Annotated in this window: 57 protein-coding genes (2 of these 57 cut by a window edge); 18 read left to right on the forward strand and 39 right to left on the reverse strand. The window is 42.3% G+C overall.

Features of this window, described 5'->3' with window-relative positions; all coding sequences use genetic code 11:
* A protein-coding gene (locus tag ABDW32_RS07120; protein WP_343560831.1) for a DUF4142 domain-containing protein crosses the window boundary here: on the reverse strand, positions 1 to 151 show its beginning. The gene continues 452 nt to the left of window position 1, outside the view; only the first 151 of its 603 coding nucleotides appear in the window; it begins with the start codon at positions 149 to 151; the stop codon falls past the left edge of the window.
* A gap of 88 nt (positions 152 to 239) precedes the next feature.
* Positions 240 to 2576 carry a GAF domain-containing protein gene (locus ABDW32_RS07125; protein ID WP_343560833.1) on the reverse strand — a complete coding sequence of 779 codons (2337 nt, stop codon included), beginning with the start codon at positions 2574 to 2576 and terminating at the stop codon, positions 240 to 242.
* 213 nt (positions 2577 to 2789) lie between these two features.
* Between ABDW32_RS07125 and ABDW32_RS07130 the strand changes: the two genes are divergently transcribed.
* Positions 2790 to 3503 (forward strand): YoaK family protein, encoded by a 714-nt coding sequence (locus ABDW32_RS07130; RefSeq protein ID WP_343560835.1) that lies wholly within the window; start codon positions 2790 to 2792, stop codon positions 3501 to 3503.
* Between the two features lie 102 nt (positions 3504 to 3605).
* Positions 3606 to 4091, forward strand: coding sequence for a hypothetical protein (locus ABDW32_RS07135; RefSeq protein WP_077433547.1), 486 nt, complete (start codon positions 3606 to 3608; stop codon positions 4089 to 4091).
* Positions 4092 to 4154: 63 nt separating this feature from the next.
* On the opposite strand, the gene ABDW32_RS07140 is transcribed toward ABDW32_RS07135, so the two are convergent.
* A complete protein-coding gene (locus ABDW32_RS07140; protein WP_343560837.1) occupies positions 4155 to 5045 on the reverse strand; it encodes a cyclase family protein in 891 nt (296 codons plus the stop codon).
* Positions 5046 to 5378: 333 nt separating this feature from the next.
* On the opposite strand from ABDW32_RS07140, the gene ABDW32_RS07145 reads away from it, so the two are divergent.
* Positions 5379 to 6116, forward strand: a complete 738-nt coding sequence (locus tag ABDW32_RS07145; RefSeq protein WP_343560839.1) for a hypothetical protein — start codon at positions 5379 to 5381, stop codon at positions 6114 to 6116.
* A 138-nt stretch (positions 6117 to 6254) separates the two neighbouring features.
* Here ABDW32_RS07145 and ABDW32_RS07150 read toward each other — a convergent pair whose 3' ends face one another.
* Complete coding sequence (locus ABDW32_RS07150; RefSeq protein WP_343560841.1) at positions 6255 to 7607, reverse strand: DUF3472 domain-containing protein; 1353 nt, start codon at positions 7605 to 7607, stop codon at positions 6255 to 6257.
* A gap of 240 nt (positions 7608 to 7847) precedes the next feature.
* Here ABDW32_RS07150 and ABDW32_RS07155 point away from each other — a divergent pair, with 240 nt between their 5' ends.
* The gene (locus ABDW32_RS07155; protein WP_343560843.1) at positions 7848 to 8306 is read left to right on the forward strand and encodes a GNAT family N-acetyltransferase; all 459 of its coding nucleotides are present in this window, start codon (positions 7848 to 7850) and stop codon (positions 8304 to 8306) included.
* A 137-nt stretch (positions 8307 to 8443) separates the two neighbouring features.
* Positions 8444 to 10765 carry a TonB-dependent receptor gene (locus tag ABDW32_RS07160; RefSeq protein WP_343560845.1) on the forward strand — a complete coding sequence of 774 codons (2322 nt, stop codon included), beginning with the start codon at positions 8444 to 8446 and terminating at the stop codon, positions 10763 to 10765.
* Here ABDW32_RS07160 and ABDW32_RS07165 read toward each other — a convergent pair.
* Positions 10731 to 11903, reverse strand: coding sequence for a PepSY-associated TM helix domain-containing protein (locus ABDW32_RS07165; protein WP_343560846.1), 1173 nt, complete (start codon positions 11901 to 11903; stop codon positions 10731 to 10733). The two genes, ABDW32_RS07160 and ABDW32_RS07165, sit on opposite strands and share 35 nt — an antisense overlap.
* 131 nt (positions 11904 to 12034) lie before the next feature.
* On the opposite strand from ABDW32_RS07165, the gene ABDW32_RS07170 reads away from it, so the two are divergent.
* Complete coding sequence (locus tag ABDW32_RS07170) at positions 12035 to 13279, forward strand: cysteine desulfurase family protein (RefSeq protein WP_343560848.1); 1245 nt, start codon at positions 12035 to 12037, stop codon at positions 13277 to 13279.
* Here the strand turns inward: ABDW32_RS07170 and moaCB are convergent.
* From moaCB to ABDW32_RS07210, 8 genes are read right to left on the reverse strand one after another with little or no spacing between them, the layout of a single operon-like run.
* A complete protein-coding gene (gene moaCB, locus ABDW32_RS07175; protein ID WP_343560850.1) occupies positions 13276 to 14184 on the reverse strand; it encodes a bifunctional molybdenum cofactor biosynthesis protein MoaC/MoaB in 909 nt (302 codons plus the stop codon). The genes ABDW32_RS07170 and moaCB overlap by 4 nt on opposite strands.
* 1 nt (position 14185) lies before the next feature.
* The gene (locus ABDW32_RS07180) at positions 14186 to 14599 is read right to left on the reverse strand and encodes a molybdenum cofactor biosynthesis protein MoaE (RefSeq protein ID WP_343560852.1); all 414 of its coding nucleotides are present in this window, start codon (positions 14597 to 14599) and stop codon (positions 14186 to 14188) included.
* A gap of 19 nt (positions 14600 to 14618) precedes the next feature.
* A complete protein-coding gene (locus ABDW32_RS07185) occupies positions 14619 to 15725 on the reverse strand; it encodes a HesA/MoeB/ThiF family protein (protein ID WP_343560854.1) in 1107 nt (368 codons plus the stop codon).
* A gap of 2 nt (positions 15726 to 15727) precedes the next feature.
* Positions 15728 to 15955, reverse strand: coding sequence for a MoaD/ThiS family protein (locus tag ABDW32_RS07190; protein WP_343560856.1), 228 nt, complete (start codon positions 15953 to 15955; stop codon positions 15728 to 15730).
* 53 nt (positions 15956 to 16008) lie between these two features.
* A complete protein-coding gene (locus ABDW32_RS07195) occupies positions 16009 to 16743 on the reverse strand; it encodes a sulfite exporter TauE/SafE family protein (RefSeq protein ID WP_343560858.1) in 735 nt (244 codons plus the stop codon).
* 6 nt (positions 16744 to 16749) lie between these two features.
* Positions 16750 to 18519 (reverse strand): gephyrin-like molybdotransferase Glp, encoded by a 1770-nt coding sequence (gene glp, locus ABDW32_RS07200; protein ID WP_343560860.1) that lies wholly within the window; start codon positions 18517 to 18519, stop codon positions 16750 to 16752.
* Positions 18516 to 19499, reverse strand: coding sequence for a GTP 3',8-cyclase MoaA (moaA, locus tag ABDW32_RS07205; protein ID WP_343560862.1), 984 nt, complete (start codon positions 19497 to 19499; stop codon positions 18516 to 18518). Before moaA ends, glp begins: the two co-directional genes overlap by 4 nt.
* A gap of 2 nt (positions 19500 to 19501) precedes the next feature.
* Entirely contained in the window at positions 19502 to 20632 is a 1131-nt protein-coding gene (locus tag ABDW32_RS07210) for an XdhC family protein (protein ID WP_343560864.1), read from the reverse strand.
* Positions 20633 to 20926: 294 nt separating this feature from the next.
* Between ABDW32_RS07210 and ABDW32_RS07215 the strand changes: the two genes are divergently transcribed.
* The 7 genes from ABDW32_RS07215 (at position 20927) to ABDW32_RS07245 (ending at position 28821) form a co-directional block, all read left to right on the forward strand.
* Positions 20927 to 21397 carry a (2Fe-2S)-binding protein gene (locus ABDW32_RS07215; protein ID WP_343560866.1) on the forward strand — a complete coding sequence of 157 codons (471 nt, stop codon included), beginning with the start codon at positions 20927 to 20929 and terminating at the stop codon, positions 21395 to 21397.
* A gap of 26 nt (positions 21398 to 21423) precedes the next feature.
* The gene (locus ABDW32_RS07220; protein WP_343560868.1) at positions 21424 to 23715 is read left to right on the forward strand and encodes a molybdopterin cofactor-binding domain-containing protein; all 2292 of its coding nucleotides are present in this window, start codon (positions 21424 to 21426) and stop codon (positions 23713 to 23715) included.
* Positions 23716 to 23893: 178 nt separating this feature from the next.
* A complete protein-coding gene (locus ABDW32_RS07225; RefSeq protein WP_343560870.1) occupies positions 23894 to 24247 on the forward strand; it encodes a hypothetical protein in 354 nt (117 codons plus the stop codon).
* Between the two features lie 2 nt (positions 24248 to 24249).
* Entirely contained in the window at positions 24250 to 25011 is a 762-nt protein-coding gene (locus ABDW32_RS07230) for a PoNe immunity protein domain-containing protein (protein ID WP_343560872.1), read from the forward strand.
* 37 nt (positions 25012 to 25048) lie between these two features.
* Positions 25049 to 25927, forward strand: a complete 879-nt coding sequence (gene fdhD / locus ABDW32_RS07235) for a formate dehydrogenase accessory sulfurtransferase FdhD (protein ID WP_343560874.1) — start codon at positions 25049 to 25051, stop codon at positions 25925 to 25927.
* 106 nt (positions 25928 to 26033) lie between these two features.
* The gene (locus ABDW32_RS07240) at positions 26034 to 26384 is read left to right on the forward strand and encodes a hypothetical protein (protein WP_077433473.1); all 351 of its coding nucleotides are present in this window, start codon (positions 26034 to 26036) and stop codon (positions 26382 to 26384) included.
* Between the two features lie 34 nt (positions 26385 to 26418).
* The gene (locus tag ABDW32_RS07245; RefSeq protein WP_343560877.1) at positions 26419 to 28821 is read left to right on the forward strand and encodes an FdhF/YdeP family oxidoreductase; all 2403 of its coding nucleotides are present in this window, start codon (positions 26419 to 26421) and stop codon (positions 28819 to 28821) included.
* On the opposite strand, the gene ABDW32_RS07250 is transcribed toward ABDW32_RS07245, so the two are convergent.
* On the reverse strand, positions 28809 to 29441 hold the full coding sequence (locus tag ABDW32_RS07250) for an NTP transferase domain-containing protein (protein ID WP_343560879.1): 633 nt from the start codon (positions 29439 to 29441) through the stop codon (positions 28809 to 28811). The two genes, ABDW32_RS07245 and ABDW32_RS07250, sit on opposite strands and share 13 nt — an antisense overlap.
* A 219-nt stretch (positions 29442 to 29660) precedes the next feature.
* Here ABDW32_RS07250 and ABDW32_RS07255 point away from each other — a divergent pair, with 219 nt between their 5' ends.
* Genes ABDW32_RS07255 through ABDW32_RS07265 form a run of 3 tightly spaced genes read left to right on the forward strand, consistent with a single transcriptional unit; the run spans position 29661 to position 33024 of the window.
* On the forward strand, positions 29661 to 30125 hold the full coding sequence (locus ABDW32_RS07255) for a (2Fe-2S)-binding protein (protein WP_343560881.1): 465 nt from the start codon (positions 29661 to 29663) through the stop codon (positions 30123 to 30125).
* A gap of 14 nt (positions 30126 to 30139) precedes the next feature.
* On the forward strand, positions 30140 to 30781 hold the full coding sequence (locus ABDW32_RS07260) for a hypothetical protein (protein WP_343560883.1): 642 nt from the start codon (positions 30140 to 30142) through the stop codon (positions 30779 to 30781).
* A 32-nt stretch (positions 30782 to 30813) separates the two neighbouring features.
* Positions 30814 to 33024, forward strand: a complete 2211-nt coding sequence (locus tag ABDW32_RS07265) for a molybdopterin cofactor-binding domain-containing protein (protein ID WP_343560884.1) — start codon at positions 30814 to 30816, stop codon at positions 33022 to 33024.
* Between the two features lie 180 nt (positions 33025 to 33204).
* Here the strand turns inward: ABDW32_RS07265 and ABDW32_RS07270 are convergent, their stop codons facing one another.
* The 4 genes from ABDW32_RS07270 to ABDW32_RS07285 form a co-directional block, all read right to left on the reverse strand.
* The gene (locus tag ABDW32_RS07270; protein WP_343560886.1) at positions 33205 to 33534 is read right to left on the reverse strand and encodes a YegP family protein; all 330 of its coding nucleotides are present in this window, start codon (positions 33532 to 33534) and stop codon (positions 33205 to 33207) included.
* Positions 33535 to 34161: 627 nt separating this feature from the next.
* Positions 34162 to 34911: a hypothetical protein gene (locus ABDW32_RS07275; protein WP_343560888.1), complete on the reverse strand. Its 750-nt coding sequence runs from the start codon at positions 34909 to 34911 to the stop codon at positions 34162 to 34164.
* 110 nt (positions 34912 to 35021) lie between these two features.
* On the reverse strand, positions 35022 to 35936 hold the full coding sequence (locus ABDW32_RS07280; protein WP_343560890.1) for a hypothetical protein: 915 nt from the start codon (positions 35934 to 35936) through the stop codon (positions 35022 to 35024).
* A gap of 11 nt (positions 35937 to 35947) precedes the next feature.
* Complete coding sequence (locus tag ABDW32_RS07285; RefSeq protein WP_343560891.1) at positions 35948 to 37630, reverse strand: AAA family ATPase; 1683 nt, start codon at positions 37628 to 37630, stop codon at positions 35948 to 35950.
* Between the two features lie 234 nt (positions 37631 to 37864).
* Between ABDW32_RS07285 and ABDW32_RS07290 the strand changes: the two genes are divergently transcribed.
* Positions 37865 to 39058 carry a restriction endonuclease gene (locus ABDW32_RS07290; protein WP_343560893.1) on the forward strand — a complete coding sequence of 398 codons (1194 nt, stop codon included), beginning with the start codon at positions 37865 to 37867 and terminating at the stop codon, positions 39056 to 39058.
* A gap of 48 nt (positions 39059 to 39106) precedes the next feature.
* On the opposite strand, the gene ABDW32_RS07295 is transcribed toward ABDW32_RS07290, so the two are convergent.
* On the reverse strand, positions 39107 to 41002 hold the full coding sequence (locus ABDW32_RS07295) for a DUF4365 domain-containing protein (protein ID WP_343560895.1): 1896 nt from the start codon (positions 41000 to 41002) through the stop codon (positions 39107 to 39109).
* Positions 41003 to 41067: 65 nt separating this feature from the next.
* Between ABDW32_RS07295 and ABDW32_RS07300 the strand changes: the two genes are divergently transcribed.
* Complete coding sequence (locus tag ABDW32_RS07300) at positions 41068 to 41604, forward strand: hypothetical protein (protein ID WP_343560897.1); 537 nt, start codon at positions 41068 to 41070, stop codon at positions 41602 to 41604.
* 317 nt (positions 41605 to 41921) lie between these two features.
* Here the strand turns inward: ABDW32_RS07300 and ABDW32_RS07305 are convergent, their stop codons facing one another.
* The 20 genes from ABDW32_RS07305 to ABDW32_RS07400 all read right to left on the reverse strand — a co-directional run.
* Entirely contained in the window at positions 41922 to 42200 is a 279-nt protein-coding gene (locus tag ABDW32_RS07305; protein WP_343560899.1) for a helix-turn-helix domain-containing protein, read from the reverse strand.
* A 51-nt stretch (positions 42201 to 42251) separates the two neighbouring features.
* Positions 42252 to 42536, reverse strand: a complete 285-nt coding sequence (locus ABDW32_RS07310) for a hypothetical protein (protein ID WP_343560900.1) — start codon at positions 42534 to 42536, stop codon at positions 42252 to 42254.
* Position 42537: 1 nt separating this feature from the next.
* The gene (locus tag ABDW32_RS07315; RefSeq protein WP_343560902.1) at positions 42538 to 43512 is read right to left on the reverse strand and encodes a hypothetical protein; all 975 of its coding nucleotides are present in this window, start codon (positions 43510 to 43512) and stop codon (positions 42538 to 42540) included.
* Between the two features lie 45 nt (positions 43513 to 43557).
* A complete protein-coding gene (locus ABDW32_RS07320; RefSeq protein ID WP_343560904.1) occupies positions 43558 to 44493 on the reverse strand; it encodes a hypothetical protein in 936 nt (311 codons plus the stop codon).
* A gap of 25 nt (positions 44494 to 44518) precedes the next feature.
* On the reverse strand, positions 44519 to 45364 hold the full coding sequence (gene traN, locus ABDW32_RS07325) for a conjugative transposon protein TraN (protein ID WP_343560906.1): 846 nt from the start codon (positions 45362 to 45364) through the stop codon (positions 44519 to 44521).
* Between the two features lie 35 nt (positions 45365 to 45399).
* Positions 45400 to 46695, reverse strand: a complete 1296-nt coding sequence (gene traM, locus ABDW32_RS07330) for a conjugative transposon protein TraM (protein WP_343560908.1) — start codon at positions 46693 to 46695, stop codon at positions 45400 to 45402.
* Positions 46696 to 46706: 11 nt separating this feature from the next.
* Entirely contained in the window at positions 46707 to 46958 is a 252-nt protein-coding gene (locus tag ABDW32_RS07335; protein WP_343560910.1) for a hypothetical protein, read from the reverse strand.
* Position 46959: 1 nt separating this feature from the next.
* Entirely contained in the window at positions 46960 to 47592 is a 633-nt protein-coding gene (gene traK, locus ABDW32_RS07340) for a conjugative transposon protein TraK (RefSeq protein WP_343560912.1), read from the reverse strand.
* Entirely contained in the window at positions 47592 to 48794 is a 1203-nt protein-coding gene (traJ, locus tag ABDW32_RS07345; RefSeq protein ID WP_343560914.1) for a conjugative transposon protein TraJ, read from the reverse strand. The genes traK and traJ overlap by 1 nt, the downstream gene beginning before the upstream one ends.
* Before the next feature lie 7 nt (positions 48795 to 48801).
* Positions 48802 to 49440, reverse strand: coding sequence for a TerB family tellurite resistance protein (locus tag ABDW32_RS07350; RefSeq protein ID WP_343560916.1), 639 nt, complete (start codon positions 49438 to 49440; stop codon positions 48802 to 48804).
* Positions 49441 to 49442: 2 nt separating this feature from the next.
* Positions 49443 to 50093 (reverse strand): hypothetical protein, encoded by a 651-nt coding sequence (locus ABDW32_RS07355; protein WP_343560918.1) that lies wholly within the window; start codon positions 50091 to 50093, stop codon positions 49443 to 49445.
* Between the two features lie 12 nt (positions 50094 to 50105).
* The gene (locus ABDW32_RS07360; protein WP_343560920.1) at positions 50106 to 50792 is read right to left on the reverse strand and encodes a conjugal transfer protein TraI; all 687 of its coding nucleotides are present in this window, start codon (positions 50790 to 50792) and stop codon (positions 50106 to 50108) included.
* A gap of 7 nt (positions 50793 to 50799) precedes the next feature.
* Positions 50800 to 53268 carry a TraG family conjugative transposon ATPase gene (locus tag ABDW32_RS07365; RefSeq protein WP_343560922.1) on the reverse strand — a complete coding sequence of 823 codons (2469 nt, stop codon included), beginning with the start codon at positions 53266 to 53268 and terminating at the stop codon, positions 50800 to 50802.
* 22 nt (positions 53269 to 53290) lie between these two features.
* Complete coding sequence (locus ABDW32_RS07370) at positions 53291 to 54100, reverse strand: hypothetical protein (RefSeq protein ID WP_343560924.1); 810 nt, start codon at positions 54098 to 54100, stop codon at positions 53291 to 53293.
* A 7-nt stretch (positions 54101 to 54107) separates the two neighbouring features.
* Positions 54108 to 54428, reverse strand: coding sequence for a DUF4133 domain-containing protein (locus ABDW32_RS07375; RefSeq protein WP_343560925.1), 321 nt, complete (start codon positions 54426 to 54428; stop codon positions 54108 to 54110).
* Positions 54429 to 54439: 11 nt separating this feature from the next.
* A complete protein-coding gene (locus tag ABDW32_RS07380; RefSeq protein WP_343560927.1) occupies positions 54440 to 54886 on the reverse strand; it encodes a hypothetical protein in 447 nt (148 codons plus the stop codon).
* An 18-nt stretch (positions 54887 to 54904) separates the two neighbouring features.
* Positions 54905 to 55186: a DUF4134 domain-containing protein gene (locus tag ABDW32_RS07385; RefSeq protein WP_343560930.1), complete on the reverse strand. Its 282-nt coding sequence runs from the start codon at positions 55184 to 55186 to the stop codon at positions 54905 to 54907.
* Positions 55187 to 55472: 286 nt separating this feature from the next.
* A complete protein-coding gene (locus ABDW32_RS07390) occupies positions 55473 to 56534 on the reverse strand; it encodes a hypothetical protein (protein WP_343560932.1) in 1062 nt (353 codons plus the stop codon).
* Between the two features lie 16 nt (positions 56535 to 56550).
* On the reverse strand, positions 56551 to 56994 hold the full coding sequence (locus tag ABDW32_RS07395; RefSeq protein WP_343560934.1) for a hypothetical protein: 444 nt from the start codon (positions 56992 to 56994) through the stop codon (positions 56551 to 56553).
* 315 nt (positions 56995 to 57309) lie between these two features.
* Positions 57310 to 57671: the end of an RteC domain-containing protein gene (locus ABDW32_RS07400; RefSeq protein ID WP_343560936.1), read on the reverse strand. The gene runs 484 nt beyond the window's last position; only the last 362 of its 846 coding nucleotides appear in the window; the start codon falls outside the window, past its right edge — the gene reads right to left on this strand; the stop codon is at positions 57310 to 57312.

Genomic DNA, 57671 nt, shown 5'->3' on the forward strand with positions numbered 1-57671 from the left:
TCGCTAGCGAATCGTCGTCCATATGCTCAGGCGCCTTTGCTTCATTGGCGCTGTCCGCGGTTTCCTTACTATCCTGCTTCGCGTCGCCGCCACAGCTCTGTAGGGCTACAACCGAACATGCAATCGCTAGGGTCAAAAATATTCTTTTCATATGCTTATGCGTTTTGTTTGGATGGTGAACAGCGCTCAAAGCATTATGGTTCGAAAAATATGCAAAAAATGGTGGCTACCTTGTATACCTACTGGTCATGCTGCACATTGAATCCAACGCGAATAGCTTTAAGGCCGATCAGACCTTGCAGGTCCTCAACCTCGAATTTTTCGATATCCTCATTCAGTAAACCCTTGTGCTGAAGCAGATTGATATAACCCAGATATTCCGTTTCTTCATAGGCATGAGAATATACAATAACCAGTTTTCCTTTCTGGGTAATACGTTCCGTCGAACCCTTGATCTTGGCTTTGTCGATCCGTTTTTTGGCGATTTCATAGCGCACATTGTAAGACCCGTCAATATCAAACTGCTTTTCATCCATTTTGAAACGGATGGAGATCGGTGTTGCAAAAACCAGGATCAGCGAGGTTACCTCCAGCTGATGGGGCAGTGTGGGCTGCAGTAGCCTAAACTGGGCTTCCATTTCGCACATCACCTGCAACTGCCACAAGCGCAGGTTTTTAAGATAGTAGAGATCAAAGTTCTTGTCGGGTGCTATCGATGCGCCGATATACATGTTGTGCTCTATGCCATCCGTTTTATAGCGCTCGTAATAATGCGGGAAGTAGTCCTGTGCCTCGGCCTGTTTCTCATCGAGCACAGTGACCAGCTTTTTATTGATCAGCGTGATCGAGTTGTCGTAATCCTGACGTGCTTCGTAAAACCCGCCTATGGCTGGGTTTACCCGTTCAAAATAGGCATCAATTGCCACTACAATGGAGCTGTTTTTATTGTTTTTCCTAAAGTTATTCAGAATGGGATGCACATCGAGGTTAAAATGATCGAGGATGACCTGTTCCGTATCCGTGGACAGGGAATGTTCAAGTGTGTCCAGATTCCGTTGTAGGTCAAAGACCTTTTGTTCAAAGAGGGGCAGCATATACTCCCGGTTGATTGCTGTAAAAAGTGTGATCAGGTCAGTCGCCTGATTGATCAAATCCTGCTTGATGGCCTGGTTTCGGGATTCCGATGAGCCCTGCACATCAATCTGCCCATAGAGCGGATAGACCTGTTCAAACACAATCTCCTGTAAGGTATAATCTTTCCCAAAGGCCTTGTCATTGAGGTAATGGATCGCTTCCTCCTGAAAGCGCCATTTGACACTGGGATGGATCGACGTATATTCTTTTTGAATAATGGCCTCGATCTGATTCTCTATTTCAGAAAATGCCTTAGCTACTTTGTCCTTGATAAAAGGTAAGATAAAATTGAGTTTATTGGCATTGACCGAATTTAGCGCACGTACCCTAGTGGAGGACATTTCCAATATACCGAGGACTTTATTGTTCTGGATCAGGGGCGCAAAGATAAAACTCTTCACCTTTTGCTGTTTCAGCTTATTGATAAAAAATGCCTTCTTCGGATCTACCGTTGGCAATTGATCAATATCCGGGACCACCAGCAGTTCTTCCCTGGTCAGCAGGCTTTCCAAGGTCTCACTACAGAGCATTTCTTCACACTCCGCAATAGTCGAATCGTACAGGAGATGGCTGTATAGCTGTTTTTCGACAATACGCAGATTGAACTCTTCTTTGACTTTTTCAAATGAAGTAAGCCCGATGCGCAGATCATTTATTTTATAAATGGACCTGAAAATATCCTGGATTTCTTCCAGCTGAACAGCCTTATCTTCATCGGCGCGCAAGAGGTTACTCTTGAAGCTCGATACCGCATTCTCTGTTGTCGCATCGAAAAGGGTCATAATCGAAAAGCCTTTCAGGATCCAGCTGCGCTCCGGAAATTTAGACTTCCACAACGTAATATCCGAAAAATTGTCAATCAGTTCGGTAATATCCTCCGGGGAAAGTGGTATCGCGCTTTCGGTAGGAATAATATCCATGAAATCGGCGTTGAACAAGACCCGGTAATGGTGTATGATGTTGTCTTTATCCGGAATATCCAAAAATAAAGGGCTGTCCATCGCATCTACTTTGACTCCATAGTACTGGCTGATGATCATACAGCAATTCAGAATATAATAGCTGTCGGCAGTCACATCCCTAAAGTTAAAATCATACTGATCGCCGGCAGCCTGTAAGATATTCTCTAGGCGCTCGGTATGGTTAAAGGTGTATACATAGAAAGGAATCGTAATGGCCTTGATTTCATTGCGCGTGAGTGCAATAGGGAACAGGTCCGCCAAAAGAACTTTGATGATTGGTTCATAGGACGGCAGCTCTGCGGCATTTTCGATCCCCGAGATCAATGCCGGATATTTATTGATTTCTTCCAGCAGGGCTTTCGCATAGGTAGCCCGGAAATCGACTTCGGACAAAGCCATATCTTCAAATGATTTTATAATCTTATGGAAAGCGATCAGTGTCTTAAAAGGGCTGGATTTAAATGTGAAGCTAAATTGCATTGCGCTTGTTTCTGACTAAATTAGATTGTTGTTGGAGGTTATACAAATGTATGAAATAATCAGTGATTGAATAGCAAAAATCGCGGTAAACATCTCTTTTTGAGATAAAGTTTTTCATTTATTGTATTTCGTTAATTAAAAAAGTAAATTCGGTCTATCGCTTAGGCAATAGCAAAAGATCGTTTCAATAAAATAAGAGGTGAAAACAACATTATGTTCAGGCATCGAGATAAGGGACGGAATTATATCCACAATGTGCAATTAGCTGCATTGTTGTCAACAGTAGCCGGAATAGTGAATATCGTGGGCGTACTTTCCTTTAAAACATTGACAACAAATGTTACTGGCCACTTTGCCTTTTTTTCGGAGGAGCTCTATCGCAATAATTATCTATTTGCCTTTCTGAGTATGCTGTATGTTATTTCCTTTTTACTGGGCGCATTTGTTGCCAATACGACCATGGAGCTTACGTCCAGAGGGAGGTTACATTTTTCGTATAGTCTTCCTATCATAATTGAAATTGGTTTACTTCTATTTGTGTCATTTTTTAATTTCCCCGTGTTCAACAGCGCTGTTTGGTTATCCTGTATACTTTTGCTCGCCATGGGATTGCAAAACGCCCTGGTCACGAAGATATCTGGATCTGTGGTCCGCACCACCCATTTAACAGGTTTGTTTACGGATCTGGGAATTGAGCTATCTCAGCTAATTTTCTATAAAAAAACAAATGAACGCAAGCGTTTAAAAGGAGGGATACTACTTAAAATAATTATCATTGGTGGATTTTTCTTTGGTGGTATCTTAGGCGCATTTATATACAGCTGGTGGGAGAGAAAGACCTTATTATTGCCGGTAATCATATTGCTGATCGCACTTAGTTATGACCGTTTATTACTCGGGTTTTATAGGCTCAGTCGCAGGCAATAGGATCAGGTGGATAAAGCAGCCAAAACTCCCAACAGCGCAAATTGTCCCATAAGTTGAACTATTTTGTTTAATCTGATGTTCTTCAGATAACCTGCCTCAAATATGCAGGAAATTGAAAAATTAATATCAGATAAAATGATTGGATTTAACAAAAATATGCTGGGTGGATTGATCGGCGCATTGGTCCTGAATGTAGTGCACAGCGCTGCAAAAAGGTTTGACCCTGAGGCTCCGGCAGTGGATGAGGTGGGCGAGGAGGCGATGAAAAAGACGGTCAGTGCAGCCGGATTTAAGCCACCAAAAGGAAATGCGCTGGTCGCTGCGACCTTTGGAGCTGACGTAGCCTCAAACGCCATGTTGTATACATTGATCGGATACGGCGGCGATAAACACCGCGTGTTACGCGGAGCATTGCTCGGTACTGTCGTCGGGCTCGCCACATTGACCATTCCGGAGCAGGCCGGACTGAATGCCGAGCCGATAAAAAAGACCGAACGTACAAAATTAATGACCGTAACCTGGTATGTGATCGGTGGAGTGGCCGCCGCATTGGCCATAAAAGCCCTGCGAAAGAAAACCTCTTTTTAAGGATTCAGCTCCGCCCTGAATTCCGGTTAAGGAAATGCAGGCCGGAGCTGCTTAGGCCTTAGCCTACCTTTTTACACGGGCAAAAGCGCGGACCGGGAATGTGCCCACCCCTCTAAACTTGGGCGGGGCGGCCGTAAAACGAAAGTTCTCATCGGGCAATAATTCAAGATTGCAGAGATGTTCGACAATCAGGATTTCCGCTCCTAGAAGGGTGGAGTGGACGGGGCGTGATTTGCCTTTGGTACTATCGATATTGTGCGAATCAATGCCCACCAGTTTGACACCGCATTCGGCAAGGTATTTCGCTGCGGCTTCATTCAAATAAGGATGATTTTCATAATACGCTTCGGTATTCCAGTTTTTATCCCAGCCTGTATGGATCAGTACTGCGCGGTTTCTGATCTCCCTGTTCCGGAGCTGTTCATCCGTGATTTCCAAGCCCTTGGTATAAGGCAGCCGGATCACCACCGCATCCAGATCGACAAAGGCCTTTAAGTCCATCTCGGCAGTATCTTTGCCATGTGCATAGCGGTGGAAGGGGCAGTCAATATAGGTACCGGTATTGGTTACCATCTCAATCTTACCGATCTGAAATTCTATTCCTTCATCGTAAAATTGTCTGGAGTCAGCTCTGGAAAGGTAATCGCAGATAATAGGCGCGGGCAGGCCTTTGTAGGTCACCAGTCCATTTTCGATGGTATGGCTGAGATCAATCAATAGATCAGCCTCACTTTCTGTTGGCGGAGCCTTACGCTTGTGGGCTTCGGCAAAGATTTCCTTGTTCAGAATATTTACCTTTCCGGCCATCAGCAGCCGTAGATCTTTGATGATATAATCCGCGAGTTCCGCGTCGCTGATATCATCGCCTGTGATATCAAGCCTGAAATCTTCGCCTTTAAGGCTGCCTCCATTGGTAAAGTAAACTTCAAAATCAAATTTTACGCGTTTTTCCATAATGGGTCTGTATGTATTGGAAGAAAAATAGCAGAAATTTTATACGAACGAAGATAACGAAAATCCAGCTGATTTAAACTGCAGCAGTTGGATATGGCCTAAAAATGTAAAGTTCAAATTTATACCACTACGATAGCAATATATGTTTTTAACCATTAAGTACTACTATAGTACCACTTATAAACTAAACGAGATCACAGCGTACGTGCCAAATGCTTATTGTCTTCGACGGATTTTAAATGGATATAAGCGAATATGAAAAGGATCTTGTTGGTCGTACCACGAATAGTTATTTTTAACACACATTCAAAGCACATGAGATTATTTAAATAAATGAAAAAATTCTGGGAATTCTTTCAATGGTTGCTGCTTATTGGCTTCATCATTGCGATCGCTTTTATATTGAACAGTTACCGTTATCTGATTTATGCTTTAATAGGTGCTTCTGTACTCTATTTCCTGTTGAGAAAGATCATTGCCAGCAGATTGAGCAAGCAAAATGGCAACAGGAACGTCCAATACAGTATCAATGGAAAACCGTTGACACTTCGAATGAGAAAGCTGACCACCTTTGTTGTTTTACTGCTACTTGTATACATTATGGTGGTTTCGGTCTTTTCGGTGAGCCCAGGCCTGGAGCGGAAAGAATTTATGCTGACGCATCCGAATTGGGTGGCCGTAACGCCCTCGATCCGAAACCTTAGCGCTGACATCCAACGCGGGAAGACTAAATACGCCTATATCGATCTGGAATACCAGTTTACTGCTGGTGGAGATGCATATACACAAAAAATACATAAGGCAGAAAAGCAGTATTCATTTTTTCCGATCATAGGGCAGGGGGCGTTTGAAGCAATGCGGATAGAGCTGTTGACTAGAGCGAGGAAAAAAAATATAGATCAGGAATACGTATTGTTTTATAATCCACAGAACCCCGAACAACAGCAGTTTTTTCTGGCTAACGATAGCTTCTACCTGCAGCGATCATTGTTGTGCGATATCCTGTTTGTGTATGGTGTCTTGTTTATAATCATTTTGATTGTAGCCTTATCGTTTAGAATAAGACGATAATTTAAACATGAGAAATCAAATCAGGTAGCAATGAATCCCTCATGATCTATTCCATAAGCAGAAAAGGCTGTCCTACAGGATCTGTAAGACAGCCTTTTCTGTTTATGAGCGGGATAGCTCAGCAGCAGAGCTTTGCGGTTAGGGCAGAGTTGTAAGATCTATTGCCGGCGCGGCATTCCCATTGCTTACGGTAAACAAAGTGCCTGGGTTGACAACTGTATTGAAAAAACCACCATTTTTAAGGAAGAAGCTATTTCCATTGCTGCCCCCCATGGCATCGATGCGCTGGTTGCTGGAATAGGTTCCATCCACTGTAAATTTGGCTTGAACCACCGGCATCCAGGTACCTGATGTGGTACGTACCCATTGGTTTTTATAATCTGCTGAGCGTCCGAGGTAGCCGTTATCGGCGTTAAAATTTTCAAGGAAGCTGTGGAAGTTGGTCAAATAAGTGGATATCTTTGGTCTTTTCCAGCTCGCCACCAGCACCCAGCTGTTAACAGAAGGATCATTGAACCAAGCCGTAAAATCGGTGGCACCATTCCCATCAGGCTCGCCTTTAAGCAAGAATTTGTAGCTCTTGCCGCTTGTCCAATTGTATTTCATATAGCTCTGTCCACCCGAACCTTCACCACCAAACTCACCGGTCGTGGTATTCGCTCCTTTGCGATTGAGTGTAATGCGGTCTTCAGCCGGTATTTCAGCGGGATTGTCGGTGCTGTAAGGACTCCATACCGAAAACAGGATTCGGCGCTCCGTGGCCGAATTGACCTGCATACCAAAATAACCCTGGCCAAATCCATTGGCCATAAAATAGGATCCTATTTTATCTTCGCCGGTAGGGACATTGATTTCGCTATAATAATAGGAGACCTGTTGGCTGGTCGGTACCGTATAGCCCAAGTGACAGGATGGGCCACGTCTCGACCAATAGTAGGTATTGTCAATATTATTGTCACTGTAGATTACGGTACCTGATGTCGCTGATCCGCTTAAGATAAGATGGGAAACATCGGCAAAATAACCGCCGGTTTTGGAGATACCCTGCAGATCCATTTTGACGTAACCACCCGCATTGATCGTGTAGTTACCTACGGTATAATCCTTTAGCGTACCGCCTTTCAGGTTGACCTGCTTACTCACCCCGTTGATGGTCAGCCTGACCACACTGCTGTCACCATTGGGCAATACCTTGGCCCGGATTTTCACGCTCAGTGTACCTGCCTGTGGCAACTTGGCATAGGTACTCACAATGCTGTTGGCATTGGTCCAGTTGGCTAAGCCGTTGCTATTGATGACTTCAACTGCACCGGAAGGTGCTGCTGTAACGAAAGCATTGCCTCCCAGTGGAACCTCATAACCGTTGGGACCGGGTGTCGCAGCCCGCAAAGACAATTTTTCTTCAGTCTCCGGCTTAACAACAGTCTTTTGACAGGAAACAAAACAGATCAGTGCCGCACCGAGCAGTGCCGCAAATTTAATTTTTCTCATAATTTATCTTTAATTGTTTAGTATTAATTTATCAAAAAACTTACATGTCAAGAAAAAAAATTAAACGCAATCGATTGTGTGATTTACTTATGTAACAAGATCTGCCATGTGCGGCAATTGACAGCGCCCTGACATTTCAAGCTAGCCCAGAGCCATCGATTTTTGTATCTTGCATTAAGCGTTATTTAGCCTAAATTTGAACAGGAATAATTGCATTTAACACAAACACAGCAGGTAGGAATGGAACTAAAAATCAGACAGGCACAGGAAAATGAAATCAATGTATTACTAGAGTTTGAACAGGGAATTGTTGCCGCCGAACGCCCTTATGACGACACCTTAAAGGAGGGTGAAATTCATTATTATGATCTGCTGGAATTAATAAAATCTGCAGAGGCAGAGGTTCTGGTTGCTGTGATTGGCGATCAGCTCGTCGGATCCGGTTATGCCAAGATCGTCGATGCCAAACCCTATCAAAAGTATGCGAAATATGTCCATTTGGGATTTATGTATGTAAAACCTGAATATCGTGGCCAGGGTATCAACAAATTGATTCTGGAAGCCCTGACAGACTGGGCGAAGGACCGAAACATCACAGAACTAAGGCTTCAGGTCTATGATCAGAACGAAAGTGCAAAAAAAGCATATTGCAAAGCTGGTTTTAAACCCAACCTATTGGAAATGAGAATAGAGATTTAGTACCAGCTTTTTTTCTTGTGTCTGTATTTAGATTTATTCAAAATAATGATATCTTTGAGCCGTTATTATTTTGAGTTTAATCGTTACCATAAATCGTCTACCAGACCAAACAAGAAATGAAAGTTAATCCATATCGCATGACTAGGCTCACAGTCGCCTTAGTAGCTTGTTCTTTTTCCTTATCCACATCAGCCTCTGCGGGAACCGTATATAACAGCTACAGGCCTTTCGATATATCCATTCCCAAAGCACAGCAAAAAGGTACGATCATAGGCCAGGTGGTCGATGCGCAAGGTCTCCCTTTGGCAAATGTACGTGTTGAGCTGCAAGGAGCAAAGAGCACCAAGTCCGATAAAGATGGTTACTTCAGATTAACAGCTATACATTACGGTACATACCGTTTGACATTAAGTTCGGTGGGATTTGGCAAGCGATTTCAAGATATTGACCTGCGCGAAGAGCAACATGATTTAAAAACGATTACCCTGACTGCTGAACAGCAGAGCTTGGATGAAGTGGTCGTGACAGCAAGTCGATTAGCAGAACATATTGATCAGGTGCCCTCATCGATCACCTATATCGGCGCTAAGGCGCTCGATCAGCAACGTCAGATCAACGATAATCTACCATCCATCCTGATGCAGAAGGTCCCCAGTATCTCGCCCAGCGAGGAAAGCCAAAATAACTTTATAGCTAAAATCCGCGGGCGTAATTTTTTGGTATTAATTGACGGCATTCCGCAGTCCACACCGCTACGCAATGGTGGTCGCGACTTGCGGACAATCGATGCCAGTGCAATCGATCACATCGAGGTGGTGAATGGCGCTACGGCGATGTACGGCAACGGCGCTGCCGGCGGTGTAATAAACTACATCACCAAAAAGCCACAGCAAGGGAAAAAGCTGGCTTCATCAACCTACCTCAATAATTCATTGAGCCTGGTAAAGCCTAGCGAGACCTATGGCTACAATATCGCCCAGGTATTTTCAGGGCAGCTGGACAAATGGGATTATGTCATTCAGGGTAAAGCCGGACGCTCGGGTGTGGTACGGAGCGCCGACGCAGCGATTGCCAGTCCGTTTTATGGGTTGGGCGAAACACGAGCTTATAATGTCCTGACCAAAATCGGTTATCAAATAGCCCCCGAGCATCGGGTCGAATTTATGGGCAATTATTATCGTAGCCTGCAGGATAGTAAATATGTCGGTACCAAGGGTGATTTTGGCAAGTCGCCGGCCATTGGTATTCCTTCTGATACCGTGATCAACGGTGGTACTCCCTATAACAAGGCTTTTCATTTGAAGTATGATGGTCGATATGGAAAGACGGCAGCAAATTTAAGCCTGTACTATGAAGATATGAATACGGTTTTTGAAACGTACAACCAAAATTATTCTGACCATAAAGGAGCAAGGTTAAATTTTAATACACCTTTTCAGCTGGGCTCATCATCCAATATCTCCCTGATCTACGGTGCTGATTTTCTAAAAGACCATACCGTACAGAAAACACTGAAAGATGACTTGGTGACACCGGATATGAATATGAACAATGTCGCGTTTTATCTGCAGAGTAAATTGAATTTAGGCACCGACTGGATTCTAAAAGGCGGGGTACGCTATGAAAATATCCGTTTTAAGGTCGGCGATCTGACGAAAAATGGCAAACTCACTGCGGGTGATAATAATAATTCAGATGCTTTTGTCTTTAATATCGCCACACGGTACAACAAATATAGTTACGCGCAACCTTTCGCTTCCTTTTCGCAGGGATATTCCATTGGCGATGTCGGGCTTATCCTGCGCAATGGTGTACCCTTGAGCCAAATTGATCCCAAACCTGTTGTGGTCAACAATTTCGAATTGGGTCTAAATGGTAAATTGAATATATGGGACTACCAGCTGACAGGCTATTATAGTACATCGCAGAAAGGGACCACCTTCGCGGAGACTTCCACGCCGGGTAATTACGAACTGAGTCAGGTACCACAACGCATTTATGGGGTGGAATTTGTCGGAAATGTAAAACCGCTTCAATGGCTGTCTTTGGGAACTGTACTCGGCTATATGGATGGGCGTCAGGATCTGAAAAAAGAAGGCAAGTACAAAGATAAATTAGACAATTCCATTATTTCTCCGTTCAAAATTAACCTAAATGCCGATTTCAGCATCACGGACAACTGGAATGTTTATTTGCAATACCTGCACTTGGGTGGGCGGGACGTATTCCCGGCTGCGGAATATAATTATGGAAAATATCCGATTTCCGGTTATAATCTTGTTGATTTCCAAACCAGGTACAAATATCAGAAATTCACCTTTTTATTCGCTATCAACAACCTATTCAATGCGGATTATTATCCCGTTCATGCCGAAGTACGGGGTGCAACCAATGAAGGCCGCTATTACATCAAGGGTTCCGGGACTATGGCAAATTTAGGGATACAGCTCGATCTCTAGGTCTTCGTTTTTTTCTGGGCCTTACCATTTTTTTGTTCCTTTTGTTGAGCCAGATCCAAAGACCGGTGATCGGGAGGGTGGCGGCCAGACTAGCGGCCAAAAACATCACAATTTTTGAAGGAAGGCCAAATACCGAGCCAACATGGATGGGCTTGACCATCTTGCGCATTTGCTCGGCCAAAGGCAACTTGTTCATTGGGTTGCCTTTGATCAGCTTACCGGATCTGCTGTCGAAATAGGCCTGGTTGATCTGCAACAGCCCGCCAGAAAATGATTCTTTAGTCAATGAAAAAGCGATATGTTCCTGTTCCGGAAATGTCATCAGTATATTCCCCGGAGCAGGATAAAGGGTACTAATCTGCTGATACATGGTCTCGAATGGCGAAAAGCCAACAGCAAGTTCCGATACTGGATTTTTTACTTTTTCTTTTTTCGTCTTGTTATCGGCACCGAAAAGCCTAAAAAACTGTTTATTGTACCAGTCAGAGCTCCATGTCAGACCGGTCAGGGTAAAGATCAGGAGGAACAATGCTGCATAGAATCCCCCCACAGCGTGAAAATCCCACACTTTTCTTTTCATAGAAGCAGACATCCCCACTTTGAGGCGCTGCTTGAGCAGCTGTTTATTCTTGGGCCACCATAGATAAATACCGCTTATCGCGAGAAATAGGGTCGCAAGAGCGGAAATCCCCGTCAGCGTCGCCCCAATTTTGTCCATCAAAAGAAAACGGTGTATATCCAGTACTTTTTGAAAGAAACGCTCAGCCTGTGGCCCTTTGGACAAGACTTCACCCGTATAGGGGTTGATATAAGCATACCAGTATTTTTCTTTTTTTGATCCATATTGAACCCGATAGCTCCTAGACGGATCAGCAGGAATTTCAAGACGGAAAAGCCTTTTATCGGGAAAAATATTTTTTGCTCCCGATACAATCACATCGACAGGTAAGCGGTTTTCCAAGACAGCAACCCGCTGTTCTTTCGGCCATAACAAAGGTGTCAGTTCTTTCTCAAAACTCAGCAGCATTCCGCTGATACAAACGATCAAAAAAATGAGACTAAAAAGCAGTCCGATATAAAGGTGTAGTTGTTGGAATATGTTTTTTAGACTGTTTTTTGGGGTCATCTTATTTGCCATTGCTTTGATAAAGTATGAGGATGGGACAAAAGTACAGTATTATTAGGAATTATTCTAAACAAGAAAAAAATTACCGGCAGACAGGAGGAAGTATTTTGAATAAGGCCCTTTGATAGTGAATACTTATATTTGTGTATCGTTCGGTTTCTCTACTGCGATCCAACTATCGGCAGCCCGCATGGATGGCTGTACCGCAGCAGAAATCGGTAAAACGGCCAGATGATGACATGGACAATAGCAACTCAAATTTTATCTATCTCGATTATAATGCCACAACGCCCGTCGACGAGCGCGTGCTGCAGGAGATGCTCCCGTTTTTTGGAAGCAGTTACGCGAATCCGAGCGGCGCGCATCTCTTTAGCCTGACCGTACAGGATGCTGTCGAGCAGGCAACTGCAGAGATCGCATACGCATTGGGTACGCATGCGGGAAATATCGTCCATACTTCCGGTGCTACCGAGGCAATCAATCTAGCGATCCAGGGACTGCAGTTTTCCCCGCGTAAACATATCGTCAGTATAGCCACCGAACATAAAGCTGTATTGGAAACCTGTGCATTTATGGAGCTGCTGGGATTTGAAATCTCTTACCTTGCCGTGGACGAGCAGGGGATACCTGATCTGGCCTTGCTGGCAGAAACCATCCGTGAGGATACCGCATTGGTCTGCAGTATGCTCGTGAATAACGAAACCGGCCTGATCCTGCCGATCAGGGAAATCGCGGAAATTGCCCATCGGCAGCAGGCACTGGTCTTATGCGATGCAACCCAGGCAGTCGGCAAAATGCCTGTTCATACCGGGGAACTCGGCGTTGATCTACTGGCCTTTTCGGCGCATAAATTTTATGGACCAAAGGGAACTGGGGGGCTTTTTATAGGCGAGCAGGCAAAAAAAGTGCTATCGCCGATTATGCAGGGCGGTGGGCAGCAACAGGGATGGCGTGGCGGTACGCTCAATACAACGGGAATTATCGGCATGGCTGCTGCACTGCGGATTGCACAAAAAGAACTGAATGCAGAGCAGCAGAAAATAGGCCGGCTAAGAGACCTACTGGAAAACGAACTGCTGTCTATCGATGGAGCATTCCGGAATGGTAGTTCCATCCATAGACTTTATAACACAACCAACATCTGCTTTCCGGGGGCATTATCCGAACAGCTTATCATGGGTCTGGGAACCATCTCCGTTGCCAGTGGCTCGGCCTGCTCGGCGCTGACCTCACGACCTTCACATGTGCTCAAAGCCATGGGCCGCGCAGACCTCGACGCCCTGTCATCCATCCGTTTTAGTCTGGGCCGCTCAACGACGGAAGCGGAAATCGATCAGACTGCCCGTCGGGTTAAACAGCTTGTTCAGAAACTGCGAAATACAAACTAATGGCCTGCATTTTCCCTGACCTGAAAAACATGGAGCAGCTGCGGAAATAATGCGGCAATACTTTCACGTACGCCATTGGTCGATCCGGGCAGTGTAAGGATCAGCATCCGGTCGGCAAAACCTGAAATACCCCGCGAGAGCATTGCTGTCTTGACCCGCTGTTGTCCATACTGCCGCGCCGTCTCCATAATTCCGGGAATGTCCCGGGTAATATAAGGGGCTACGGTATCGGGCGTAACATCGCGGTCGGAGAGACCTGTCCCGCCCGTAAAAACCAGCAGGTCTATTCCAGTCTGCTGATAATGCTCCACACGTTCCCGTATCGCTTCAGGCTCGTCGGCAACTACGGCATAGACAATATCACGTAAACCCTGTTCTTCAAGAAGTTCAAACAAAATCTTGCCGGAAACATCCTGCTTGTGACCTGCGGCAACCGAATCACTGCAGACCACCACGGCGGCTCTGAGCTGACCGGCCCAGGGAAAGGATTCATTGCTCTTACCACCGCGCTTTTCGAGCAGCCGGATAGCGCCGATCTCCACCTGCTTGTCCACAGGCTTCAGCATATCATAAATGACAAGAGCTGCAACCGAAGCACCATGCATGGCTTCGACTTCAACACCGGTTTTGTAAATCGTATGTACTTCAACTTCAATACGGATCTGTAAGCCTATGATGGAATAACGAATAGCTGCATACTCTACGGGTAAAGGATGGCAGTCCGGAATCATGTCACCTGTTTTTTTGATCGCAAGTAATGCTGAGGCACGTGCAAATTCAAAGATATCACCTTTGGGGATCTGTCGCTGCTCGATCATCCGAATCGTATTTTCGGAGGAGACATTTACCGTAGCCTCTGCGATAGCTTTACGTAGTGTGCTGCTTTTATGTGTAATATCGACCATGTTATCTATTTGTTTTCCATTGATGGGTATCGTCTTCAAATATTTCTTTGCCCCAGATGGGCATTTCTTTTTTTATGCGTTCCACAAGTTCCTCGCAGGCATCAATCGCTGCACGACGGTGTGCGGAAGAGGTGAAGACAAAAAAGCAGATTTCGCCTACCAGCACCAGCCCTTCGCTGTGATAGACATGCATACAGGCCAGGGGATACTTGTCAAAGACCGCCTGACGGATTTCGGCCATCTTTAACAGCGCGAGTTCCCGGTTAATGCTATAGTCAATCGCGCGCACCGTTTTTCCGTCCACCTGATCGGCACGGATCTGCCCAAGAAAAATACTATGGGCTCCAATGTCAGATTTACGGCCATGTGTGGCAATACTTGTGGCAATCCGCTCAGGGGGAATGGGGCCCTGCATAAAAATATCTTTTTTTTCCTTATTCATTGAAATAGTTTTTTAAAACCATGATACCGCCGCCCACATGAAAAATCTGCTGCTTGCTGCTGGCCTGCCCCAGGTAGTATTGGGCTGCTGCCAAACTCCGCTTGCCGGTCTGGCAGACGAAGACGATACGCCTGCCGTTCAGCTGTTCCAATTGCTGCGGCAATGTTACAAGCGGAATGGAGAGATGAGGAACGGGAAGCCGTGGTAATTCATCCATTTCCCGTACGTCCACCAGCTGCAGATCAGCGGCAAGCCATTGCATGACAAGGTCGGCAGCGGTGATAACCTGTAGCTCTCCACCTGTCGCAGTACAATGATTGTTATAATCAAAATTCTTTACGGCATCCAGATGCTGGGGAAAAGAGATTCCTTCGGGTGCCTCCGGGGGTATATCAAAAGTAAAAGTACGATTATCCAATAAATTGACAGTCATCAATTTATTACTTAACACAACACCAATCCCGGTCAATAATTTAATGGCTTCTGTTGCCTGTAATATGCCAAGCATACCGGGCAGTACGCCAAGCACACCGGCCGTATTACAATCCGGTGCCTCCAGGGGATCCGGCGGCAAGGGGAACAGATGCCGGTAAGTTGTCTTGACACCATGCGCATCGGCTACATTGAATACAGCAACCTGACCTTCATATTGATAGATCGCAGCAAAAATCAAGGGTTTGTCCAGGAGGCGACAGGCATCGCAAAGTAAATAACGCGCGGCGAAATTGTCGGTACAGTCCAGGATGATATCGTAGGACTGTAGCCGTTCAACAGCATTTGCAGGGTTAAACTGTTCCACCCAATACTGAATGTTGCACTCGGGATTTAACTGCCCTAGCTTGCGGGCCGCGACCTCAGCCTTAGGCTGACCGATATCTGCGGTATCATACAGCACCTGCCGATGCAGATTGCTCAGTTCAATACGGTCATGGTCTATAATAGCGATGTGTCCGACGCCGGCCGCAGCAAGATACTGTAGCGCTGGGCAGCCGAGACCGCCGGCCCCCACAACCAATAAGCGCGCGGACTGCAACTTCGCTTGGCCTACTTCGCCAAACCCCGGTAACACATACTGCCTTGCATAACGTTCATGCTGCATACTTATCCTCCAGAATAGGGTGGCATCAGCGCCACGGTATCATTTTCCTGTAATACGACGGGCCCATTGATAATCCTATTATTGACAGCTATGAGCAGCTTACGATGGGCAAGTGCTACATGCTGATGCGATAATACCGTCAGGAGTTCCTCCGTATCGACTGCCGTCATGTAAAACTCTTTCTCCAGAATATCTGTCAAAGCACCAAATGTCTTAACTTGAACTCTCATTTTTCAATATATCTAATGTCTATATGCTACAAACCGGATGTGCATACCTTAAATTACGCTGTTGTAAACAATAGTTTATAGGCGGCAACCAAAAGTACGGCAGCCAGCACATATTTCAATACTTCCTGGTTTAATTTTTTTGATCCCAGATACGCGCCCAATAGGCCTCCCGTAAATGCGACAACGATATAAATCCACATATGCACATTAAACGAAACGCCCTGTGTAAGCATACCGCCAAGTCCCGACAATGAATTTACAAAAATAAATGCAGCACTGATTGCCGCAGTCTGTTTTTGATCGGTCCATTTGAGCAGGATCAGAAAAGGGGACAGAATAATTCCGCCACCGATACCGATCATACCCGATAACAGGCCGACAACAGCACCTATGACCAATGCCCCAAGGCTGTTGTACTGTTTAAGCTCAGCTTCGGCCGGACTTCTGAAAAAGAAAAACCGAACGATCGGAAACAACAGCAGCAGACCAAGTAGGCGTTTGTAAAGGTGGTCCTCCAAGGTAATCATGCCACCGATAAAAGCCATAGGAACCGAAGCTACGGAGACCATTAAAAATAGATTACGTTTAAAATAATGCCCTCTGTAATACTGTATAAAAGAAGTTAACGAAACAAAAAGATTAAGTACTAATGCTGTAGGTTTCATCTCCTGCGGCGCAATACCATAGAGTGCCATCAGCGCAAGATAACCGCTGGCACCGCCATGTCCGACAGCAGCGTACAAGAAGGCGAGGATAAACAGAAAAAAATAAAAAAGCTCAATGGGCATGGTTCCTTAGCTTAAGAGATGGATAATAACTTCGTCTCCGGCTGCGCAGCCTTCTGAATCTTCCTCCAGAATCAACAGGCAATTGGCCTGGGCATAGGATTGGAGGCGATAAGATTCCTGTGCATGAAGAGGTTTGACGGCATGCCCATCGTAGTAGGCCTTGAGAAAATGGGTCAGTCCAGGATTTTTGTGATAAGCCACCGTACTGCGTGTCCTGACATAAGGATCGCGCTCAGGCAGCTGCATCATACGCTCCAGTGCCGTCGCCACATACAGGTAAAAACAGGTCAACGCAGAGGCGGGGTTACCGGGCAATCCAAAAACAAGCTTTTCCTCCCGGCTGCCGAAAAAGAGCGGTTTGCCCGGTTTCTGGCGGATACGATGAAAATGTTGTTTAACACCACAGCTCTTGGCGACATCCACGACATAGTCGTAGTCTCCGACGCTGACACCCCCGACCAAAAGGACAACATCAGCCTTATCCAACGCTCGCTCAAGGGCTGTGCGGAGCAGTTTTTTGTCATCACGCACCTGAATGCCCTCCACCTTGTCTATTCCCAGCTGCTGAAGCGCTGCCTTGAGCTGGTAAGAGTTGGATTCGTAGACTTCGCCATAACCGAGTGTTGCATCCGTGGGTCTGAGCTCGTCGCCAGTAAGGATAATATGCACTATGGGGGCAGCGTACACCGACACTTCGGTACAGCCGATATTGGCCAGATAGCCGATGGCAGCCGGAGTCATGGGGGTACCAGGCAGCATGGCAATACTGCCGGCTTCCACCTCGGATCCTTCGGGGCGGACATTGTGTCCCAATGTTAAGGCCGGGTCCTGTATCAAAATCGTATCTGCTTTACTGAAGCTGACTTTTTCCTGCATCACCACCGTATCAGCACCCAGGGGCAGTGGGGCACCGGTATAGATACGCATGGCCTGTCCGGGATCAAGGGTCTTTGCGGTTGTCGTACCCGCGGGTATTTTATCCACGACGGGAAGTTCCTGCATGCGGTCGGCAAAACGGATGGCGTAACCATCCATCGAGGACTGTGCAAAGCCTGGAATAGCCTGCCCGGCAATCACGGACTGCGCTAGGGTATAGCCCAAAGCATCCGGTAGAGCTAGCCGCTCTTGCCGCAGGGCGGGCAAAAAATGATGAATAATGGCCTTGGCCTGCTGGACACTGATAAACTGATGTGGAAGACGGAAATAATCCGCCTGGGTATCCACATCGTATTTTGCGTCTTCGTAAGGGAATATGATCCTGTCGTCGGCATATTGTTCGGCAAATTTCTTTGCGCCCTGCTGGCCTTCGAGCTGCATCAGACCTTCGAAGTATTTTTTATCGAAGAGAACCGGTGCTCCCCAGGTCCCGGAAAAACCGGTAGCGACAATCCCTTTGCCACTGCTATCGGCAAGTTGAATAAGCTGCTGAAAGACATGCTGGTCCACAAAGGGCTGATCGCATAAACTAATGATGCATCGCTCTAGTTCAGGTTGTTTTTTTAGCAACTCCTTTAAACCCATAACAATGGAACTGGCCAGACCTGACACCCAATGTGTATTGACAACAACATCAACATTGCTATTCTGCAACAATGTATGGATCGGATCGGGATACGCGCCGGTAACAACCGTGACGCTGACGCCCGGGATAGCAAGGGCTGCACGACTGATCCGTTTCAACAAGGGTTCACCCTCAAACTCTAGCAGCTGTTTGGGAAGGCCGAGCCGTGAGGAATTGCCCGCTGCCAATATCATTATACCTGTTTGCTTTATCATCCGCCAATGGTTATCATACTCCGATTTGTGAGGTCATCGGTGTCTATCTGTTCAAAGTCTGTTGTTAACTGTCCGCCAAGCGCTTTGGATTTGGCGCGTATATTTTCCTGGATCAGCGGCAGCACATCAACACCGGCCCTTAAGCCTGTCAGCAGGTCTGTTTCACCTTGCGAAAACAGGCAGTTTTTAAGTTTGCCGTCGGCGGTGAGCCGTATGCGGTTGCATCCCGCGCAGAATGGTGCCGTCATGGTGCTGATCACTGCGATACGGCCCACATGGCCGGGAATCAAAAATGCCTTTGCCGTATCGTGCGGTCCAACCGTAAGAGCTTGGATAGGGTAGAACTGCTGGATCTGATGCATAATATCTGCTTGGGTATAAACTTGGTTGCTAGTCCATTTGTTACCACTGAAAGGCATAAATTCGATAAAACGGACCTCTAGCGGATTTTTTTCGGTCAAGGCGACAAAATCAAGGATCTCGTCGTCATTGATACCTTTCATCACCACCATATTGATCTTGGTGGGGATACCATGCTGTAGCAGCAGATCGATATTGTGGCGCACACGGCCGAAGTAATCTCTCCGGGTGATCTGCAAAAAACGTTCGGCCCGTAGGGTATCCAGGCTGATATTGATGCTTTTGAAACCGGCTGCCACGAGCTGTGGCAACATCTCATCGATCCGGATACCATTGCTGGTCATATGGAGCTCGACCGGAAGTCGGGCCAAACGCTCAATAATAGCGGGTGAATCCTTACGTACCAGGGGTTCGCCACCGGTCAGGCGTATCTTTCGGATACCCTGATCCACAAATAGCTTAGCTAAAGTCTCAATCTCGTCAACCTGCATCAATTGCTTGTGTGGGGTAAAGCTATATTCTTCCTCCGGCATACAATAGAAACAGCGTAGATTGCAGTTATCGGTAAGGGATATCCGTAAATAATCGTGTATACGTCCAAATGTATCCTTGAGTATCATAATTAAGGTATTAGGGGATTTTCGGCATGTATTTTAGTCTGGAGAAATTTGAGGGACCCCCCGGGTCGGCCGTTTAAAACGGCTTTAATCTCTGCGATAATGGCCAGCGCAATTTCATCTGATGTTTCGGCGCCGATATCAAGGCCTACAGGACCGTGAACAATATGCTGCTGTGCCGGGGTAAGTTCGGCACCGTCCTGCCGCAGATCCGCAAACATGCGTAATAATTTGGTTTTCGGCCCCAACGAACCAATGTAAGGGGTAGGGCTGTGAACCAGCTCCATCAATAGGCTGAGATCATAGCGATAATTATGCGTCATCAGCACAAAAACGGTCCAGGGATCTATAGCTATGTTCTTCAAAACCTCCTCAGCGGGGCCTGTAATCAAACGATGGGCCTTGGGGAAGCGTCCTGCCGTAGCATGACCGACCCGCCCATCAAGCACCGTAATTTCCCAACCCAATAAACTGGCGGTTTCCACGACAGGCTGGGCATCATTTCCGGCACCAGCCAGGACTAAATGGGTGGTGGGTGCGAGGTATTGAATCAGCACTTCCTTATTTTCTCCCGCCCTTGTTAGCGAAGCCAACACGGACTGTCGGTTTGTTCGGGCTAAATTGATATATTCCTTCAGCTCCGGAAATTGCGTGTCTACAGATTGAATCTCGGCTGTTAAATCTTTAACAAGCAACTGGGTCCCTTCATGTTCTCCTTGTCTGTCGCTGGAAAAGCAGGTCGCCAAAAGAGCTTCATGCCGCTGTTGTAATAGGCTTTCCAGCAGTATGATCGGATGATCTGTCCGCTGCAGGTCTATATATTCAAAAAGTATGTGCACAATACCATTGCATCCAAGCTGCAGCCCGATCGCCGAGCCTTCCGCAGTATTGGTATCATAAGTGACAAGCCGATTTTTACGTTGATGAATGGCCAGCAATGCTTTTTTGAGTGCATCGCCTTCCAAACAGCCGCCGCTGATCGCGCCAGTCATCCTGCCATCTTCCGTGACCAGCATACGTGCTCCCGGTCTACGGTAGGAAGAGCCCTCTACCTTGACTACCGTGGCCAATGCCATCGCGTTATTTTCGGAAACGGCTTCACGCGCAGCTAATACAATGTCTTTGATCTCTTTCATGCAATTACGGGCAAGCCGGGTTGAACGCGGATTTATATTGATTAAATGGAACAGCTTTTTATTACAATACCGTTGATCAAATTTAACGATTTACACGGTAAAAAACATGAAAACTGTAATATTGGTAAAAACATCCGTAAAATGTATAAATAATTGATTAATTTAAATACGATTTTGATGACCGAATGCACTGAAAGCGAATACATAAGTGAAAACTTATCGCATGGAATGGCGAAAAGCAGAATCATTCAACCGATTAAACAAAACTTGTAAAGTCAAGAAAAAAATAAGATTATGGCTAAATATTCAATTCTGGTAAACGGTAAAAAGCACGATGTTGATGTGCTGGAAGATATGCCCTTGCTCTGGGTTCTCCGTGATATTATCGGCCTGAAAGGCACCAAGTTTGGCTGTGGCAAGGCCCTGTGCGGAGCCTGTACCGTTCACCTCAATGATACCGCAATCCGATCCTGCTCTTTTCCCATTTCCGCCATCGGTGATGGCAAAGTGACTACGATTGAAGGACTCTCTGAAACGGGCGACCATCCGGTACAGGAGGCCTGGGAGAAACATGTGGTCCCCCAGTGCGGCTACTGTCAAACGGGACAGATTATGAATGCTGCCGCGTTATTGAAAAAAAATGCCAAACCTTCGGAACAGGATATTGAGCAGGCCATGCAGGGCAATCTATGCCGCTGTGGTACCTATAACAGAATTAAAGCAGCCATCCTGGAAGCGGCCGGTACAACGGTCACAACCGGCTAACCCTTCACCAAAAAAGTAGAGATCGCATGAAAATATTAGCTCCTTTTCAAGAAAGAAAATCCCAAAAGGTAGATTCGGAGGTTTTTAGTGTTTCCCGGAGAGACTTTTTAAAAGCCAGTGGGCTGCTTACGGGCGGACTGGTACTCGGTGTCAGCTTTTTCAGCTGTGACGATAAAGGTAAAAAGGTGGCCACAGTGGCTCCTAATGTCTACCTGAGCATTGCTTCGGACGGCAAGGTAACCATTGTCGCCCACCGTTCGGAAATGGGACAGGGTATCCGCACTTCACTGCCGCTGATCGTCGCTGACGAACTGGGCGCCGACTGGAGTAAGGTCGAAATCGTACAGGCCGAAGGAGATGAAAAGAAATATGGCAACCAGAATACCGATGGTTCTTTCTCGGTACGCATGTTTTATAAACCCATGCGTGAGGCAGGCGCCATCGCACGCTTGTTGCTGTTACGGGCTGCTGCCAAAGAATGGCAGGTAGACATTGCTGAGCTGGACACCCAGAATGGCCAGGTTATTCAACAGGGTTCGGGCAAGAAGAAAGATTTCGGCGATCTGGTGCAAACAGCCTTATCCCTGCCTATTCCTAAAGTAAATGAAATCAAACTGAAAGACAGCAAGCAATTCAATATGATCGGCAAGGAGACGCCAATTATTGATCTGCATAATATTGTCACTGGTAAAGCTGTTTTCGGAATCGATGCGGTTACAGAAGGAATGAAAATCGCGGTGATCAAGCGCTGTCCTGTTGTCGGAGGTACCGTAAAATCCGTCAACGACAGTAAAGCTTTGGCGGTACCCGGTGTGATCAAAGTGCTGACGATCAAAGGTGCTGGTTTGCCGGCAACGTTATCCCGGCCACTCAGTGGGGTAGCGGTGATTGCTGAAAATACCTGGGCAGCGATCAAGGCCCGTGATCTGCTGGAGGTGGAATGGGAATTGGGCCCCAATGCGGGCTACGACTCTACCAAACAGATTGAGGAACTCAAGCGGGTGGTGGCGCAGGAAGGCACGCTACGCCGTAAACGCGGCGATTTCAAAGCGGCCAAGGCCAATGCAAAAAAGGTCATTGAACATACTTATATCGCGCCCTACCTGGCGCACGCTACCATAGAACCACCCTGCGCCCTCGCTGTGGTGAAAAATGGAAACTGTGAAATATGGGCATGTACCCAAAACCCACAGGGTGCCCGTGATGCGGTAGCCAAGGAACTTGGAATTGCGGTGGAAAAGGTAAAAATGAATGTCACACTACTGGGCGGTGGATTTGGCCGGAAGTCCAAGCCAGATTTTATCCTCGAAGCGGCGGTACTGGCCAAGGAGTCGGGGCTGCCGATCAAGGTACAATGGACACGGGAGGACGATATCCGCCATGACTATTATCATGCACTGAGCGTACAACGTATTGTGGCAACCATTGACAGCCAAAACAAACTAAGCGGTTGGGCTCACCATATTGCCAATCCGTCGATCTCGGCAACCGAAGACCAAGCTGTAGTACAACCCAGTGATGGCGAACTTATGCTGGGGGCTTCGGATTTCCCCTACAACGTGCCGGCCATCAATATTGCAACACATGATGCCAAAGCACATCTGCGTATCGGCTGGCTGAGATCGGTACGCAACATCCCACAGGTATTTGCTGCGGCCACCATGTTGGATGAAATTGCTGAAGCCAGAGGTATCGACCCCGTTGCCAATGCCTTGGAACTGCTTGGAGAAGACCGTCATATCACTTTTGACCAGGAGCTGATCAAAACCAGCTATCCCAACTATGGTGAGAAGATCAGTGACTATCCCTGGGATACAGGCCGTATGAAAAAGGTAATCGAACGGGTAGCCAAGGAGTCGGGCTGGGGAAAAACAATGCCTGCAGGCAGCGCACTGGGTTTTGCAGCACATAAGAGCTTCCTGACCTATGTGGCCTGTGTGGTGGAGGTACGTGTGGATCAGGACAAGAAAATCAGCATTCCGAATGTATATTACGCAGTGGACTGTGGCCTGGCTGTCAATGTAGACCGAATCAAATCGCAATTTGAAGGCGGAGCACAATTTTCTGCAAGCCTGGCACTCAAAAGTACCATTACCGTAAAAGATGGTCAGGTAGAACAGGGAAATTTTGACGGTTATCAGATTATCCGGATGCCTGATTCACCCAAACAGATCCATGTGCATATTGTGGACAGTGATGCCAAACCGACGGGGGTGGGCGAGCCACCGGTACCGCCATTTACCCCGGCGCTCTGCAATGCCATTTATGCGGTAACGGGAAAGCGGATCTATACATTGCCGATTGATCTGACGGTATAAGTGGCCTGAAAATTGGTTTTCTGACACTTCTTTGGGTTTTTGGCTTTAATTTTTATGTCTTTAAAACGAGTAAAGTGGATATTTCTTTATTAAATGAAATAATGATACTAATTTAGAAATAATGATACTAATTTAGTGTACTGAAGTGATATAAAATTTGAAATTCTATAAAATTTAAATGAAACAAATAGTACTTGTTGTAAGTTGTCTTTTAGCAATGAGCTGCAATTCAAAAAAACAGGAAGATCCAAAACTTATCGGTAAGTGGAACGGAGCAGTGAAAGATTCGGAAACAGGCGGTTCCATTGAGAAAATCTCGCTGGAATTTACAAAGGACGGAAAACTCATTCAGCAGTCGGGGGAAGGTGAAATGCAGCTTATAACTACATCAACCTACGAAACCCAACAGGATAAACTTATCACTGTGGAGACGGCTACAAAAGAGAAAACTGAAGGTAATTATAGCATAAAGAATGACACATTATCAATTATTTATGAAGGAGTTCAGAATAAATATGTGAAACTTAAGTAAACATGGGTTTTTTCAGCAAAATTTTTGGAAGCGCAGAACCTAACAGTTCATCGCAACCAGTAAGGGCGCAACATAAAAATATAAAATACTTCGAGAACGAACTGGAAAGAATTGATCTGTGGATGCAAGATGACGATGAAGACTTCCAGCGCTATAAAGAAAAAAATGGCAGTCTGGAAAATCACCATTATATTGAAGCCTGTAGTATCAGGCTTCAAAAAATCCAGCTTATTTATTCCAAAGGCGGGGAGCTAGAAGCGATATTTCCTATACTTGACGAAGCGATAACCTTTCTCCTTCAGGCAGATCCAAAGGAGTTCAAAAATAACTCCCTATTTCTTAAATGCTGTTCTTTGCTATTTCTGCTGAACAAACTTCAGGATCATTATCCCGGAATACAAACTTTCATAAACATTTGGGAGAACAGCGATACTGAACCGGCTTTTAAACCGGTTAACTTGATATACTTTATCGTCGGTCTTGAGCGCAAGGACAAAAGTACAAATGATTATCGCCCATTTGTGTTATTACAGGACATCATCAGCCTTCCTGACAAAGAAGCGGAGCTAGCCATCAAGCAATACCTGAAAAACTGGTATGCGATGCACAAGGAGGAAGCTTGGTACAATTCCCATCTGAGGGAGTGGGGCTATTGTGGTTATTGGGCATTTGAAGTAGCTGCTGTAGTAAAAAGAATGGGGCTAGATGAAAATACCTTTAAAGACAGTGTTTATTATCCGTACGACATGGTACATTGGAAATAAGAACCTTTAATAGTTAGGACGTATAAAGACCTGCATAATGAAATCCACTGTATTACAGCATATCACCATAAAAAACATTGACTTGGTCAAAGTGAGCGACCGATCGCAGGAGCGGATATCGGATTGTATCTCGGTAGAGGAGCCCTTGGAAATCCGGATACAAACGACAGTGGGGGGAATAACAGCGCATAAGAATATTTCCGTCACGATGCGTACCCCGGGGCATGATGCTGAACTCGCCACTGGATTTCTCTTTACCGAGGGACTTATTTCGGAAGCGGGCCAAATCAAGTCGGTGGATCACGTCGATGCATTGTGTACCCGAAATAGCGATAATATTATTTTGGTGGAACTTTGTGACGGATTTGCACCCGAAACAAACAGCTTGGACCGGAATTTCTACAGCAGCTCCAGTTGTGGCGTATGTGGAAAAGGATCAATTGGGGCAATCAAAACAGTCAGTATTTTTAAGGAGCTTGTTGCCGAACCTTTCACGCTGAACTACGAAGTGCTCTACACATTATCGGACCAGCTCCGCGCTGCGCAGGGAAACTTTTCCGCGACCGGCGGTATACATGCAGCAGGCCTATTCGATCTAAACGGACAGCTTATTGCATTGCGGGAGGATATAGGGCGCCATAATGCACTCGATAAGCTCATTGGCCATGCGCTGATGAACGGTTTATTGCCCTTGCAGAAAACGATATTGCTATTGAGTGGCCGTGCCAGTTTTGAGCTTGTGCAAAAAGCGGCCATGGCGGGTATCTCCTGCATTGCGGCAATCGGTGCCCCTTCCAGCCTAGCAATCGAACTGGCCGAGGAATTTGACATAAGCTTATTGGGATTTTTGCGGGATCACAGATTCAATATTTACCATCAGGGAAACAATATGACGATTGGAGGGTTAATACCATAAGTTCCGTACGATCCAAAAAAACGATGTCGATCGACAATAAAATTTAGAGAGATTAACAAATTTAGAAAGATAAAATCAGGCAGCAAATTGATAAATAGCTAGAAAGATGAAAATAAGAATCAAGGATAATACAGTCAGGCTGCGGTTGACCAGGTCTGAAATTGATCAGTTAGGTACCCAGGGGGAAGTATCCGGGCGGACCGAATTCATCCAGCAGGATCTTGTTTACAACATTGTCCAGTCAGCTACCGAATCACTTGTAGCCTCTTTTGTGGGCCATAAAATCACGGTCGGTTTATCAGCTGAGATGATCAGGGAATTGGTCCAAACGGAACGGATCGGCTTCGAGGGGCAATCGGGAAAAGTAAAATTGCTCGTGGAAAAAGATTTTGCCTGTATTGACAATACGACGGAAGATCAAAGTGACAATTATCCGAACCCCAATCTCGCATGCTGACTTTAAAAAAATAAGTATCCCAATACCTATCGTCATGGAAGAAAACAACAGAAAGCAAAAACTGGAGCATGATATTCAGGCCGAGCCACAGGCAGAAAACCCTTATAAGCTTCTTGACCTTAAGCTGACCCCCGTGGAAAAATCGGCGGCGGGTATTCCGGCAGTTTTGGCTGCCTTTGCAGATCTTATTGAAGAAAAGACGCTTTTTAGGGGCACCAAAGCCTTATTCAAAATGAATCAGATGGGCGGATTTGACTGTCCCAGCTGTGCTTGGCCTGATCCTGACGATGAACGCTCGCCCGTAGGTGAATATTGTGAAAATGGCGCTAAAGCCCTGGCCGAAGAGGCAACCACGAAGCGGGTGACACCGGGATTTTTCAAAAACAATTCGGTCTATGAGCTGGCACAGCTCAGCGATTATGAGATCGGAAAAATGGGACGCCTGACAGACCCGATGTATTTAGCGCCGGGGGGAACGCACTATGAACCGATCAGCTGGGAGGGGGCATTTCAGAAAATTGCCACTCAACTCAATTCCTTGGCCTCACCACATGAAGCAGCTTTCTATACTTCTGGCCGTACCAGCAATGAAGCTTCTTTTGTCTATCAGCTATTTGCCAAAGAATTTGGCACCAATAATATGCCCGACTGTTCCAACATGTGCCATGAAACTTCGGGTTCGGCACTACGTCCAACCATCGGTATCGGAAAGGGCACTGTCAAGCTCGCAGACTTTTATGAAAGCGAACTGATTGTCATCATCGGACATAATCCGGGAACCAACGCCCCCCGCATGATGAGTGCGCTGGAAAAGGCCAAAAAAAATGGCGCCAAAATTATTGCCATCAACCCCTTACCGGAAGCTGGCCTGATGGGTTTCCAGAACCCGCAACAGATCAATGGTATTATCGGCAAGGGGGTAAGTCTGGCCGATCTCTACTTACCCGTGAAGATCAATGGCGATATGGCGCTCTTAAAAGCACTGGAACTGATCTTACTGGATCTGGAGCATAAAAATCCAGGAAAAGTACTCCATACCGACTTTATCAAGAATAAGACTACGGGTTTTGAAGCCTTTCGGCAGCAGTTTGATGAACCCAAATACACACTTGAACAGCTAAGCAAGCTGAGCGGTGTTGCTGTAGCCGACATTCAACAGGCAGCGGAACTGCTGGCTTTCAAAAATAAGATTATTTTCTGCTGGGGAATGGGACTGACGCAACAGCCCAATGGGGTGGATATGATCCGCGAGATCCTGAATATCCTGCTGCTGAAAGGAAGCATCGGGATCAAAGGTGGCGGTGTCTGCCCAGTACGTGGGCACAGTAATGTGCAAGGCAACCGTACTATGCTCATTGACGAGAAACCCACAGATGAACAGCTGGATAGGCTGCAACAGTATTTCGGATTCGAACCGCCACGCGAACATGGCTACGATGTGGTACGCGCCATCAAGGCCATGCACGCCGAAAAGATTAAATTTCTCTTCTGTATGGGCGGCAATTTCCTGTCAGCGACACCTGATACCACATTTACGGCAAACGCACTGCGAAAGCTCGATCTATTAGTTTGCGTATCCACAAAGTTAAACCGCGGGCACCTGATCCACGGCAAAGCAGCCCTTATTTTGCCTACTTATGGGCGTAGCGACAAAGATATCGTCAATGGGGAGGTTCAGATTGTCAGCACAGAAAATTCCATGGGCGTGGTACAGGCTTCCAAAGGTGTCCTAGATGCGGTATCCAAAAACCTCATCAATGAAACGCAGATTGTATGCCGTATGGCAATGGCGACCTTGGGTGAACGCTCCGTTATCGACTGGCAGCGTTATCACGATAGCTATGATGCAGTACGTGATGCGATCGAGCACTGTATTCCCGGTTTTGAAAACTATAATGTCAGGGTACGGCAGAAAGAGGGCTTCTATCTACCCAATGAAGCCCGTGATTCCCAGTCTTTTGCCCGGCAACTGGGTGGTTTAGCACCTTTTACACAAACTGAGCTGCCGGATAACCAGCTCGCAGATGATGAATATATGATGGCGACAACACGTACCCATGATCAATTCAACACGACCATCTATGGCCTGGACGACCGTTATCGCGGAATCAAAAATGAGCGCCGTGTGATTTTTATGAATCCGAAAGATATAGCCAAGGCGGGTTTTAAAGCCGGAGATAAAGTCGATCTTTATAATTATGATGATGGAATAGAGCGTGTAGCACCTTTATTTCTGATCGTATCCTACGCCATTCCGGAGAAGAATACAGTCACTTATTTCTCCGAAACGAATGTGCTTGTATCGGTTAATAATGTGGTCAGGGAAAGTAATATGCCAGCTTCCAAATATGTGAAGATTAAGATCAAAAAACATGATCCGGAGGTGTATAAGAAAGTGGATGAAATGCTTTACCGTGGCGCCCTTCAGGGGACCTGAATTTGGTTAGCAATAATCGCTTTTACCCTGCTGGCCTCAGCAGGGGTATTGACGTTGGTAAGTACTTTTTCATCGGGAGCAGCAATCCCTGTGACCTGCTGCTGCATCAATAACTGACGTGGGGATAGTTTATGTGCGGCAACCATCTGCTGAAGGAGGGGATAGGTGGCGGGCTCCCAAATGGCAAACAATGGCTCAAGGAACTGGCTTCCGGGTTCTGTAAAGGCCGTAGCTATTTGAGATGGATCCCGCTGTTGCACCAGATACGCAATCGCCGCACGATCCACCAAGGGTAAATCACAGGCGATAACAAGCCAGGCCCGCTCGGGATGCGCGTCAAATGCGGTCAGTATACCACCCATAGGGCCAATATCCGAATAGTTATCGGGCAGTAGCTCATAGCTACATGCAGCTGCATCAGCCATCATTTCGGGCATTTGCTCCGGACGACAGGAGATATAGACCTTTTCGCAGTAAGCATGCAGCAGATCTGCCAGGTGATAACGTTGTTGTTTACCATGCCATTTAATCGCTTCTTTAGCTCTCCCCATGCGTTGGCTTCTGCCACCGCTGAGCACGAGCCCATTCAATCGAGGGTGTATCGTATCGTTCGAAATCATTGTTATCACTGCTAATTATATCAATTGTATGGAAGTTACGGAATTTAGTTTGGCCTGGAAAATATTATGTTTTGCGAAGTACGTTGTCCCTGAACCTGAACTCATTTACAGCACATTTGGACTATATTACCTATTTGTGTAATAATTTATCCTATATATGGGTCAAATGCTTATTTTTATAGCTAGATCCTCTACAGAGTAACTAAGAATAAACAAATTATGAACAGCATACGAATCAATAAAAAGAAATATACGGTAGACGTAGATAGCGAAATGCCTTTGTTGTGGTTCCTAAGAGATCATGTGGGATTGACAGGTACAAAATATGGATGCGGCGTTGCACAATGTGGGGCCTGTGTGGTTCATCTCGACGGGGAGGCTGTACGTTCATGTGTAACAAAGGTGAAACGTGCGGTCGGCAAAGAAGTCATTACCATTGAAGGTCTATCGGAACATGGCGATCATCCTTTGCAACTCGCGTGGAAAGATGTGGATGTACCACAATGTGGTTATTGCCATGCCGGCCAGATTATGTCCGCTGCCGTGCTGTTACGTGAGCGTCCTAACCCCACAGACCAGGATATTGACGATGCCATGGCCGGAAATATCTGTCGTTGCGGTACTTATTCCCGTATCCGTAAAGCAATTCACCAGGCTGCGGAACTCCAGAAACAAAAGGGCTAACCTTAAAAATCGTCATGAAAACAGATAAAGAAAAAAAAGAGATAAGTAAGTTTAGGCTTCCTGTAACACTGAGTGTTATTGCGTTATTTCTGATCGGAATAGTCTCCGCCTTTTCGGAGGATGCACACTATACAGGCAATAAAGAAATAGCTGTCGTTGTGAAAAAAGATAGTGTGCGATCTGTCAATGCTTTTAAAAAAGTTTATGCCGTATTGCAAAGTCCCCGTTGCATGAACTGTCATCCCAGCGGTGATATTCCGTTACAGGGCGACGACAATAGACTCCATGCCATGTTTCCCAAACGCGGTGCTGATGGGAAGGGAATATTGGCCATGAAATGTGCAAACTGCCATCAGACCGAAAATACTACGGGTTTAAAAACACCGCCGGGAAGTCCGGATTGGCATTTACCACCCTCCAGCATGAAAATGGTCTTCCAGGGACGTAGTGCGAGTGAACTCGCAAAACAATTGGTAGACCCAAAACAAAATGGAAACAAAGACCTCAAAGCATTAATTGCCCATGCCGATGATGGCCTTGTCAAATGGGGCTGGAATCCCGGAGAGGGCAGAACATTGCCACCGATAAGTCATGCCGAATTTAAGGAAGCATGGATTACCTGGCTGACTAACGGTGCCTATGCGCCAGCGCAATAAGGATAGGATAAACCAATTTTGAAAAACGAACGATGAAAGCAGATAAAACAACCCTAGATAGAAGGTCTTTTTTGAAGGCCGCCTTGTTGGCTGGCGGTGGATTGATGTTGCAGTTTTACTGGCCGGGAGGGAATGCTGTAGCCGCAGAAAAAGATCATACCACACCCGCTACGTTGAATAGTTATATCAAGATCCACCCGGACGGAAGAGTGACACTTTTTAACCCCAATCCGGAATTTGGCCAAAACGTCAAAACTTCGCTGCCCATGATTTTGGCCGAGGAACTGGATATCAGCTGGGATAGTGTGCAGGTCGAACAGGCCGATTTTTTTCCTGAACGCTTCGAACGTCAGTTTACCGGTGGCAGTCAGTCTATCCGTAGAGCCTGGCCCATACTACGTACAGCTGGTGCTACTGCAAGACAGATGCTGATACTTGCAGCTGCACAGCGTTGGGCAGTTCCAGCGCATGAAATCAGCACAGCTACCGGGAGCCTGTATCATAAGAAAAGTAACCGTAAGTTATCCTACGGTGAAGTGGCATCTGCGGCCGCGCTGATTCCAGTACCTAAAAATGTACCGCTCAAAGCTGTCGCCGATTTCAAAATTATCGGTTCATCTAAACGCAATGTCGAAATCGATAATATTGTGACCGGGAAGCCTTTATTTACGAGCGATTTTAAAAAGGAGGGAATGCTCATTGCCATGATTGTCCATCCGGCTAGTTTTGGAAGAGAAATTACAGGTATAGACGACAAAGCTGTGCGTCAAATGCCAGGAATAAAAGATGTATTTATCATGGAGCCTGTTCTCAAGGGGTATAAGAAAAACGGATTCGACGTTTTCAGCTATCAGCAGGTCGCGGTCATCGTTGGCAATAGCACTTGGGAAGTGATGCAGGCGAAGAAAAAATTGATCCTGCATTTGAGCGGTCCTACAGGCAACGCCCAAAATGGGAAACCTGATTTTCTGGAAAGTACGGCCCGGCATTATGCAGATATGGAGCAGGCTTCTACGCAGCCTGCACAAGTGAAACGCCGGGATGGTGATCCCGAATCGGCCTTTAAAAATGCGGCCCGGATTATCAAGCGTACCTATACCGCACCTTTTCTTGTCCACAATACGATGGAACCGGTAAGCTGTTTCGCGGATGTTGGTGCAGATTATGCGGAGTTGTATGTCCCCATACAGACACCTGAGTTTATCACCAGAACACTGTCTGCCCGACTGGGACTACCAAAAGAGAAAATAAAAATTAACCTGGCACGGATGGGTGGTGGTTTTGGACTGCGGGCCTATGGACATCATGTCGTCGAAGCGGCAGTTATTTCCCAAAAAATCCAAGCCCCCGTTAAACTGATGTATACACGGGAGGATGAAGCGACGTATGGAATCTACCGACCTAGTTATAGCGCCACCTATAGGGCTGCTTTAGATGAAAATAACCAACTAATTGGTTTTCATATAAAAGCAGGCGGTATACCTGAAAGTCCATTACACGAAAACAGATTTCCGGCAGGAGCGATAGACAATTACCTCGCAGAGACTTGGTCTATACCCTCAGCAATCACAGTCGGGGCTTTTCGAGCCCCCGGATCTAATTTCATCGCCTGCGCTGAACAGTCGTTTTTGGATGAGCTGGCCTTTGAAATGAAAAAGGATGCCTTGGATTTCAGGTTGGAACTGCTCATGCGGGCGAAGGAGAAACCTGTCGGGCAGCGCAATGATTATGATGCCGACCGTTATGCAGGCCTCATCCAACTATTAAAAGACAAAGCTGCGAACCTCGCAAGGCCTGCCGGAACAGGGCGGGGGACAGCGGCTTATTTTTGTCATAATACCTACGCTGCCGCACTGGTGGATATCGGCGTGAAGAACAATGAGCCTTATGTCACACAGGCCCTAGCAGTCATGGACTGTGGGATTGTCGTCAATAAGGATGCGGCTATCAATATGGCTGAAGGGGCACTTATCGACGGCATAGGAAATGCCCTGTATGGTGAGCAATTATTTAAGGATGGGGTACCCTTGAGGAGTAATTTTAATACCTACCGGATGATCCGCATGCATGAGGCTCCCGCAAAAATCGAAGTATATTTTGTGGAAAACCAGGATAACCCAACAGGTATGGGGGAGCCGCTGTTTCCACCGACTTTCGGCGCCGTGGCCAATGCGCTGTTTGATCATACAGGAAAAAGATATTACAGACAGCCTTTTGTGAAACAATCGGGAGAAAAGAGCTGACTTAAAAGCATATTCAGCTTTGATCTGTTGGTTGGCTACCTTAAACTGAGCTCCTTGCTGGGGGATTTAAGATCATTGATAGCACAATCCACGTTAAGAATAAGAAATAATGCAGTGATTTATATGAGGAAGCCCGATAGCAATGATCGGGCTTCTTCGTTTTTCATCTTTTTTCTACAGTTAATCAAGATCTTCGATCGTTGCATCTGGCGCATTTGATTTTACAGACTCGATACCGTTTTCCATTCCGCTTGCGCTTTCATATAGCTCACTTGTACCGATAACCTGGCCGTTGGTCGCTTTCAAGTTGAAATAGTGTTTCCCATTTGTTGAAGTCTTTCTATCGAATTTATCGTTGTCCTGAGCGTTTCTTTTTACCGATTCAATTCCATTTAAACAATTTGCTTTTGTTTTATAACCTTCACTGTTCAGAATAACCTGGCCATTTCCAGCCTTTAAATTAAACTGGAATTCGCCATCTTTTCTGGTTTTCACTACAAATTTTCCCATTTTTTCTACTCTCAATTTTATGTGATAAATACAATTTACTTTGTTAATAAAGATAACGTATTAAATTGTTTTTATTGTGAAACAATGATTAAATTATCTGTCTTGAGACCATAAGTTATCAAAATAGTAGACAAAAGCTTACATAGCATGAAAAGTTCGCATTATTGAGATTCGGGAAAATCTTGCATTTATGGGGTCAACATTAGGAAAAAACCTCTACAAATACTTTAATTTTTTCCCTCGGGTATTAATGAAAATGGATTTAGGCGATAAGAAAAAATTCAACAAAACTATCCAAAGGCATTATACTGAACCGTTCCCTCATCCCGAAACCCGAAAAGGAATATAGTAAAACAAAAATGCCACGAATAATTGCTATTCGTGGCATTTGTATCATTTTGGCGGAAAGGGAGGGAACCGAACCAATTAGCTCCAGACCATTTAAACGCACTTTTTTGAGTAATTTTTTATTATTGCCACGAATATGGATTTTTATCTTGAATCAAAGAACCATCATCCGTTTATAGATTGTAAAGTTAATATTTTATCTGATACCGTTAAAGTAATAGATTTTAAATTCTAACACTGCTCATACCGTAGTTTGAAATTTATCCTTCCGTCAGTTCATTAAAATTCAATTTTTTCATTTCGAGATTTTATTATGCCTTCAAGGTTTGCTTGTCTTTCATGTTTATAATCAAATTTCTCATCGATTTCAGCAATATATTTTGATTTGCAATAGTAATAGTCTGGTAAACCTGGTTGAAAAAAATCACCAACTACAAATTGAGGCATCGAATTAAATAGTAATACTGATATATATGAAAAAGTAAGCGAAATCTCATAATTCAAAATTTTCAATTCTTCAGTAGTAAGTTTTTCAAATGGTTTTCCATCTTTTGACAGTTTAATTTTTTCAGTTAATTGCTCTGGAGTTAAATGAACATAGTTACATAAATTCCCATACATTTGTTTTACTTCGATTAAAAAATTCCTTTTAATATCTTCCTTACCAAACAAAGGAAAATTGATTCTATTTATGGTGTTGATCCCAGGATTTTTCAATAACTTTCGATAAGTATTTAATTGTTTATCAAAATCTTCATTAATAGTGTTTTGAGTGATAAATGCTGCTTTTATTGCTACTTCAATTAGAAAACGTAATTCACGTCTACATTGATTACGAAATCCATTTTGGATCATTTTTTCAATAGATTCAAATCCTTCAATAAATTCATCCGATACTCGAAGGAAAAAATTATTTTTCCAATTTTCCGGTCCTCTACTGAAATTGAATATTGAAAAAAGAATTGAGTCGTAGAAAGATTGAGTAATCATTCTTAGTTTTTGATATTCTAAATTATATTCAGTGTCCATTTTACATTTTTTTAATGATTACCAATACTTTAATATACTTAATTCTTCAAATTGAAAAGATCATTCAATTTTGTTCTGTTAATAGGTTTTTGAGTTTCATTTTTCTCTATTTATGGAATTTGGTTTAAAGATTCTATGTAAATTTCATAAAAGATTTCTCGATAATTATCATCCAATTCTGAAAGAAAGTTATTTAGATTATTATTTATATATCGACCCCAAAGGGTATATTCTTCTGAAGGAAGCTTTCGTTTTATAATTTCATTACTTATAGATCTAAATCTAAATTTTAACCCCTCTAAATCCAAAAAGCCGGCTTGATGGCCTCCAATTTCAACATTTATGGCATTTTTAAAATTATTCCATACATCTTGTCTACATGCTAATAATTCGTCTCGGTTTAATTTATAGATGTTTTTACTTGTTTCACCTCGGTCTGCATCAGGCCCATGTCCCATCATATATCCTAATTCATTGAAAGTTAAATAATCTTCTGGATTATCGATTTCAGGATTTATTAGAATTGGTATTTCTAAAAGTAGAGGATTCGAATTTGCAAAACACTGATTTCTATTTAACGTATAATTTTGATTTATTATTTCCACAGGATTGTGTGCATTTGCCCTTACCCCCCGGATGGGGAATTTGTTACCCTTAGCATCCTTACCATTGCATTTTGGACAAGCTAGTAATAGATTGGTCCATTCTAAACCTAACCAATAGTACCCAGGTAACTCAATATGGTCATTTTCGCCAGACTCTATTTTTGCTTTTGGACGAAAATGCTCAACTTGTAAAGTAGCTGCATGTTCGATTTTTGATTCACAGTAATTGCATTTTGCCCTGTCTCCAGGATCTAACTGTGTCTTATGAATTGAGTAAGCTTTTAATAAGTTTGTAATATCGTTATGTGGATAGTAAGTGCTATTGTAGCATTTCCCATCCATATTTTGAATTGCTTTAACGATTTGTCTTAATGCACCAGGGATTGATAATCTGTCTGGAGCATTATCATTTTGCTTCATTGGTAAGTTTATCATTGCAATGGCTTTATTGAATTTTCTTTTATTTTTTTCTCTAAAATTTTGTAAAACATTGCATCAGTAAAATCGTCTTCGGTAATTAGCGGCTGAGTATGGTCATGATTTTCATTAATTAATTCTTCAAAATTAAAAATAGGTGATGTCAATATAGTATTTGGCAATAGGTTAGAGATATCAATATCTAATTTTTTTGCACAGATTTCGTTTTTTTCATTTTTGGTTACATTGATAAAAATGGAGTTGGATGGTGCTCCCAATAATGGTATTGGGCTATGTGTTGTAACTATGAATTGAATATTAGGGAATGTTTCAGCTAATTGGATTATGATCTCCTTTTGCATTTTCGGATGTAAGTGTAGATCAATTTCATCTATCAATACAATTCCAACATAATTTGATATATCAGCAACATCACCTTGTTGTTCCGCAAATCTTAATAATAAATCTAAAATTAATGCCGCAAAATTCCTTGTTCCGGAGGGCAACTCATTGAATTTTACACCTTCAGTTATTCCACCAGGAACTGGCTTTCCTTGATGATATAATATTTCTCTGCCTTTGTCAGACATTACAACATTAACCTTTTGAACATTTGGCAATATTATTTCTAGATTTTGTTCTATATTTTCCAAAAATCTATGCAGCTCTATTTCATAGTATTTTGGCCTGACGTTTAAAATGTAACTACCGCTTATATCTCTTAAAATTCCAATTGGGTTAAAAAGACCATAAGTATATAGTAAACTAATACCATTTTTATCTAAATTAATTAGGTCATCTACTAATGTTCCTTGGCTGATTAATCTAACAGGACCATAAGTTGCAAAACCTTTTACTAACTTTTCTTTATTGCGAAAATCATTACTTCCTTTAACTGTTGTTTTGCTAACGCCATTTATAGTTTCTAAACCGATTTGGACATTAAACTCATTATCATCTTTGGAAACAGCATTTTCATGATCATTATTATTTAACATTGCAGAAGCCAAGGCTCTTAAAATTGTAGTTTTGCCAGCTCCATTTTCACCTGTTAAAAAAATCCACCGGCAACCTACAGGAATATCTTTTATAATTAAATTTTCAATCTTCCCAAATTTTTTAATGTTTAGATATCTAAGATATCCGGTTTTTCTAGCTTTCTCTTTTCTAACTTTTTGATACCCTCTTATCTTTTCAAGCTGGTAATTAAATGTATTTGGCCATACGAAATCTATGCCACCAACTTCAAGGATATTATCATATTGATGACTTTTATTCCTTACATACTTATCTATTTGTAATTTTTCATTATGTATAAACGCTTCTAGAGAAGACAAATAATCTTTTCCATATTCCGAGAAATCCTTCCTATAAACTCCATAATTTTCACTAGTGAATTTCAATTCGGTTAAAAAGTACATAGAAAAGAAATTGATGGAGGAAGTATTATTGAGTTCTAAATAAGTAGTTCCATCCCCAAGGATAACGAAACTTACTCTAGGCGACCTTGTTTTCTTGTCCAATCCCGCCCAAAAGGATACGGAAACGTAATAATCATTACCTAGAAACCAATATCCTTTATCAAGTCTTCCACCGCGGTTTAAATGTCGCATTACATACAGGAAATCATTATCTATTTTATAATATTTAAGAAGCATGTCAAATACCTCTTGGTGTATATCAGATATTGGAGTCATTTAAAATATTTAAGTAAGTAATATATCCTTTTTGGCTTTAAAAAAAATCAAATCAATATAGGTCAAATTGTAAACCATATATTTACAAACCTGCACTTATCATTTTTTTATTAAATACCTAAATAAATAAATAATTTTAATATTTTCACTTTTAATCAACTTTTATTTCAGAAGTGAGAGAAATTGGTATTTATTTTTATCTAGTTGCAATTATTACTTATTAACACATTCGGTATGGAGTTTTCAGATTTACAATTATCAGGAAAAATTGGACAACTAGAAGATGAAATTAAAAAATGGTTAATTTCAAGGGAGTTATGGATTGACAGTAGGTTTACGTCTTTTTTAGATTACCACCAGGATGAACCAAATAGTAGTATGGCATGTGTTTTAATATTATTAACTGAAGGAGGTTTATGGAATGTACTTAATGGTTTCTGTGATGGAACTTTGATTGATGAATTTGACGCCTTTGTAGAAAACTTTGGATTTTATAGAGAGTTATATTCTTCATGCGTCGTTCATTTTTATCCAATTGATGATGATTTGAATGAGGCTTACCTAAAATATTTTCATTGGAAATGGCTTACAAAAATAATACAGCCAAACTACACAAGTTTGTATAATGAGATATTTGAATTTTTTGGTAAAAATCCTGAAAGGTTTTATGATTTACATCACCGACAGTTTGAAGTTTTGATTAGTGAAATATTCTCGAATCAAGGTTATAAAACCGAACTAGGAAAAGGGCAAGGGGATGGAGGCGTTGATGTGAAATTATTTTATAAGGATGGAGTTGATCAAACCGTTACATATGTTCAGGTTAAGAAATATAAACGAGATTTGCCGATTAAATTAGAAGCTGTTCAAGCATTATCTGGTATAGTACATACTGAAAATGCAGATGGTGGTATTTTTATTACTTCCAGCAGATACCTTCCAAGTGCTCAAAAGTTTGCAGATAATAAGAATTCAAAAATAATTTTAAAAGATGCATCCCATGTCCAAGGTTGGTGTGAAAACATCAATACAATTATGGAGATGGATAGGAGCAAACTATTCTCAGACGATAGCATTCTGAAAATTTTAAATCACCGTAGTAATATTAGTTTAGTGGGTAAAATAATTACTTCTAATTGGGGGGTGGGAATGGTTCTAAATAACTTCTGCATAATTTTAAAAGATGAACCTAATTTGGCATTGGTTATGAAAATAGACAATACCAACAGAACTTATATAGATCCTCCTCATAATTTTAGGGGATATGAAGTTCCCATATTAGATCGCTCAATTCTTTTCTCTAAAAAGAAAGACAATATTTTCAGGGCAAGGAAACAATATGCAGGTAATGAAGTTGTTTTTTTATTTGATGATGGATATTATACCATCTGGGATGGATCACCAAAGTATTTTGACCTTATTGATTAGTTACAGTTATCTTTTACTTTAATTAGCTTTATGCTGTAAACCAAATAATTAAATTTGGTGAGTTTCATAAATAAATTCATTATCAAAGACTCTAAAAGTAAAAGTAGGTTTGTTTATCTCCGTTAATATGTTTCCAACCAATTTCATTATTAACTCTTTTCCCTCGGGGAAATGTTTAGTTGTATAATCGTATAAAATATCTATGTAATGTTCTCCGTGATAGAAGTAAGCCAATTTTATAATATCCACGACGTGAAGAAAGCTTTCTTCCGTAGTTATAATTCCAGATATTGTTGCTGATACCCAGTAAAACATATTCTCTTTTTTAAATAATGCAGACATAACAAATGAAACGAATGCCTGTAGTTTATCATCATTATCCTGGGCGGCTAGCGCATTCTTAAACCAAGCATCCCCATTTAGCATATCGAAATCAATTGCTTGTTCTATATTGTTTAATTCTAGAGATTTAATTGATTCAGAAGCATTTCTAGATTGTAGTTCAGGGTAACCACTTAGAATTAAAGTTTTAATACTAAAATATTTCAAATACCATTCTTCCTTGGGAATTCTTTTATTCTCCTGTTGTTCAGTTAAAAATTCATCAAAGTATTCTACTGCGGATTTATAATTCCCGATATGTAATAGAGAATCACCTAACAATGCTTTTGCCATTAAGTTATCTGTATTAAGTTGAATTGACTTCTCATATAATTTTGAAGAAATCCTATATTTTTTCAGCTCAAAAAATATTCCGCCTAAATCTGAAAAGTAATATCCCTGGTCTAAATAGTTCCGATTGTTTTTTCTTGCAATAAAATAGCAATTCAGGGCTTCTCTCCAATTTCCAAGATTTTTATGGAAGTTACCAAGGTTATAATTTGAAATTGCTATTCCCAATTTGTAATCCAGTCTTGTTGAATATTCTACCTGTTTCTCCAAGAAATTTAGACAAATTTTTTGCTTATCATCGTTCAAAGACTTACTTGCCATAAGTATTGCTAAGGAGATGTTTTGCAGGTGGTTATCTTTTTCAATATCAAACATTCCATCAATCTCATCTAAGACTTTTTCACAATATTCTCCACTTAATAAATGTGGAAGAAAATGCTGTAAGAAATCCTCTCTTAAATTTAGTATTCTAATTAAATTGTTTTTAAAAAAAATTTCATTTGCAATTTCAGACTTATTTGAATTAAATAGTATGATGCACAGACAAGCTAATAGTATATCAGAATAATATTCATCAGCCTTTTCTGATAGATTTTCCGTTTCAAAGGCAATAGATGAAAATTGGATATCAGATAGAGAAAGATAAACCTTTGATTTTCCTATCTTTAATTGTAATATTGATTCAGTTTCATTTCTGACAAATTTAAAATATTGGTTATTCTTTGTCAGTAATTTTTTAAAATATTGCTGAGCTTCGATATTTGTTTCATCACTAAATATATCATGTTCTATAAAAGTTGGAATGGGAAGCCTAAAATTGCCTTTTAGTGCATTATTAAATCTGAGAACATAATCATGTATTTTTTCCGAAGTTTCAATATCCAAGACCTTTTCATCCAGAAATTTTACGATAATATTATTGCCGGTATTATTTTGTGATATAATATCATTTGCCCATGAAAAGTATTGCTTTTTCTCATAATGGGAATACCTTACAATAAGGACAGGGCTATTATATGATTGAAATTGAACAATCTTTTCATACTTAAAATTTACGTTTTTTATCGTATACTTTTTATTGCTTTCAGTTGCCTTCAATTGGACGTAAAATAAACAGCCAGTCGAATTTCCATCTTTATCAAAGATTTCAACTTCACAATCGATACCATAATCTTTTCCCTTATCCCTAACCACCCAATTGTCGGGTATGACCTCATTAAATACATGTCTTGATTTATCTTCTAGAATGTGGTTATTAGTCCGTTTCGCCATAATTTACAGATTAAGATAAATGCAATCTTTCAAATAATATCGAATAATTGCTATACTTATTTTTAATGAGTGATAAATATATTAAATTAGGTTTCAAATTTTCCAATTGCGACCCTATGAATATTATAATAAGTTCACCTTTTTTCTTTATTCAAAATACCACAATTTGTTATAAATGTAACGCCAATACTCCAGTGATTTCATTAGCTGCTGTATCATACAAGGCCGAAGGTGCCGATGTAGAGGAATTGAATGATTTATTCTTTTTTACTAATATAATTCCGAAAGATGATAAATTAAGGAATTTATTAAAAACTAAATTTTCTTATTTCAGACCATTTTTCTCAAAAACAGCTGATCAAGAATATTGGGCAAATCATTGTGTTTTTTGTAATGCAGCACAAGGTGATTGGTTTCTGCATTCAGAGCCAGGAGAAGCCTTCTTTCCTTTGGAAGAATCGGACTGGAAAAATTACCTTTTTATAGATTACAGGAACGAACAAACAGTTGAGTTCGACGGAGAGCCTTCGAGGATTAAAAATGGGAATATCTTTCAAAACAAAGGCAGGCATATAGAATTTGGGAATTTTCCTGGTGCATAAATTATAATAAGGATGGCAATAATTCAATTGCCGTCCTTATTATAAAAAATTAAGCACTTTTATTGAACTCCCTTTTTGGGGATGATAGGAAGGCAGGTAGATGAGATATTGATATTTTTCTAAATCTTTTATACACTTATGGTAAGTCGGCAAACTCCCAATATGTGATTTAGCCATTAGTATCTTCCTGGAAGTTTGAATTGTCCTATACCCATTCTCTCTGCGGCACAGGGTAATAATCGCAAATAGTAGTGCCATATGGGATACTGTTAATCTTTGGTCAGCTGTAGCCTTTTGTATTACTTCATCATTCCACATTAATCATTTCCTCCATTTAATTCTTTAGGCAATAGCCGTTTCACTTCATTGTAGTTGTAGTAATAGGTTCCACCGACTTTCTTATATGATAGCTCACCGGCTATACGCATTTGTTGTAGCTTGCCTGCTGATATATCCAAAATTTCTAAAACCTGCTTTGTTTTTATTGACCGAGGAAAACTCTTTACCTCCTGAATTTTTAATATTTCCCTTATTTCTGATAGCAGCTTTACCCGGAATTCCTCCAGGTCGTCTTTAGTCACAATATTTATTTCCATATCTCATCATTCTTTTTCACGTTTCATTCTTTCACAATGAGAGCAGTTATTTTATAACTGCTTAAGCTCTACAGTGGTCGGCACATCATTTGCCTGGGAAGGATAATATCTTATATACCCACAATGGTTAAGAATGGCCATTTTCCTATAGTAAGTGGCTGTGCTGGAAATTTTTGACAATCGCATTAATTCACTTCTATCCACTATAATTTTATCTTTCTGAGCATTTATACACTTGAATAGTATGGCCATATAAAGGGCAATATGTTTGGTATCGATTGAGATGTCGCTTTGAATTTTATTTATAAATAATATTGCCAAATCCATCTTTTCCATTTCAATTTAGTTTAGTCCGGTTAATCTTTGCTTCGGCAGTTTGACTCTTAGCAATTACCATTTTCGGTTTTGCTTTATTACTTAATTCATTCAGATTAACCCTTTTGTTGTCCTTAATGAAAAGTAGAGATTTACCAAGGGGATGAGCTTCAATTGAAATACCCTGGTAATTTTTAGAATTAAGATTTACCCTTTGACCTGATTGTAAATCAGCAACTATACGGTGAATTTTCTCTGCCGGTAACTTAAGGCCAGGAATCTCTTTTATTTCCTGGTGCAAATCATAATTGGGGACATGGATTTCTTTCAGCTTGATATTACCAGCTATATCCCGGTCATTTAAATCCGGGATCAGCCATTTATCTTTGATCAAAATTGATCTACCTTGTAGTAATGCAATAACTTCAGCTTTCCTTAAGGATGATTCACTTTCTACGAAAATGGTACGCTGCTCTTTACCACCAAGATTTAAGCTATAAAGTAAGCCTTCCAGTCGCTTTTTGTCCTCGCTTATAATAATCTTTGTATCAAGCACCTGGTTCGCTTGAATTAGCTCCGAAGAGACTTTATTAGACAATAAGTCAAGTGTTAGCGGTATGCTATTCAATGGAACGCCCATCTGTTCTAAGGGCTTTCTAAATCTAGGGTGCTGAAGAACAATTCTATTTGGATCGGGATCAGCCAGGCCAATCAATCGCTTTAGATTACCAAATGTTTTTTTAAGCGATCTGGAGACTCTGATAAACCTGTTTGGAAAAAGGACCTTTTCAAGTTGCTTTGTTTCTTGCAGCAATTTTTGCTTGGTGATATTTTCTTCGCTGGTAGGGTACTTAATCTTTGCCGCAAGGATTTGCTCATATTTCCGCAATTGCTCTTTCAAAAGGTACTTTTCAACTGAAGAAGGATTTCCAATTGATTCAAACCGTTTCTTCCATTTAAGGACATCCTGCCACCACTGTTCAATACGATTTCTCATAGCTCCTTATTTTTAAGGAAGAAATGGGGGGAAGCCCCCCATTTCTTATCCTACCTTGATTCGAGATCCTTTGTTGTTGTTTTTATTTTTTTGATCTTCAACTTTGGTTTTCTGATCGCTGGCTTGTTTATTGGAAACTTCGGACAGGTTTTTATGCTCCTGCGCATTCTTTTCCGCAGCGACGTTATTTTTCCCCGCGTCCATGCCGGTTTTATCAGGGGATACACCTTGTGTATGGGATTGTTCTTGACCAGGCGCTTGTTCTTCCTTTTTAAGCGACAAGCGGATTGGCTTGTTTTGTTCGTCAAATAAATTCATTGAGCCAAAACGGGGAGCTGCTTCAATCTTTATTTTTTCTTCACCACGGCTTGTTACCATTATTACCTGTACGCGATCCCCCTTTTTCAGGGAGTCCATCAATTGTTTTTTGTTCTGAGGGTACTCTAAGCCTTTAATGGGGTACTGCTCCAGTTGCTTTTCCAATTCAAATTGATACCTCCTGTCAACTTGATAATTGCCATAATCATCGACATTTTTGAAATCCAGGTAAACCCAGGCCTCTGATGTTTGCCGGTCATTTTTGTCGTCAGGATTTATCTTCGTAAAGGTTTTATTCACGGAGCGGCCATCAAGTAGATTGTATCCTTCCTTTAAAGTGTACTTGTTGCCAAAATATACCGGAAATTTTTGTTGTAACGTTTCTTCTTTACCTTCCTTCTTTACCAGAAGATCAAAGGAGTTGAAGAATACTTTATCCAGGTCCTGATCAGAACGTTTAAAGTTTAATACTCCACGGACGGAATCTCCATTTATTTTGGTATCATGGCTAATCTGAAACTCTTCAGTTCCTTTCGAAAGGGCCTCAGTTAATTGATCCCTTCCAATGGCCCCAAAACCCGCATAAAATATTGCGTTCGCCAAGGCGTCTACTGTTTCTTGTTTTACTTCAGCATGTTCATTCATCGCATTTTCCTCCTTCACTTTTAATTGTTAAAAAATTTACTGATTACATAGTTCTTGCTTTTAGCATGGTTTTATTACTGATTTTTAGTTCGAGTTGCCGGCCACCATTATGTTCCTGCATCTCAATTTTCAGGAACTTCTTGTCCGGGATAGTAAATTTTTTGATCGCAAGGACGATGGTTTGTTTTGACCTTCCTTCAATCCTTTGCAAATTACCGTAGGTATAGGTTGGCTGTATTTCAACTTCTTGGCTCGCCGTCCTTTTTGACCTTTTGGTATCCCTGATATAAAGCCTGAAACCATCTATATCATAATTAATCAGGCTGTTATTTTCCAGGCTAAACTGAAAGTACAGCTGGTCATCTTTAATATAGATACCATCCAAAGCTATCTTCATATCATTCTTGTCATCATTTATTTTACTCAAAAATGATTGCCTGTTACCGATGCGTTGTGCAATTTCTTTTAACTGGCTTTCATATTCCATATCAGGACTAAATTGCACAATAGGTACAGATGGAATTGCCAGATCTGCAACCTTCAAATTGATAAAGGCAGGGTTTGGTTGGTATCGTAACGAAAATGAGTATAAGGCTCCTTCAGCAGTAATAATGGTAAGATTAGTCGGTTGAAAATCTTCCACAGCGGCTTTGACCTGTAATACATTTTCAATTCCTGCTGCCTTTTGAACCAGGACATCTGCTGATCCACGGTCAACGCTTTTAATGGAATAGGGAAAGATAAGGTTTGTCGTTTTATCATAGGATATTCCGACATTGAACGGTTCTATCATGCCAGTGATCCTTGTTCGAGAATCCTGTCCAAAGGTTGTGCCGGTTTGAATGATAAGGCAGATGACTGCAAACAAGATGTTGATTGTTGTTTTCATAACTATTGCTTTATAGATATATATTTAATATTGTTTTATTGGTCCTTACGCTTATTGTCTTTCAGTAGGATACGGTATCCTGCTTTAACTTCAACTTTAATTTGCTTCACCTTTTTAGATAGGAGATTTTTACCTAGTTCAATGCCGGCCGAAGCAGCTTGTGCTCCAAGGGTTTGATCAAAAGTGCCTAATGACAAACTCTGTATCGTCTGATCTGAGTTTTGTTTGATCACATCACGGGTAATGGCACCCGGAATTCTGATGCCAGCAATTCCATCCAGATCGTAAACAGATAGCTTAACAGGGAAGAGGGACTCTTTGTACTGTATTCCATCAATATCTACTTCAAGTCGTTCTCCGCGAAGGGAAACCATCCCATAGATGAAACTCCCTTTTGGAATTTGGACGCCATTTATATAGGCATCGGTGGAAAGGCGGAGCTTGATGGTTGAGCCAGAGACCAATGTTTGCGTTTCATGCACTACCGCTGCTATAGCGTTTAAGTCTTGTTGGTCACCAATTTCATTATTCAATCCATAGAAAGTTTTCATTTCCTTATCTGGATTTTTATTGAATTGTTCCGCATACTGTTTGACAGGCCGGTTGTCCAAAACCGTTATAGGGGCCGACTTTGGTGCTGTTTTGAATGCAAATACCTGTCCGTGGTGTTGGAAAGATTGTTCCTTCAAACGCTGTTGCACACGGTCGGGGTGTTGAATATCCAGAATTTTGTCCATCATGGAACTGAGTTGAGTAACCTCTTTATCCTCTTCGGCCGTTTCGGACATTGTTTGCATCATTTTTTCCAGCCGCTCCACATCTCCTGAACCAACCGTGGAGGCAGAATACGTTCTGTATGGAGCACTATAGTAATTCTCTTCCGGTGCTGCATAATTGCGGCTCAGTTCGTTTTGTAGTTGATTTAACCTACCATAGATTCGGTTTTCCTGGCTTGTAGGATTAATGTTGCCGCCGGAATACAATGATGTATTCAGCCCGGCAGGAGTGGAGCCATATAAGTCTTGGGAAGCCAAATAATCACTATCCCTGGACATAGCGTAATTAGGATCAGCTTTCATTAACTCCTGTAGTTTAAGGGAATCTTTTTCTGCCTGGTCATAGAAGTCCAGCTTGTTGAACTCCGTTTCTTTATTCTGGGCATCGGGTAGATTCAGGTTCAGGCCGCCATCCGCTTTAGCCAATACCGTTTGTGTTTTGCCGCCCCCCATAAGCCAAAACATGAGCGTAAGAAAGGGGACACAGATTAATGGAAGAAAGAGGAAGAATTTTCTTTGCTTCTGCTGTTGTTCATTTAAAGATTGTTGTGCCATATTTATGTTTATTAGAAATTAAAAGAATGGTTTCCTGTACCGTAAATTGCCGAGATGATGATGTAGATACATATGGCGCTTCCCACCAGGAGAAAAGCTGCCAGCAGTATCTTCCAGGTACTGGGACTGTAATGAGCCGTTTTCTTTTTTAGAAAAGCGGCACCTTGCTCTGCTTTCTTATTAATGGTCCCAGCCATTACCTTCATTATAGATTCCATTGGTCCCGGACCTTTTTCAGATGATGATTTTCCGATTGGTTTCATATTAATTGCGGTTTATCGTTTTGAGGTCCTTATTTTCTATGGTATTCCAGCGTTCAATCAAAAAACCATGACTGTTATTTTCCGTCCGGGATACGTTTCTTAATTCCCCTTCGGTGATCAGGCTCCTTTTTGAGATGGTTGTAGGCCTGATGATATCCTGTGTGGCAAAACAGCGGAACTTAAAGGGATATTGGTTGATATTGACCTGAACACTATCCACCTGAATGGTTTGATTGACATTTCCGGATATCAGACCGGAATAGAATTTATTTTCCTTCAGGTTGTCATACACTTTTTTTGCACTCTCATCAGCCAGGTATAAAGCTTTTGTAATGGTGGTTTTGATCGCCTGTTCATCGGGGTCAAGTGTAAAAAAGAGCTGATGAAACGTTTTAATGTGATCTTTCGCCTCCACAGGAATATTTTCTTTTCTGTCAGAAGAATAAGCCTCCAGTGCCTTTCCATTGGCCAGCACATAAACTCTTGATTGCATAGTCGACACCATTTTAAAGCTGGTAAATACAGTGTAAATACAGATTAGTGTCGTTGCCCCTAGAATGCAGAAACAGAATAGTCTGAACTGACGGAAAGAAGTATCAATGTTTTGAATTTTTTTAAACATGAGATTCGCCATTACGAGTTACCACTAAGTTTATCTTTAAAATATGGTGCACTATTTCCCTGTGACGCCATGCCATCCTTCATGCCTGATGCCGCATTGCCCAGTGCATCTGCAGCCATGCCCATTCCCGCCAGTGCGCCCCCGGTGGCCATTGATGCTGCTGAAGTTCCCATTGACTGAGCAGCCCCCATTGTTGAGGAAAACATACTGGTCGTTTTTTGCTGCAGGGCTCCGCCACCCGCTGCATGCACAATATAATTGGCTACGGAAGGAACCGTAAAGTAGCCGACAATACCAATGATCAAAAAGATAAGATAGCCGATGTCGGTACTGCTAAAAAAGGTTTCACCCTGTTCACCGATCTGGCTGATATCCAGCTTAATCATCTGTTCCTGTATTTTGGCAATGATGGCACCGAATATATTGGCCACTGGTAACCAGAGGAAAATATTGATATAACGGGCAAGCCAAACAGTTAGGGTATGATGAAAGCCATCAAATACAGCAAGACCAAATACTAATGGGCCGAGGATGGAAAGTACGACCAGCTGAAAGGTGCGTAAGGTGTTGATACATAGTGATGCTGCTTCAAAGAGAATTTCCAGGGCCTGGCTCATCCATTCTTTAACGCTGTTGCGGATATTGTATCCGGCTTTCTCCAGTCCGAAGTCAATGTTGTTTGCAAAGCGGTCCATGAAACCTTCATCAATATCTTTGTTGTATTTATATTTTAGCCATTTATCACGGTCGCCCTGGCCGTCTTCCCCGACGAACATTTGCCATTTCGAAGTCTTCTTAATCGCTTCTTCCTTTTGTTTGAGCAGGACCTCTATCGATTTGTTTGATCCGGTTACCATAGAGGCAGTGGCCGTAACGGTAGGTTTCATAACCCCATTGATCATACCCAAAACCGATGGAAAGATGGTAATACAGAAACCTATAACAAATGGTCTGAATAGGGGATAGAAATCGATTGGTTCTGCATTGGCCAGATGTTTCCATACCCGGTGGGCGATATAAAATAGTGCTGCAAATCCGGCGAGCCCTCTGCCAACCCCGATCAATTGGCTACAAAGGGGCATCATTTCATCATATAACTGATCAAGGATATCATGCATACCATTCAGATCAGATGCGACACCTTGAGCATACAGGCCAATTGGCCCCAGCAAGAGGGCAATAATAATAATTATCGTTCTGTTCCAATTTTTCATATTGTAATTATTTAGTAATACCATTCAGTTGTTTGCTGAATTGCAGGTCTTTTTTAGCTTTGGCACGTTGGAGACAAAGGTTAGAAGTTTGGGAATTGAAGTGTCGCAGAAACTGTATTTTTTCTTCCATGTCGTCGTAAATACGGTCAATGGCTTTGAGCCTTTCATCGTCGGACATCCTCATTTGGCCAGCTGTGATTACTCCTGCGAGCTCATCCAGATTTCGTAGGCTCAGTTTTAATAGATTACCATATACTTTTTCCATATACTCCAATTCCTTTGAATTGAAGGAGCCATCAGATTTGAAGCGATTAAAAGAGGTTTTGTATTCTTTTACCAAAGCAAGCTGAGCTTCGATGATCATGCTAACCTTACGGTATTTCTTTACGGTAGGGCTTACCTCCATGAGTCCATCCAAAAAAGTCTTGTGTAAGAAAAAGTTACCTTGGGAAAGGTCCTTAACGGTATTATACCCACCATTAAGGATTTTATATCCATCTTTCATCTGCTTTAAGATTGCTTTGAACTGCGTGAGCTTCTCTACGTTAAGCAGCAACTGTGCTATTTCATTGGCCTGTCCAAATGAGGGTTTTCCTTGCAGCATTCCAATAAGGAGGAGACCTAAAATGATCATATACTTTCTCATAACTATTGATTTACGCCGGCACGAAGGCGGCTGGATTGAACATTGGCTTTAATGGATGTCCGGTTCTGACTGATACCCATAACCTCGTATGAAAAGGACCGGGATAAGGAGGCGTTTTCAGCCATTGCATTGTAAATCTGATCAATACGCTCCAGGCGCTCGTCATCCTTTAATTGGAGCTTTCCATCAGTAACCACATTAAGTAATTCGGATACAAGCTGTTCACAATTGTCAAGGATACCCCCAACAGCTTTGTTTATATAATCGATTTCATGGGTATTGTAGATCCCATCAATTTGAATGCGATTTTTTAAAATATTGTAGTCTTTAAGAATTTTAATCTGGATGGCGCTGATTTCGGCGATCCTTCCATACTTTCGGATGGCGGGATTTACCTTTTTCAAAGACTCGAAGTAAAGGCTATGTAGATTCAACTCTCCATTTTTAAGATTAGAAACTGCCTGAAGACCATTTCTTGCAATACGGTATCCCTTTTTAATGTTTCCCAGATGTACCTGAAGAGCAGCAATTTGCTGAATCAGGTATTTTTTCTGCGTGTTCTTTTGTTTAAGCCATTCCGATGCGTTCTGGGCCTGGCCTTTAACTGAAGTAATGGCCATGGCTAAAAAGAACAAGATGATAAAGCGTTTCATATAATATCAGGATTAATCAATTCCATATAATCCTTTAACATAGTCCACCTCCTGTTGGGTCCTGGAACGCTGCAAGGATATACTGAAATTTCGTTTGTTAAATTGTACGAGATCGGTGTAATTTTCCTCCAATTGATCTGCGGTTTTGTTGATCAGTTCCATGCGTTTGGCATCCGACATTTGGGTTTGAAAGGAACTCACCAGCATACTGATCTGCTCTATATTTTTCAAGCTTTCTTCCAGTATGCCTCCATAAATGGATGCCATGTATTCAAGCTCTTTTGAAGTGAAATGGTGATCTCCCTGAAGTTTTTGCCAGGCCGTTTTATAAGCTTCTGCAAGCTGCACCTGTTTATCCATAATATCCCGTATGCGTTGATAATAGGTGATTATGGATTTGACCCTGGATAGTTCCTCATAATACTTGCGATATTGTTCCTTTTGTTTTTCAGACCATTGAGCAATTTCATCGAGTTTCAGTTTCGATAGGGTATTTTCCAGTGTCTTTTGTGCATCCTGCAGCCAGATGGTTTTATTCTGCATCCGCTGGATTTTAAGATCAACCGCCTTGATGACTTTTTTGACCCCTGCTTTAATAATTTCCAGAATAGCAATAGGAGTGGCATGTGCGGGGGTGGTTGGTATGGTAACCATGGCCAAAGTACAGGCCAATACAAAAATGCTTAAGTACTTTTTCATAGCGTTATTATTTATTTCCAACAACCAGGTCGCGGGCAAGCGCCTGTATTCCTTTTTTTATATCTCCTCCAAAGCGTTCCGCGTACTCAAATACCTTCACTTTTTCTGATTGCTCGGTAGTATAAGCCAGATATTCCTCTACGGAAACCTCTGTACGATAGACCTTACTCAGAACGCCCCCAAGGGAGATGAAAACTTCCTTGTATTTTTTGGAAGGATCGTTTGCCTTATTTACGGATAGGACCAAAGCCCGTTCTTTATCCGTAAGTCCGAGCAGCTCCTGTATCTGGTCAAATTTGTTTTGGTATTTACTTTGGTCCAGCAAGATTTTGCAGTCCGAATTATTGATAATTGCTTTTTTTACTATAGCAGAGGAGATGATGTCTTCCACCTCCTGTGTTACCACATAGGCTTCCCCAAAGTGTTTACGGACGGTTTTGAACAGGTACTGAATGTACTCCGCAAATCCTTCTTTCATAAGTGCTTTCCAGGCTTCTTCAATGAGTATTATCTTTCTGATTCCTTTTAACTTACGCATCTTGTTAACAAAGACTTCCATGATAATAATGGTCACGGTGGAAAAGAGAATTGGATGGTCTTTTATATTGTCCAACTCAAAAACAATGAACCGTTCCTGTAGCAGATTAAGATTTTCCGTGGCATTCAATAAGTAATCAAATTCGCCACCAGAATAGTATGGACGAAGGACAAATAGGAAATTATTGATATCAAATTCTTTTTCTTTGACATTCTCTTTCTCAAGGATATAGACGTATTGCTGTTCAATGTAATCGTAGAAACTATTAAAGCAGGGAAATATATCAGGATGCTTGTCCAGGAAATCGAAGTATCCGGTTATGGCATTGGACATAGCGACATATTCGCTTCTCTTAAACGGCTCATCCTCTTTTTTCCAAAGGGCCAGCAATAGCGTCTTTATACTTTCCTTCTTTTCAGTATCCAGGCTATCGGCTTCGGATATAAAGAATGGGTTAAAGCGTATAGGATTGTTTTCAGCATAGGTAAAGTAATAGCCACCTACCATATCACACAATCCTTTGTAACTGTGGCCAACATCAATAAGCACGATATGGGTTAACTGTTCATAATAGCTTCTGAGCAGGTGATTGGTCAGAAATGATTTACCTGAACCGCTGGGTCCGATAAGAAACTTATTCCGGTTGGTGCAAATACCTCTTCGAATGGGTTCATCACTAATATCTACATGAAGCGGTTTTCCGGTGAGCCGGTCCCCCAATCTGATTCCAAAGGGGCTGGGAGAGCTCTGGTACCCTGTTTCCAGGTTAAAGAAGCAAACCGCCTGTGAAGCAAAGGTGTCAAAACAGTCATTGATAGGGAAATCTGCCGCATTACCAGGAATGCCTGCCCAGAAGATCTGTGCAGCACCAACAGTTTCTTCCTTGGCTATGGCGTCCATTTTGGATAGTGCTGAAGAAACGTGGTTTTTAATATCCTTAAGCTTGTTCTTATCCGCAGTCCAGACGAGTAGATTAAAGTGTGCCTTCACCGGAAGCCTTTGTTCACCTATCGCTTCGTTTAAAAACTCATTAGTAGCATCTCTAGCGATCAGGTTTTCCCTGCTATATGCTGATAGAGATTGTAACCTTAGCCTTTTACTTTCCAGCTTTTTAATTGTAAGCTGGGCGTCCTCAATAAAAATATACTGATTGTATATGTGGTTACAAGGTAGAAGCTGGCCAATGGAAGACGCAAAACCAACACTAAACTTCGTTTTGTCGATACTGTATTTATCATAATTGATACGACTGCCACAATAGGCAGGTAATTCCTCGACTGCTGCGAGAGTAAATAACTGGCAATGCTGCCCGCCAATGGTAAGGTTTTCTTTTAGTTCAATATCCCGGACGAGTTTTGTACCATCGACCTGTAGGAAACAATATTGTTCCAGCAAGCCGGTTTTATTTGCAGAACTCCATAACTCTTTATCCGTTAAGCGCTCCATTTTGACAAAAGTGCTGTCTTCCATAATCTGGCGGAACTGGCCGCAGGCATCTAAGAACTCCTGGATAAACTCAGCATTTTTAATCTGCTTCGGAACAACCGTCGGCCGGATCAGATTGGAGAACATACTGTTTACGGCTTTCCTTCCTTCTGGTTTTCTGGTCAGGAATAGGTAACAATTATGCTCCAGGTATGGTCTTTCATTAAAGAACCGCTCACTGCTATGCGATAAAAATGAAAGATCCTGCCGTTCAAAGTCGGCCTGATACTGTTTTTCTATAAACCAGTCCTGTTTATGGATGACACAATAGTTGGGAAGGACTTTTATGGCCTTAATCCAGGCCTGGTGAAAGTTTTCGTATTCGCTATCAGAGAGACAGAAAATCTCCGGTAACTCCAACTTAAAGCCAACAGTAATATCCCCCTGTTTGGAAAGGATACAATTAGCATCTATATCTAATATTGGGAATATATCTTTTAACCACTTTTCCATGTGCACAATTCCTTTTTAGTCATTAAATCTTTCTTGATTTTCTCTTTACGTCTTTGTTTATCTGAACCTTTTCCTGTGCAAGGCGTTCCTTATTTTCTTTAAAGAGCTCAGGCAGGGTGGTTTGTGATAACTGTCGTTTGATTGCCTGCGTTACCGGTTTGAAATTTGTTTCCAGTAAGACTTCTTTTAAAGGACGGTTAAACCGGTGGGCATAACCTACAGCATCCATTTCCTTTAACATTGGAAATTTTATGATCACCGTATCTTTTGGCAATTCAGTAATGCTGCTCCAGTCCGGTTCAAATAACTCATGTTTTTTAGGCTGATATAGGAATACGGTATCTTCAGGGAAATATTCGTATTGCTCATTTTCATGTAAGGGTTCCATACTGATACCCTGTGTAGAAAAGTCATTATGGGGTCTGAGTGACCACATCCTGAAATCAACATAAAATGGATGTCCCTCAATTTCGATCCTGTTAAGTTTTCCCTGCATCCGCATGGCTATTTCAGGGTTTTCCACCATCACTTCGTAATCCATTTTTTCTGATATACCCCTTAATGGCACATTGTATTTTAAAGCCATTCCTTCCGCGTCCAGTTGTGTCATTCTTGGTATTTCCACTAATTTCAGATCATTGTTCTTTGTATGGATTCCTGCAATGTCCTTATGTGCTATGTCGTACTCCAGGGTGTAATGGGTATCTTCATTATCCATTTCAGCAAAACGGATTTTGGTGTCGGGATCATCCAGGTGAACAAGTACCATTTGTTCCACATCAACAAGGAAGGTTGTTCCTTCTATCTTTAGTGTTGGTAATTGCCTTTCCATATTGTTCTTATTTTTTAGGTTTAATAAATATGTTCCGGTCATTTGACTTGATAACAGTAGGAACCATTTTCTTTGCCATGGCCTTCATCAGGCCATGTTCCCCATACTTTTTGCTCAAGCCGAAAATGACTTTTAAAATCCAGAAACCAGTTCCTCCCACAATTACCAGACATACATACTGACTAAGGCCAAGAAAATACAAGATGGAGAAAAGGATGAGTAAGGTGAGAATGGTTATAGCAACATACCAGATGTACTGCGCTTTAAGCCCCTTAAATTCTATCGATTTATTGATCCCCTTATTGATCTTATAAACACTATTGGCCATTGGTAAATGTTTTATGACTGAGAATGGAATTGCCTAAGATATTCTGCAGTGGCACTGGTAACCCCGGCCCAGATCAGCCCATTATCCTCGTTGTCCCGGCAAAAGCATAACTCTTTAAAAACAGGTTCGCAATGTTCAATAAGGTTAATGGCTTCATAAGTCAAGATGCCTTCTTCTTTAAACCGTTCATAAAAGAGCTCGAATTCTTGCTTGAGGACTTTTTTAATGTAATGGTATTTTGAAGGTTTAAGATCACTGGTCAATTCCTCCATGCAAAGCTCAAGAATAACATGGCCAGGTTTATCCTGCTCCAGTAACTGTAGGACTTTAGGCATAACACTGCTTACTTTGTCTTCAAGATAACGGGTGACGGAATATTCCTCCTGGAGATTGAACATTAATTCTGGGTTGTTATGGACAATATATGCCCATAATGATTCTTTTAATTGTTGGTGCATGATTGTATTTTTTTAAGATTAAATGCCAAAAAAGGAGCGGATGATGGTGGCTACTACGACGAGGAAAATACAGGAGCCAAACCATGATGCAGCAACCTTACTAGTATCCGGATCGCCGGCATTCCATTTCTGGAAGACCTTAACCGCACCGATCAGTCCTAACAGTGCGCCGACACCATACATTAATTGGGTGCCGCTGTCAAAATAAGATCGGACTTGAGTATTAGCAGCCTGTATTCCTGCAGCTCCATCCTGACTATAAACTGTTGTGATCGTACTGGCAATTATTACTACGACCATTATTGTTTTAATACCCTTTTGTCTTCTTTGTATTTTCTGAATTTTCATATTCGCTGTTCAAAACGGCGAGTATGGGCATAAAAAGGTGGGGAGAGACTTACCACTCACACAAATCAACCCTACATTATCCCAATCCCCGACCTGGTTAGAAATTAATATTGAATAATAAGGGGAGGAGCCAAAACCAACTCTATACTCCAAACAACCTGCTCCTCCCCAGCCCCTAAAGGCTATTTTACCACCTCACTGCCACACTAAAATCCTCTTCACTGGTGGTTTTATTATGTTATTCCCTGATATACCGCTCCACTGGCTTTGTTCTGAAATAAGCCTTAAAATGGAAATTGAAATGCTCAGGAACTACTTCGGTATGCATCGGAGCCGAAGACCATTTTAAAGTCCTTTCCAGCTCGTTGGTATTTGATGCACTTACGGCTGCATTCTCACTGAAATTGACAGGGAATAATCCCGGGGTAATGATCTTTCCCTTAGTGCACGCTTCCATACTTACCTTATCCATCCGGATATTTGAAAGCCAACCGGCCAGGCGGGTATCTTTATATATCTTTACCCTTACCCCAATGCTGGAATAGAATACATATCCAACCCGCCAGCGATGATAGTCGATCCTGATTCTTCTTCCATTATCGCGGGGTAATTCGACTCCATTGTCATCATGGTAAATACTACCACCTTTCTGGCCCCACCAGGGCAGTAGAAATGCATTTGGGAAATCACAGACATTCCACGCTTGTGGATCATCAACACGCACCGGGTTGTCTTCCCAACGTGGAAACGGCATTAAGCTTATTGTCGGAAAATAGGTCGCCACTCCCTTGGCCGAAGCTGCCGGCAACTTTCCATTTATAATCTCGTCTGCCTGACGAACGGGGATGGCGTAAGCAATAACCTTTTCCTTTTCGGGTTCAAATTGGTATAATGTATCTGCGATCTGAACTCTACCATTAGAACTTAGAATTGTTCTGAAATAGACATCCGGCATGTCCATATTCATTAATGGATTCTCAGCAAGACTTTCCTTCGTTGATTCATATTTTTGCCTTAGGCTTCGGAACGATTCATAATTCTTAAATTGCCCTTCCCAGTTTTCCAGGTCTTTTCCACTTTGTAGGGCTTTGATCGTGTTATTAAAAACCTCCATGTTTGGAAATACAAGGAAGCCAGCTTTAACACTTACTAAGTTCTGTTCAGGTCCAGTTGAAGGTAAATACCCACCGCTTTCATTTACTTTGGAAATGGGTTGCTCGGCGATAAACTCTTGGTTGCAAGCGCTTAGCAACATCACTGTAAAGCCTAAGGCGCCGATAATTTGCATTGTTTTTTTCATGATAATTTGATTTTAGTTAGCGAAAGCGGGGAAGGCTATTCCAGGTATGCGTTAATTCCTCTTCGGTAATTTCCACCCCGCAAATTCTGATGGCATGTTCAATGATATAGTTGTTTAGAGCATGTTGGTAGGCAGGCTGGCTTAACCCGCCAAAGCTTGCGACTTCTTCTGCCAATCCGGTAAGGATTTGATTTTTGGTCGCCTCAGTGCCTGCCTTTTCCAAAATGCCTATGCGTATTCTGTTTACCAAAACTTCCAGTTGGTTGAGCAGTTCTTCTGCTTCTTTTTGTTCTTTCTCGACTGGTTCTTCTTCTAGGTCATTAATGGTATCTGCTTCAAGCTTATCCAGGAATCTGGAGTATTGGTTACGATGGAACCGTATGAAATAGGCCACATAATAAATGACCAGTAGACCGAGTATGGCAATTATGAATTGCGTCCATGTAATGTGTTGTAGCATCGCTTATCATTTTGATTGTTCAACATTTGTGTTTGTTTACAATGCAAAATTGCTACAGAAAACTGCGGGGCTTTGACAGTCGCATGTAATTACATTTATGGTATTTGGGGCTGGTTTAGTAGATGAAAAAGTGGGCTTTTGATTATAAAACTATCAGCGGTATTACTGTAAGTTGTTGATTATCAACAAGTGGTAATATGTAATGCTATGTAATTACATTGGCGGGATTTTTATCAAAATTTCTTTTGAAAATGGATAAATTTGGCACAAAAAAATGGGTAGAATTTTATTCTGCCCATTCATTAAGGATAATTATTAATATTTTCCCAGATCTGCATCATCCATTCTTTGGCTCAAATTTCCATTTAGTTTTTCGGTGTAAGGAGTTCGGGAACCCTGTCGGATCATCAGGCTTTGGAAGTATCTTGAATACTGCCCGATCTCTACATTGAAAAGCTGTTCGAGCCCCATCATGATCTTTTTTAGTTCCACTTTGCCATTATTGATACTTTTGGCAGAATGTAAGGCATAGCCTAATTCAACAAGTTCAATCTTCGTTCCCGTCCAGTTCAGAGCGGAAGTTTCGTTTGGAGGTGGTTGTTTTTTCCCTTTGCGAATAGCCATAGCTTTCTCATTGATTTCCTCCAATATTCTTTGATAAGCTATAATCTTGGCAA

The sequence above is a fragment of the Sphingobacterium sp. genome (genome assembly GCF_039596235.1).
Classification (GTDB): domain Bacteria; phylum Bacteroidota; class Bacteroidia; order Sphingobacteriales; family Sphingobacteriaceae; genus Sphingobacterium.

Coding starts and splice junctions, on each gene's coding strand:
- ABDW32_RS07125 (WP_343560833.1), bottom strand. CDS start 2,576: ATGCAATTTAGCTTCACATTTAAATCCAGCCCTTTTAAGACACTGATC.
- ABDW32_RS07130 (WP_343560835.1), top strand. CDS start 2,790: ATGTTCAGGCATCGAGATAAGGGACGGAATTATATCCACAATGTGCAA.
- ABDW32_RS07135 (WP_077433547.1), top strand. CDS start 3,606: ATGCAGGAAATTGAAAAATTAATATCAGATAAAATGATTGGATTTAAC.
- ABDW32_RS07140 (WP_343560837.1), bottom strand. CDS start 5,045: ATGGAAAAACGCGTAAAATTTGATTTTGAAGTTTACTTTACCAATGGA.
- ABDW32_RS07145 (WP_343560839.1), top strand. CDS start 5,379: ATGAAAAAATTCTGGGAATTCTTTCAATGGTTGCTGCTTATTGGCTTC.
- ABDW32_RS07150 (WP_343560841.1), bottom strand. CDS start 7,607: ATGAGAAAAATTAAATTTGCGGCACTGCTCGGTGCGGCACTGATCTGT.
- ABDW32_RS07155 (WP_343560843.1), top strand. CDS start 7,848: ATGGAACTAAAAATCAGACAGGCACAGGAAAATGAAATCAATGTATTA.
- ABDW32_RS07160 (WP_343560845.1), top strand. CDS start 8,444: ATGACTAGGCTCACAGTCGCCTTAGTAGCTTGTTCTTTTTCCTTATCC.
- ABDW32_RS07165 (WP_343560846.1), bottom strand. CDS start 11,903: ATGGCAAATAAGATGACCCCAAAAAACAGTCTAAAAAACATATTCCAA.
- moaCB (WP_343560850.1), bottom strand. CDS start 14,184: ATGGTCGATATTACACATAAAAGCAGCACACTACGTAAAGCTATCGCA.
- ABDW32_RS07180 (WP_343560852.1), bottom strand. CDS start 14,599: ATGCAGGGCCCCATTCCCCCTGAGCGGATTGCCACAAGTATTGCCACA.
- ABDW32_RS07185 (WP_343560854.1), bottom strand. CDS start 15,725: ATGCAGCATGAACGTTATGCAAGGCAGTATGTGTTACCGGGGTTTGGC.
- ABDW32_RS07190 (WP_343560856.1), bottom strand. CDS start 15,955: ATGAGAGTTCAAGTTAAGACATTTGGTGCTTTGACAGATATTCTGGAG.
- ABDW32_RS07195 (WP_343560858.1), bottom strand. CDS start 16,743: ATGCCCATTGAGCTTTTTTATTTTTTTCTGTTTATCCTCGCCTTCTTG.
- glp (WP_343560860.1), bottom strand. CDS start 18,519: ATGATAAAGCAAACAGGTATAATGATATTGGCAGCGGGCAATTCCTCA.
- moaA (WP_343560862.1), bottom strand. CDS start 19,499: ATGATACTCAAGGATACATTTGGACGTATACACGATTATTTACGGATA.
- ABDW32_RS07210 (WP_343560864.1), bottom strand. CDS start 20,632: ATGAAAGAGATCAAAGACATTGTATTAGCTGCGCGTGAAGCCGTTTCC.
- ABDW32_RS07215 (WP_343560866.1), top strand. CDS start 20,927: ATGGCTAAATATTCAATTCTGGTAAACGGTAAAAAGCACGATGTTGAT.
- ABDW32_RS07220 (WP_343560868.1), top strand. CDS start 21,424: ATGAAAATATTAGCTCCTTTTCAAGAAAGAAAATCCCAAAAGGTAGAT.
- ABDW32_RS07225 (WP_343560870.1), top strand. CDS start 23,894: ATGAAACAAATAGTACTTGTTGTAAGTTGTCTTTTAGCAATGAGCTGC.
- ABDW32_RS07230 (WP_343560872.1), top strand. CDS start 24,250: ATGGGTTTTTTCAGCAAAATTTTTGGAAGCGCAGAACCTAACAGTTCA.
- fdhD (WP_343560874.1), top strand. CDS start 25,049: ATGAAATCCACTGTATTACAGCATATCACCATAAAAAACATTGACTTG.
- ABDW32_RS07240 (WP_077433473.1), top strand. CDS start 26,034: ATGAAAATAAGAATCAAGGATAATACAGTCAGGCTGCGGTTGACCAGG.
- ABDW32_RS07245 (WP_343560877.1), top strand. CDS start 26,419: ATGGAAGAAAACAACAGAAAGCAAAAACTGGAGCATGATATTCAGGCC.
- ABDW32_RS07250 (WP_343560879.1), bottom strand. CDS start 29,441: ATGATTTCGAACGATACGATACACCCTCGATTGAATGGGCTCGTGCTC.
- ABDW32_RS07255 (WP_343560881.1), top strand. CDS start 29,661: ATGAACAGCATACGAATCAATAAAAAGAAATATACGGTAGACGTAGAT.
- ABDW32_RS07260 (WP_343560883.1), top strand. CDS start 30,140: ATGAAAACAGATAAAGAAAAAAAAGAGATAAGTAAGTTTAGGCTTCCT.
- ABDW32_RS07265 (WP_343560884.1), top strand. CDS start 30,814: ATGAAAGCAGATAAAACAACCCTAGATAGAAGGTCTTTTTTGAAGGCC.
- ABDW32_RS07270 (WP_343560886.1), bottom strand. CDS start 33,534: ATGGGAAAATTTGTAGTGAAAACCAGAAAAGATGGCGAATTCCAGTTT.
- ABDW32_RS07275 (WP_343560888.1), bottom strand. CDS start 34,911: ATGGACACTGAATATAATTTAGAATATCAAAAACTAAGAATGATTACT.
- ABDW32_RS07280 (WP_343560890.1), bottom strand. CDS start 35,936: ATGAAGCAAAATGATAATGCTCCAGACAGATTATCAATCCCTGGTGCA.
- ABDW32_RS07285 (WP_343560891.1), bottom strand. CDS start 37,630: ATGACTCCAATATCTGATATACACCAAGAGGTATTTGACATGCTTCTT.
- ABDW32_RS07290 (WP_343560893.1), top strand. CDS start 37,865: ATGGAGTTTTCAGATTTACAATTATCAGGAAAAATTGGACAACTAGAA.
- ABDW32_RS07295 (WP_343560895.1), bottom strand. CDS start 41,002: ATGGCGAAACGGACTAATAACCACATTCTAGAAGATAAATCAAGACAT.
- ABDW32_RS07300 (WP_343560897.1), top strand. CDS start 41,068: ATGAGTGATAAATATATTAAATTAGGTTTCAAATTTTCCAATTGCGAC.
- ABDW32_RS07305 (WP_343560899.1), bottom strand. CDS start 42,200: ATGGAAATAAATATTGTGACTAAAGACGACCTGGAGGAATTCCGGGTA.
- ABDW32_RS07310 (WP_343560900.1), bottom strand. CDS start 42,536: ATGGAAAAGATGGATTTGGCAATATTATTTATAAATAAAATTCAAAGC.
- ABDW32_RS07315 (WP_343560902.1), bottom strand. CDS start 43,512: ATGAGAAATCGTATTGAACAGTGGTGGCAGGATGTCCTTAAATGGAAG.
- traN (WP_343560906.1), bottom strand. CDS start 45,364: ATGAAAACAACAATCAACATCTTGTTTGCAGTCATCTGCCTTATCATT.
- traM (WP_343560908.1), bottom strand. CDS start 46,695: ATGGCACAACAATCTTTAAATGAACAACAGCAGAAGCAAAGAAAATTC.
- ABDW32_RS07335 (WP_343560910.1), bottom strand. CDS start 46,958: ATGAAACCAATCGGAAAATCATCATCTGAAAAAGGTCCGGGACCAATG.
- traK (WP_343560912.1), bottom strand. CDS start 47,592: ATGGCGAATCTCATGTTTAAAAAAATTCAAAACATTGATACTTCTTTC.
- traJ (WP_343560914.1), bottom strand. CDS start 48,794: ATGAAAAATTGGAACAGAACGATAATTATTATTATTGCCCTCTTGCTG.
- ABDW32_RS07350 (WP_343560916.1), bottom strand. CDS start 49,440: ATGAGAAAGTATATGATCATTTTAGGTCTCCTCCTTATTGGAATGCTG.
- ABDW32_RS07355 (WP_343560918.1), bottom strand. CDS start 50,093: ATGAAACGCTTTATCATCTTGTTCTTTTTAGCCATGGCCATTACTTCA.
- ABDW32_RS07360 (WP_343560920.1), bottom strand. CDS start 50,792: ATGAAAAAGTACTTAAGCATTTTTGTATTGGCCTGTACTTTGGCCATG.
- ABDW32_RS07365 (WP_343560922.1), bottom strand. CDS start 53,268: ATGGAAAAGTGGTTAAAAGATATATTCCCAATATTAGATATAGATGCT.
- ABDW32_RS07370 (WP_343560924.1), bottom strand. CDS start 54,100: ATGGAAAGGCAATTACCAACACTAAAGATAGAAGGAACAACCTTCCTT.
- ABDW32_RS07375 (WP_343560925.1), bottom strand. CDS start 54,428: ATGGCCAATAGTGTTTATAAGATCAATAAGGGGATCAATAAATCGATA.
- ABDW32_RS07380 (WP_343560927.1), bottom strand. CDS start 54,886: ATGCACCAACAATTAAAAGAATCATTATGGGCATATATTGTCCATAAC.
- ABDW32_RS07385 (WP_343560930.1), bottom strand. CDS start 55,186: ATGGTCGTAGTAATAATTGCCAGTACGATCACAACAGTTTATAGTCAG.
- ABDW32_RS07390 (WP_343560932.1), bottom strand. CDS start 56,534: ATGAAAAAAACAATGCAAATTATCGGCGCCTTAGGCTTTACAGTGATG.
- ABDW32_RS07395 (WP_343560934.1), bottom strand. CDS start 56,994: ATGCTACAACACATTACATGGACGCAATTCATAATTGCCATACTCGGT.